This is a genomic window from Mameliella sp. CS4, from assembly GCF_019392335.1.
Classification (GTDB): domain Bacteria; phylum Pseudomonadota; class Alphaproteobacteria; order Rhodobacterales; family Rhodobacteraceae; genus Antarctobacter.
This window is the reverse complement of the sequence record NZ_JAHXRQ010000001.1, coordinates 1-55387: the sequence shown is the minus strand read 5'-3', so window position 1 is coordinate 55387 and position 55387 is coordinate 1. Positions and strand designations below refer to the sequence as shown.

53 protein-coding genes, 1 tRNA gene and 2 pseudogenes are annotated in these 55387 nt (G+C 65.8%); 26 read left to right on the top strand and 30 right to left on the bottom strand.

Annotation, left to right across the window (positions count from 1 at the left end; translation table 11 throughout):
* Positions 1-608 precede the first annotated feature (608 nt).
* Together smc and KZZ07_RS00270 are read left to right on the top strand one after the other, a co-directional pair.
* Positions 609-4064 carry a chromosome segregation protein SMC gene (gene smc / locus KZZ07_RS00275; protein WP_219509953.1) on the top strand — a complete coding sequence of 1152 codons (3456 nt, stop codon included), beginning with the start codon at positions 609-611 and terminating at the stop codon, positions 4062-4064.
* Between the two features lie 119 nt (positions 4065-4183).
* Entirely contained in the window at positions 4184-5026 is an 843-nt protein-coding gene (locus tag KZZ07_RS00270; protein ID WP_219509940.1) for a DMT family transporter, read from the top strand.
* 9 nt (positions 5027-5035) lie between these two features.
* Here the strand turns inward: KZZ07_RS00270 and KZZ07_RS00265 are convergent, their stop codons facing one another.
* Positions 5036-5476, bottom strand: coding sequence for an NUDIX domain-containing protein (locus KZZ07_RS00265; protein ID WP_219509932.1), 441 nt, complete (start codon positions 5474-5476; stop codon positions 5036-5038).
* Positions 5477-5529: 53 nt separating this feature from the next.
* On the opposite strand from KZZ07_RS00265, the gene KZZ07_RS00260 reads away from it, so the two are divergent.
* Together KZZ07_RS00260 and KZZ07_RS00255 are read left to right on the top strand one after the other, a co-directional pair.
* The gene (locus KZZ07_RS00260; protein WP_219509930.1) at positions 5530-6285 is read left to right on the top strand and encodes an alpha/beta fold hydrolase; all 756 of its coding nucleotides are present in this window, start codon (positions 5530-5532) and stop codon (positions 6283-6285) included.
* Positions 6275-7420 (top strand): alpha-D-ribose 1-methylphosphonate 5-triphosphate diphosphatase, encoded by a 1146-nt coding sequence (locus tag KZZ07_RS00255; RefSeq protein WP_219509928.1) that lies wholly within the window; start codon positions 6275-6277, stop codon positions 7418-7420. The genes KZZ07_RS00260 and KZZ07_RS00255 overlap by 11 nt, the downstream gene beginning before the upstream one ends.
* Positions 7421-7533: 113 nt before the next feature.
* On the opposite strand, the gene KZZ07_RS00250 is transcribed toward KZZ07_RS00255, so the two are convergent.
* From KZZ07_RS00250 to KZZ07_RS00240, 3 genes are all read right to left on the bottom strand, one after another.
* A complete protein-coding gene (locus KZZ07_RS00250; protein WP_219509926.1) occupies positions 7534-8607 on the bottom strand; it encodes a 5-(carboxyamino)imidazole ribonucleotide synthase in 1074 nt (357 codons plus the stop codon).
* A gap of 64 nt (positions 8608-8671) precedes the next feature.
* Entirely contained in the window at positions 8672-9160 is a 489-nt protein-coding gene (gene purE, locus KZZ07_RS00245; protein ID WP_219509924.1) for a 5-(carboxyamino)imidazole ribonucleotide mutase, read from the bottom strand.
* A gap of 65 nt (positions 9161-9225) precedes the next feature.
* A complete protein-coding gene (locus KZZ07_RS00240) occupies positions 9226-9450 on the bottom strand; it encodes a YdcH family protein (RefSeq protein ID WP_219509915.1) in 225 nt (74 codons plus the stop codon).
* 159 nt (positions 9451-9609) lie between these two features.
* On the opposite strand from KZZ07_RS00240, the gene KZZ07_RS00235 reads away from it, so the two are divergent.
* Positions 9610-10020: an Hsp20 family protein gene (locus tag KZZ07_RS00235; protein ID WP_219509913.1), complete on the top strand. Its 411-nt coding sequence runs from the start codon at positions 9610-9612 to the stop codon at positions 10018-10020.
* Between the two features lie 5 nt (positions 10021-10025).
* Positions 10026-10253 carry a DUF1150 family protein gene (locus tag KZZ07_RS00230; protein WP_043140876.1) on the top strand — a complete coding sequence of 76 codons (228 nt, stop codon included), beginning with the start codon at positions 10026-10028 and terminating at the stop codon, positions 10251-10253.
* A 97-nt stretch (positions 10254-10350) separates the two neighbouring features.
* Here KZZ07_RS00230 and KZZ07_RS00225 read toward each other — a convergent pair whose 3' ends face one another.
* Positions 10351-10965: a hypothetical protein gene (locus KZZ07_RS00225; RefSeq protein ID WP_219509904.1), complete on the bottom strand. Its 615-nt coding sequence runs from the start codon at positions 10963-10965 to the stop codon at positions 10351-10353.
* Positions 10966-11026: 61 nt separating this feature from the next.
* Complete coding sequence (locus KZZ07_RS00220) at positions 11027-12241, bottom strand: autotransporter domain-containing protein (RefSeq protein ID WP_219509889.1); 1215 nt, start codon at positions 12239-12241, stop codon at positions 11027-11029.
* Positions 12242-12472: 231 nt separating this feature from the next.
* On the opposite strand from KZZ07_RS00220, the gene KZZ07_RS00215 reads away from it, so the two are divergent.
* The 4 genes from KZZ07_RS00215 (at position 12473) to KZZ07_RS00200 (ending at position 17639) form a co-directional block, all read left to right on the top strand.
* A complete protein-coding gene (locus KZZ07_RS00215) occupies positions 12473-13693 on the top strand; it encodes a peptidoglycan-binding domain-containing protein (RefSeq protein WP_219509872.1) in 1221 nt (406 codons plus the stop codon).
* Positions 13694-13786: 93 nt separating this feature from the next.
* Positions 13787-16111, top strand: a complete 2325-nt coding sequence (locus KZZ07_RS00210; protein ID WP_370631064.1) for a peptidoglycan-binding protein — start codon at positions 13787-13789, stop codon at positions 16109-16111.
* Between the two features lie 72 nt (positions 16112-16183).
* Positions 16184-17410: a peptidoglycan-binding domain-containing protein gene (locus tag KZZ07_RS00205; RefSeq protein ID WP_219509861.1), complete on the top strand. Its 1227-nt coding sequence runs from the start codon at positions 16184-16186 to the stop codon at positions 17408-17410.
* Between the two features lie 85 nt (positions 17411-17495).
* Entirely contained in the window at positions 17496-17639 is a 144-nt protein-coding gene (locus tag KZZ07_RS00200; protein ID WP_219509859.1) for a hypothetical protein, read from the top strand.
* A 96-nt stretch (positions 17640-17735) separates the two neighbouring features.
* Here KZZ07_RS00200 and KZZ07_RS00195 read toward each other — a convergent pair whose 3' ends face one another.
* The 3 genes from KZZ07_RS00195 to trxB form a co-directional block, all read right to left on the bottom strand.
* Positions 17736-19817 (bottom strand): bifunctional sulfate adenylyltransferase/adenylylsulfate kinase, encoded by a 2082-nt coding sequence (locus tag KZZ07_RS00195; RefSeq protein WP_219509857.1) that lies wholly within the window; start codon positions 19815-19817, stop codon positions 17736-17738.
* A 188-nt stretch (positions 19818-20005) separates the two neighbouring features.
* Positions 20006-20383 (bottom strand): hypothetical protein, encoded by a 378-nt coding sequence (locus KZZ07_RS00190; RefSeq protein ID WP_219509855.1) that lies wholly within the window; start codon positions 20381-20383, stop codon positions 20006-20008.
* A gap of 69 nt (positions 20384-20452) precedes the next feature.
* Positions 20453-21442: a thioredoxin-disulfide reductase gene (gene trxB / locus KZZ07_RS00185; protein WP_219509853.1), complete on the bottom strand. Its 990-nt coding sequence runs from the start codon at positions 21440-21442 to the stop codon at positions 20453-20455.
* 180 nt (positions 21443-21622) lie between these two features.
* Here trxB and KZZ07_RS00180 point away from each other — a divergent pair, with 180 nt between their 5' ends.
* Positions 21623-22123: an Lrp/AsnC family transcriptional regulator gene (locus KZZ07_RS00180; protein ID WP_043140899.1), complete on the top strand. Its 501-nt coding sequence runs from the start codon at positions 21623-21625 to the stop codon at positions 22121-22123.
* A 63-nt stretch (positions 22124-22186) separates the two neighbouring features.
* Here the strand turns inward: KZZ07_RS00180 and KZZ07_RS00175 are convergent, their stop codons facing one another.
* The 5 genes from KZZ07_RS00175 to lgt form a co-directional block, all read right to left on the bottom strand.
* The gene (locus KZZ07_RS00175) at positions 22187-22867 is read right to left on the bottom strand and encodes a Hint domain-containing protein (RefSeq protein ID WP_219509851.1); all 681 of its coding nucleotides are present in this window, start codon (positions 22865-22867) and stop codon (positions 22187-22189) included.
* Positions 22868-23359: 492 nt separating this feature from the next.
* Positions 23360-23515: a hypothetical protein gene (locus KZZ07_RS00170; protein ID WP_219509843.1), complete on the bottom strand. Its 156-nt coding sequence runs from the start codon at positions 23513-23515 to the stop codon at positions 23360-23362.
* Between the two features lie 122 nt (positions 23516-23637).
* Positions 23638-24393, bottom strand: coding sequence for a peptidoglycan editing factor PgeF (pgeF, locus tag KZZ07_RS00165; protein WP_219509840.1), 756 nt, complete (start codon positions 24391-24393; stop codon positions 23638-23640).
* Positions 24390-25463: a class I SAM-dependent methyltransferase gene (locus tag KZZ07_RS00160; protein WP_219509824.1), complete on the bottom strand. Its 1074-nt coding sequence runs from the start codon at positions 25461-25463 to the stop codon at positions 24390-24392. The genes pgeF and KZZ07_RS00160 overlap by 4 nt, the downstream gene beginning before the upstream one ends.
* Positions 25460-26371, bottom strand: coding sequence for a prolipoprotein diacylglyceryl transferase (lgt, locus tag KZZ07_RS00155; RefSeq protein ID WP_219509812.1), 912 nt, complete (start codon positions 26369-26371; stop codon positions 25460-25462). Before lgt ends, KZZ07_RS00160 begins: the two co-directional genes overlap by 4 nt.
* 95 nt (positions 26372-26466) lie before the next feature.
* Here lgt and KZZ07_RS00150 point away from each other — a divergent pair, with 95 nt between their 5' ends.
* The 3 genes and pseudogenes from KZZ07_RS00150 to KZZ07_RS27555 form a co-directional block, all read left to right on the top strand.
* Entirely contained in the window at positions 26467-26706 is a 240-nt protein-coding gene (locus KZZ07_RS00150) for an accessory factor UbiK family protein (protein ID WP_043140914.1), read from the top strand.
* 170 nt (positions 26707-26876) lie between these two features.
* Positions 26877-28328 carry a xylulokinase gene (gene xylB, locus KZZ07_RS00145; RefSeq protein ID WP_219509797.1) on the top strand — a complete coding sequence of 484 codons (1452 nt, stop codon included), beginning with the start codon at positions 26877-26879 and terminating at the stop codon, positions 28326-28328.
* Positions 28329-28447: 119 nt separating this feature from the next.
* Positions 28448-28898: pseudogene (locus tag KZZ07_RS27555) on the top strand (xylose isomerase); the annotation flags it as partial.
* 22 nt (positions 28899-28920) lie between these two features.
* Here the strand turns inward: KZZ07_RS27555 and KZZ07_RS00135 are convergent.
* Both KZZ07_RS00135 and KZZ07_RS00130 read right to left on the bottom strand, forming a co-directional pair.
* Positions 28921-29748, bottom strand: coding sequence for a transglutaminase-like domain-containing protein (locus tag KZZ07_RS00135; RefSeq protein WP_219509793.1), 828 nt, complete (start codon positions 29746-29748; stop codon positions 28921-28923).
* Positions 29749-30531: 783 nt separating this feature from the next.
* A complete protein-coding gene (locus tag KZZ07_RS00130) occupies positions 30532-31242 on the bottom strand; it encodes a CDP-alcohol phosphatidyltransferase family protein (RefSeq protein ID WP_219509757.1) in 711 nt (236 codons plus the stop codon).
* A gap of 119 nt (positions 31243-31361) precedes the next feature.
* Between KZZ07_RS00130 and KZZ07_RS00125 the strand changes: the two genes are divergently transcribed.
* From KZZ07_RS00125 to KZZ07_RS00095, 7 genes are all read left to right on the top strand, one after another.
* Positions 31362-32735 carry a trypsin-like peptidase domain-containing protein gene (locus KZZ07_RS00125; RefSeq protein ID WP_219509740.1) on the top strand — a complete coding sequence of 458 codons (1374 nt, stop codon included), beginning with the start codon at positions 31362-31364 and terminating at the stop codon, positions 32733-32735.
* A 4-nt stretch (positions 32736-32739) separates the two neighbouring features.
* Positions 32740-34059, top strand: coding sequence for a replication-associated recombination protein A (locus KZZ07_RS00120; RefSeq protein ID WP_219509737.1), 1320 nt, complete (start codon positions 32740-32742; stop codon positions 34057-34059).
* 68 nt (positions 34060-34127) lie between these two features.
* Positions 34128-34502 carry a fluoride efflux transporter CrcB gene (gene crcB / locus KZZ07_RS00115; protein ID WP_219509734.1) on the top strand — a complete coding sequence of 125 codons (375 nt, stop codon included), beginning with the start codon at positions 34128-34130 and terminating at the stop codon, positions 34500-34502.
* Entirely contained in the window at positions 34499-35542 is a 1044-nt protein-coding gene (locus KZZ07_RS00110) for an RluA family pseudouridine synthase (RefSeq protein ID WP_219509725.1), read from the top strand. Before crcB ends, KZZ07_RS00110 begins: the two co-directional genes overlap by 4 nt.
* Positions 35539-36213: an HAD-IA family hydrolase gene (locus KZZ07_RS00105; protein ID WP_219509719.1), complete on the top strand. Its 675-nt coding sequence runs from the start codon at positions 35539-35541 to the stop codon at positions 36211-36213. The genes KZZ07_RS00110 and KZZ07_RS00105 overlap by 4 nt, the downstream gene beginning before the upstream one ends.
* Complete coding sequence (locus tag KZZ07_RS00100) at positions 36210-36920, top strand: ATP12 family chaperone protein (RefSeq protein WP_219509710.1); 711 nt, start codon at positions 36210-36212, stop codon at positions 36918-36920. The genes KZZ07_RS00105 and KZZ07_RS00100 overlap by 4 nt, the downstream gene beginning before the upstream one ends.
* 176 nt (positions 36921-37096) lie before the next feature.
* Entirely contained in the window at positions 37097-38110 is a 1014-nt protein-coding gene (locus KZZ07_RS00095; protein ID WP_219509704.1) for an amino acid ABC transporter substrate-binding protein, read from the top strand.
* A gap of 93 nt (positions 38111-38203) precedes the next feature.
* On the opposite strand, the gene KZZ07_RS00090 is transcribed toward KZZ07_RS00095, so the two are convergent.
* The 12 genes from KZZ07_RS00090 to rpmH form a co-directional block, all read right to left on the bottom strand.
* Entirely contained in the window at positions 38204-38692 is a 489-nt protein-coding gene (locus tag KZZ07_RS00090; RefSeq protein ID WP_219509694.1) for a SixA phosphatase family protein, read from the bottom strand.
* Complete coding sequence (locus KZZ07_RS00085; RefSeq protein WP_219509692.1) at positions 38689-39360, bottom strand: ferredoxin; 672 nt, start codon at positions 39358-39360, stop codon at positions 38689-38691. Before KZZ07_RS00085 ends, KZZ07_RS00090 begins: the two co-directional genes overlap by 4 nt.
* Positions 39357-40244 (bottom strand): acetylglutamate kinase, encoded by an 888-nt coding sequence (gene argB / locus KZZ07_RS00080; RefSeq protein ID WP_219509690.1) that lies wholly within the window; start codon positions 40242-40244, stop codon positions 39357-39359. The genes KZZ07_RS00085 and argB overlap by 4 nt, the downstream gene beginning before the upstream one ends.
* Positions 40245-40317: 73 nt before the next feature.
* On the bottom strand, positions 40318-40971 hold the full coding sequence (gene yihA, locus KZZ07_RS00075; RefSeq protein WP_219509679.1) for a ribosome biogenesis GTP-binding protein YihA/YsxC: 654 nt from the start codon (positions 40969-40971) through the stop codon (positions 40318-40320).
* Positions 40971-41714, bottom strand: coding sequence for an MOSC domain-containing protein (locus KZZ07_RS00070; RefSeq protein ID WP_219509675.1), 744 nt, complete (start codon positions 41712-41714; stop codon positions 40971-40973). The genes yihA and KZZ07_RS00070 overlap by 1 nt, the downstream gene beginning before the upstream one ends.
* Positions 41711-43543: a membrane protein insertase YidC gene (gene yidC, locus KZZ07_RS00065; RefSeq protein ID WP_219509674.1), complete on the bottom strand. Its 1833-nt coding sequence runs from the start codon at positions 43541-43543 to the stop codon at positions 41711-41713. The genes KZZ07_RS00070 and yidC overlap by 4 nt, the downstream gene beginning before the upstream one ends.
* A gap of 152 nt (positions 43544-43695) precedes the next feature.
* The gene (locus KZZ07_RS00060) at positions 43696-45240 is read right to left on the bottom strand and encodes a putative bifunctional diguanylate cyclase/phosphodiesterase (RefSeq protein ID WP_370631041.1); all 1545 of its coding nucleotides are present in this window, start codon (positions 45238-45240) and stop codon (positions 43696-43698) included.
* A gap of 56 nt (positions 45241-45296) precedes the next feature.
* Positions 45297-46160 carry a tRNA 2-thiocytidine(32) synthetase TtcA gene (gene ttcA / locus KZZ07_RS00055; protein ID WP_219509673.1) on the bottom strand — a complete coding sequence of 288 codons (864 nt, stop codon included), beginning with the start codon at positions 46158-46160 and terminating at the stop codon, positions 45297-45299.
* A 38-nt stretch (positions 46161-46198) separates the two neighbouring features.
* Entirely contained in the window at positions 46199-46453 is a 255-nt protein-coding gene (locus KZZ07_RS00050) for a hypothetical protein (protein ID WP_219509671.1), read from the bottom strand.
* A 347-nt stretch (positions 46454-46800) separates the two neighbouring features.
* Positions 46801-47022 carry a membrane protein insertion efficiency factor YidD gene (gene yidD, locus KZZ07_RS00045; RefSeq protein ID WP_219509670.1) on the bottom strand — a complete coding sequence of 74 codons (222 nt, stop codon included), beginning with the start codon at positions 47020-47022 and terminating at the stop codon, positions 46801-46803.
* Positions 47019-47414, bottom strand: a complete 396-nt coding sequence (gene rnpA, locus KZZ07_RS00040) for a ribonuclease P protein component (RefSeq protein WP_219509669.1) — start codon at positions 47412-47414, stop codon at positions 47019-47021. The genes yidD and rnpA overlap by 4 nt, the downstream gene beginning before the upstream one ends.
* Positions 47415-47443: 29 nt before the next feature.
* The gene (rpmH, locus tag KZZ07_RS00035; protein ID WP_012177012.1) at positions 47444-47578 is read right to left on the bottom strand and encodes a 50S ribosomal protein L34; all 135 of its coding nucleotides are present in this window, start codon (positions 47576-47578) and stop codon (positions 47444-47446) included.
* A gap of 380 nt (positions 47579-47958) precedes the next feature.
* Between rpmH and KZZ07_RS00030 the strand changes: the two genes are divergently transcribed.
* From KZZ07_RS00030 to KZZ07_RS00020, 3 genes are read left to right on the top strand one after another with little or no spacing between them, the layout of a single operon-like run.
* A complete protein-coding gene (locus KZZ07_RS00030) occupies positions 47959-48690 on the top strand; it encodes a TVP38/TMEM64 family protein (protein ID WP_219509668.1) in 732 nt (243 codons plus the stop codon).
* A 1-nt stretch (position 48691) separates the two neighbouring features.
* On the top strand, positions 48692-50110 hold the full coding sequence (locus KZZ07_RS00025; RefSeq protein ID WP_219509667.1) for a dihydrolipoyl dehydrogenase family protein: 1419 nt from the start codon (positions 48692-48694) through the stop codon (positions 50108-50110).
* 12 nt (positions 50111-50122) lie between these two features.
* Positions 50123-51505 (top strand): sensor histidine kinase, encoded by a 1383-nt coding sequence (locus KZZ07_RS00020; protein WP_219509666.1) that lies wholly within the window; start codon positions 50123-50125, stop codon positions 51503-51505.
* A 12-nt stretch (positions 51506-51517) separates the two neighbouring features.
* On the opposite strand, the gene KZZ07_RS00015 is transcribed toward KZZ07_RS00020, so the two are convergent.
* Positions 51518-51766, bottom strand: a complete 249-nt coding sequence (locus KZZ07_RS00015) for a hypothetical protein (protein ID WP_219509665.1) — start codon at positions 51764-51766, stop codon at positions 51518-51520.
* A gap of 218 nt (positions 51767-51984) precedes the next feature.
* Entirely contained in the window at positions 51985-54426 is a 2442-nt protein-coding gene (locus tag KZZ07_RS00010; RefSeq protein ID WP_305067266.1) for a calcium-binding protein, read from the bottom strand.
* 195 nt (positions 54427-54621) lie between these two features.
* On the opposite strand from KZZ07_RS00010, the gene KZZ07_RS00005 reads away from it, so the two are divergent.
* Both KZZ07_RS00005 and KZZ07_RS27545 read left to right on the top strand, forming a co-directional pair.
* Positions 54622-54698: transfer RNA gene (locus tag KZZ07_RS00005), tRNA-Arg, on the top strand.
* Between the two features lie 545 nt (positions 54699-55243).
* Positions 55244-55387, top strand: a pseudogene (locus KZZ07_RS27545) (IS110 family transposase); the annotation flags it as partial.

Below are 55387 nucleotides of genomic sequence, written 5' to 3'. Positions count from 1 at the left end.
AAAGAAAAACCTCGATGATCTGCCATGCGTGCCACACATGACAGGCTTAACCAATTCGTAACCAGATTTGGGCCAGAATTGGCCATGCGCGGTTTTCCTTGTGTTCTCCTTCTGCTCGGCCTCGTCGGATGCGCATCGGCGGGGCCGGGCTTTTATGGCGCAGAGAAACGGGTGCGCGAGGTTGAGGGATCACGTTTCACCCTTCGGTTTCGGGGCCCGCTGGTCGAGGCCACCCGCACCTCGCCTGAATGGTTGCCGCGGTTCGAAGACGTGGCGCGCAAGGCCGGTATAGCGGCGCAGATTGAAACCGGCTGTCGCGCGGAATGGGTCGAGGGCGATCCGGCCATGATGTGGATCGGCCTGTCCTGCAACGGTGACCGGGCTCCGAAAATGCCCCGTCGGCCCCGTACAATCCATTGCGCAATAGATGAGCCCGCCCCGCGCGCGGCCCGGCACGGTTTGGCCTTGGATTGCGGAGCTGGTCGGCGCTAAGCCGCAATATCTTGTGGAGAAGTGGCGCTATGCCGCCATATGGGGCGTCCTATTCTTGACTCACGGCGCCCCGAAAGCGCAGGCTGAGGGCCAATCTCGGAATCGGACCCGGCCCATTGCGCTTTTCCAGACTCAGACTCACAGGCTTCAAAAGCTTCGTCGATCCGACGGACCTGATCATCAACGACGGGCTGACCGGTGTGGTCGGGCCGAACGGATGTGGCAAGTCCAACCTGCTGGAAGCGCTGCGCTGGGTCATGGGCGAAACCCGGGCCAAGGCGATGCGTGGCGGCGGGATGGAGGATGTGATCTTTGCCGGGGCGTCTTCGCGCCCGGCCCGCAATTTCGCCGAGGTCAGCCTGCATATCGACAACGCCGACCGTCTGGCTCCGGCGGGGTTCAACGAACACGATCATCTGGAAATCGTGCGCCGCATCACCCGTGACGTCGGCAGCGCCTACAAGGTGAACTCCAAGGATACGCGGGCGCGTGACGTGCAGATGCTCTTTGCCGACGCCGCCACTGGCGCGCATTCCCCGGCACTGGTCCGGCAGGGGCAGATCAGCGAGTTGATCAATGCCAAGCCCAAGAATCGCCGCAAGGTGCTGGAGGATGCCGCCGGGATCGGCGGGTTGTACCAGCGCCGGCATGAGGCCGAGCTGAAGCTGAAGAACACCGAATCGAACCTGCTGCGCGTCGACGACGTGGTTGAACAGCTGGCGGGGCAATTGTCGGCACTGGCCAAACAGGCCCGCCAGGCGGCGCGCTATCGTGCCATCGGGACAGAGCTGCGTCAGGCCGAGGGCATGTTGCTGTATCGCCGCTGGCGCGAGGCGGACGATGCGCGCGCCACGGCAGAGGCCGCCTTGCGCGAGACCGTGACACGGGCCGCCCAGGCGGAAACCTCGGCCCGCGCCGCCGAAAAGACCCGCGCCGAGCGCGAAGAGACCCTGCCGCCCCTGCGCGAGGAAGAGGCGATTGCAGCGGCCGTCTTGCAACGGTTGATCGTCCAGCGCGATACGCTGTCCGACCAGGAAAAGCAGGCCCTGGCCCGGATCGAGACCCTGAAGAACCGGATCGCCCAGCTGGTCCGCGACATGGACCGTGAGGCGGGGCTGAATCGCGACGCCGGAGAGACCATCGAGCGGCTGGAATGGGAGGCCCGGGAGCTTGCCAAGGCCTCGGAAGGGCACGAAGAACGGCTGGCCGAGGCACATGAGGCCGCGCGCGAAGCTTCGGGCGTGTTGCAGGCCCGCGAGGCGGAGCTGGAACAGCAGACAGAGGATGTCGCCCGTCTGTCCGCGCGCCACCAATCGGCGCAGCGCTACCTTGCCGATTGCCGCAAGACGGTCGAGCGGAACGAGAGCGAGGCCGCCCGGGCGCGTGCCACGGTCGACACCGCCAAGGAGGCGCAGGCGCAGTCGCGCGAGGCCGCAGAGGCCGCGCAGGCCCGCCTTTCCGAGGCGCAGGAGGCCGCGGAACAGGCCGAGGTTACCCTGACCGAGGCAGAGGCCGCCCGCGCGGACACGCAGGCCCGAGAGGCCGAGGCGCGTGGCGAGCGGTCCGAGGCCGAGGGCCAGATGAACGCCCTGCGGGCCGAGGTGACGGCCCTGGCGCGTCTGCTGGACCGTGACACCGCCGAGGGCGGCCAGATCCTGGACCGGCTGCAGGTGGAACAGGGCTATGAAAAGGCGCTGGGTGCTGCACTGTCGGACGACCTGCGCGCGCCCGAGGTCGAGGGCGACGGGCCGACCGGCTGGGTCGTGCTGGCGGCCTATGACACCACCCAGCCCCTGCCCGAGGGGGCCTCGCCGCTGGCGGGCCATGTCTCTGTTCCCGATGTGCTGGAACGGCGCCTGAGCCAGATCGGCCTGGTGGACCCCGAGGACGGCCCGCGCCTGCAGGCCTTGCTGAAACCCGGTCAGCGACTGGTGACGCTGGAGGGCGATCTCTGGCGCTGGGACGGCTATCGCGCCTGGGCCGAGGATCAACCTTCGGCGGCGGCGCTGCGGCTGGAACAGCTGAACCGGCTGGAAGGGTTGAAACAGGAAATGGCCCGCGCTTCGGCGCAGCTCGAAGGGACGCAGGCCGCGCATGAGGCGCTGGTGGCGCAGTTGAGCGCGCTGACCGAGGCGGACAAGGCGGCGCGCGCGGCGCGGCGCGCGGCGGACCAGGCCGTGACAGAGGCCGCCCGCGCACAAAGCCGGGCCGAGGCCGAACGCGACATGGCAGAGGGCAAGGTGGAAAGCGCCGCTCTGTCGGTCAAGCGCTACGAGGACGAGGCCGGCGCGGCACGCGGCCAGCTGAAAGAGGCGGAGCGCACCCTGGAGGGGCTGGACGACCTCGAAGAGGCGCGCGCCCAGGCCGAGGACATCAAGATGACGGTCGAGGCCGCGCGGATGACCATGATGGCCCGCCGTTCTGCCCATGACGAGTTGCGCCGCGACGGCGAGGCCCGAAAGGGGCGCGCACAGCAGGTGACAAAGGACCTGTCCGGCTGGCGTCACCGTCTGGAGACAGCCGAGAAACGTGCCACCGAACTGGCCGAGCGCAAGGCAGAAAGCGAAGCCGAACTGGCGCAGGCCGAGGACGTGCCCGGCGAACTGGAGGCGCAGCGCGACGAACTGACCGGCGCGATGGAGACGGCTGAGGCCCGCAAGGCGGCGGCCAGCGATGCGCTTGCGTCTGCAGAGAGCGCCCTGCGCGAGGCGATCACCGCCGAACGCGACGCCGAACGCCAGGCTGGTGAGGCCCGCGAGGCGCGCGCCCGTGCCGAAGCCCGCGCCGAAGCCGCCCGCGAAACCGTCGAAGCCGCGGCAGAGCGGATTTCGGACGAGTTGGAGACAACCCCGGCGGCGCTGCTGGAACAGCTGGACGTGGACCCGGAGCAGATGCCTGCCTCGGACAAGATCGAGGCCGAGGTCTCGCGCCTGAAACGCCAGCGCGACGCGCTGGGCGCGGTCAACCTGCGGGCCGAGGAAGACGCCAAGGAGGTGCAGGAAGAGCATGACACCTTGGTGGCGGAGAAATCCGACCTCGAAGAGGCGGTCAAGACGCTGCGGTCCGGCATTGCCAGCCTGAACCGTGAGGGGCGTGAACGCCTGCTGACCGCCTTCGAGCAGGTGAACAGCAATTTCTCGATGCTGTTCACCCATCTCTTTGGCGGTGGTGAGGCCAGTCTGATGATGGTCGAAAGCGACGACCCGCTAGAGGCCGGTCTGGAAATCATGTGCCAGCCGCCGGGCAAAAAGCTGTCGACCCTGTCGCTGATGTCCGGGGGCGAACAGACCCTGACCTGTCTTGCGCTGATCTTTGCGGTCTTCATGGCCAACCCCTCGCCGATCTGCGTGCTGGACGAGGTGGATGCGCCGCTGGACGACGCCAACGTGACCCGGTTCTGCGACATGCTGGACGAGATGTGCCGCCGGACGGACACGCGGTTCCTGATCATCACCCACCACGCGGTGACGATGGCGCGGATGGACCGGCTGTTCGGCGTGACCATGCAGGAACAGGGGGTCAGCCAGCTTGTCTCGGTCGACCTCAAGCGCGCCGAGAGCCTGGTGGCCTGACCCCCAACAGGGTCCCGTCACGGCGCCGTCACGTTCATGTCAAAGGGTTTCCGCGCCGCGCCAATTGCGCCATGTAGGGTGGGCTGCTCTCTGGCTCCGGTCCCCAACGACGGTATCCCATGCGCCTGTTTCTTCTAATTGCCCTGACGATGGTGGCTTTTGCCGCGAATTCTGTCCTGAACCGTGCGGCCTTGGCCGGGGGCGAGATCGACGCGGTAAGCTTCGGCACCATCAGGCTTTGGTCCGGTGCGGTCACGCTGGTCCTGCTGGGGGTGTTGCTGCGCGGACGGATTGCGCTGGGGGGCGCGGGCAGGATGGCCGGGGTGCTGGGGCTGCTGCTCTATATCTACGGTTTTTCGGTGGCTTATGTGGCGCTGGACGCGGGTCTGGGGGCGCTGATCCTGTTCGGGACGGTTCAGGTAACGATGTTCGGCGGCAGCCTGATCGGCGGAGAGCGTCCCCCGGCCCTGCGATGGGCCGGGGCCGCTCTGGCCTTTGGCGGGCTGGCCTGGCTGCTCTGGCCGGGGGGCGGCGTCGCACTCAGCCTGCCACACGGCGCGGCAATGGTCCTGGCCGGGCTGGGCTGGGGGATCTATTCGCTGGCCGGACGGCGGGCCGAAGACCCTCTGCTGGCGACCGGGGCGAATTTCCTGCTGGCGGCGCCGCTTGGGTTCCTGCTGGGGTTGGCCCTGCCTGTCAGCCCCGAGGCGGTCTCACCGGAAGTGCCGGGCATCCTGTTGGCAATGGTTTCGGGCGCTGTGACCTCGGGGTTGGGCTATGCGCTGTGGTATCACGTTCTGCCGCAGATCAAGGGCAGCGTCGCGGCGGTGGCCCAGCTGAGCGTGCCGGTGATCGCGATGGCAGGCGGCATGATCTTCCTGGGAGAGGCGTTGTCGCTGGACTTCGGGATTGCGGCGGCGGTTGTGCTGGGCGGCGTGGCCCTGTCGGTCTTGAGGAAGTAACCGGGCAGGTCAGTACAGGATCGGTTCCAGCGGGTCATAGCCAAGCCCCTCACCCCAGGCGACATCGGGCAGGCTTGACGGTTTCAGGCGCAGGCTGGCCAGTTCGTCGCGCGCAAAGAAGCGCCGCATGTGCACCACACCCTCCGGGTCCTTCCAGTCGTCCGAAAGCGTGCCGGATGTGATACGGGCGCGAAAGAACACCTCGACCTGGTGAAAGCCCCGCGCGGGGTCGTCGAACTCGTTCACAAGACAGGGGGCTCCGACCTCCACGCGAAGGCCGGTTTCTTCCAGCACCTCGCGGGCGAGGTTCTCGGGCAGGCTGGAATGCGGCTCGACCCCGCCACCGGGGGCGCACCACAGGTCAGAGGTGTTGCCGGGCCAGGCGTTGACCAGCAGCAGGCGGTTGTCCTGCAGGATTACGGCGCGGCAGGCAATGCGAGGGGCGGGCATGGGCACTCCTTTCATGGCTTTTCTATGGGTTGGCGCGGCGCTATGCCAGCAGCATGAAATGGTTTCTCCTGTGTCTTGTCCTGCTTGCCCCGCTGCCTGCGCGGGCCGGGGATTGTGTCATCCTGTTGCACGGGCTGGCGCGCACCGAATATTCGATGGCGCTGTTGGGCGCCGTGCTGGAATCGCGTGGGCACCGCGTGATCATTCCGGGCTACGATTCGACCCGCTACCGGGTCGAGCACCTGGCCGAAGAGACCCTTCCAGAGGCGGTGACCCGGTGCGGACCGCAAACGGTGCATTTCGTCACCCATTCTATGGGCGGTATCCTGCTCCGGCACTGGCTGCGGGATCATCGCCCGCCCCGGCTGGGCCGCGTGGTGATGATGGGCCCGCCCAATGGCGGCAGCGAGATCGTGGACCTGGCTGGCGGCTGGGAGGTCTTCGAGTGGATGAACGGCCCGGCGGGCCAGCAACTGGGCACCGGGCCACAGGATCTGCCTGCGCGGCTGCCGCCGGTGGATTTCCCACTGGGGGTGATCGCCGGGTCGAAGACATTGAACGCCCTGACCAGCTCGGTGATCCCCGGGGTGGACGACGGCAAGGTTTCGATCGCGTCGACCCGCGTCGAAGGCATGACCGATCACATCGTTCTGCCGGTCACCCATACCTTCATGATGCAAGCGCCCGAGGTCATGGTTCAGGTGGTGCGCTTTCTGGAAGAGGGGCATTTTCAGCCGGGCGCGGATTGGCGCCTGCTGCTGGACGAGGCGGATCTGGACTGTCTGTTGGGAGACTGCAATGCCGATTGACCTGGACCTTCAGGGCGCGCGCGTGTTGCGGCCCGGGGGCTGGGATCACGGGCCTCTGTCGCTGGCCGGCGGGATGATCGTCGAGGGGCCGGTGGGGCGCGCCGTTGACTTGTCCGGCTATGACCTGCTGCCCGGCATCGTCGATGTGCATGGCGACGGGTTCGAGCGGCACATGGCGCCGCGTCGGGGGGCGCTGCGGGAACGCGATGCGGGCATGGTGGCCTGCGCTGCCGAACTGGGCGCCTGCGGGATCACCACCGCTGTCCTGGCACAGTTCTGGTCCTGGGAAGGCGGGATGCGCGGGCCGGAGTTCGCCGAGGAGGTCTTTGCCGCCGTGAGTGCCGTGGCGCCCACGGTGCCGGTGGACCTGCGGCTGCAGATGCGGCTGGAGACGCATTTCACGGAGAGTTTCGAGGCGGCCGAGGCGGCGTTGGCGCGCTGGGACATCGGGTATGTCGTCTTCAATGATCACCTGCCGCATGCGCGGTTGGCCGAGGGGCGGCGCCCGCCGCGTCTGACCGGGCAGGCGCTGAAATCGGGCCGCAACCCGGAGGCACACCTGGCATTGATGACGCGCCTGCACGAGGCTGGTGCGGAGGTCCCGGACGTGCTGGATGCGTTGTGCGCGCGGCTGGCCGCAAAGGGCGTCCGGATGGGCAGCCATGACGACCGGACGGCGGCGGGCCGGGCCCTGTGGCGCGCGCGGGGCGTCGAGGTGTCCGAGTTCCCCGAAACGCTGGAGGCCGCGCAGGCGGCGCGGGATGCGGGTGAGCCGGTGGTCCTGGGCGCGCCGAACGTGGTGCGCGGGGCGAGCCATGCGGGCAATGTCTCGGCGCTGGAGCTGATCGGGGCAGGGCATTGCGACGCTCTGGCCTCGGACTATCACTACCCGGCGCCTGCGCGGGCGGCCTGGCGCTGCGTCGAACTGGGGCTGCTGGACGAGGCGGCGGCCTGGGCACTGGTTTCGGACGGACCGGCGCGGGTGCTGGGCCTGGCGGATCGCGGGCGTCTGGAACCGGGGCTGCGCGCGGATGTAGTGGTGATGGAGCGCGAGACGCGGCGCATCGCGGCGGTCATTGCGGGCGGCGGTCTGGCCTGGATGAGCGGGCCGGTGGCGGGGCGCTTTATCGCTTAGCGGTGCACTTGCGCGCGCAGGGTGGTATGCGTTCAGGCCACGCAGGCCATGAGGAGGGTGCTGCCCTCCTCAAACTCCTCCCGGAGGTATTTTCAGCCCAAAGAAACAGCGGGTCAGTCTTTGGGGACAAGGATGTTCGCATGACCCATCTTGCGGCCCGGTTTGACCTCGGCCTTGCCGTAGAGGTGCAGGGCGCAGGCCGGGTCGGCGGCGAGGGAGGGGACGCGGTCCATGTCGTCGCCGATGAGGTTTTCCATGCGGATGTCGCTGTGGCGGCTGCCGTCGCCCAGGGGCCAGCCCGCGACCGCGCGGATGTGTTGTTCGAACTGGTCCACCATGCAGCCGTTCTGTGTCCAGTGGCCGGAGTTATGCACGCGCGGGGCGATCTCGTTCACGATGAGCCCGCCGGGGGTGACAAAGAACTCGACGCCCAGAACGCCGATATAATCGAGCGCGTTCAGGATCTTGCCCGCTGTCAGCACGGCATCGGTGAGGGTGCGGTTGGGCAGGGCGGCGGGTACGGTGGTAGTGCGCAGGATGCCGCCCTCGTGCACGTTCTGGCCGGGATCGAAAGCGGCGACGCGGCCGTCTGTGCCCCGTGCGGCGATGACCGAGATTTCGCAGGTGAAATCGACGAAGCCTTCGAGCACGGCAGGCGCCCCCTGCAGCTCTGCCAGGGCCGTGTCGGCGTCTTCGGGTTTGGTGAGCCGGGCCTGCCCTTTGCCGTCATAGCCGAAGCGGCGGGTTTTCAGGATCGACGGAGTTCCAATGGTTTCAATGGCTTGGGCGAGAGAGGCGGCGTCATCCACCGTGGCGAAGGGGGCGGTTTGCAACCCGATGTCGCGCAGGAAGGTCTTTTCGGTCAGCCGGTCCTGGCTGATGCGCAGGGCTTCGCGCCCGGGGCGGATGGGGCGGATCTGATCCAGCGCGTCGAGCGCCTCTGTCGGGATGTTCTCGAACTCATAGGTCAGGACATCGACGGAATTTCCGAAATGTTCCAATGCCTTGATGTCATCGTAGCTGGCCTGGTGGTGATAGTTGGCCACATGCGAGGCGGGGCAGTCGCCGCCCGGTTCAAAGATCGCGGTCTTGAAGCCGAGGCGGCTGGCCGCGACGGAAAGCATCCGGCCAAGCTGGCCTCCGCCGAGGATGCCGATGGTGCTGCCGGTGGGGAGAGGGGCGGTCATGAGGGTACCTGCAGTTTGTACGTTTTGTACGTTTTGTACGGCGTTTCCGACGTTTTGTACAAAGTCAGTCGCGGGACGGTTCTTCGGCGATGGAGGCGGAGAGATCGGCCCGCCACCGGTCGAGCCGGGTGGCGAGGTCGGCGTCCTGCAAGGCGAGGATTCCGGCGGCCATGAGGCCCGCGTTTTTTGCCCCTGCCGCGCCGATGGCCATCGTGGCGACCGGGAAGCCGCGCGGCATCTGCAGGATGGAATAGAGACTGTCGACGCCGTTCAGCGCCCGCGTCTGGACCGGCACGCCGATCACCGGCACCCGCGTCTTCGAGGCCATCATGCCGGGCAGGTGGGCGGCGCCGCCGGCCCCCGCGATGATGACTTGCAGGCCACGGTCGACGGCCGTCTTGCCATAGTCCCACAACCGGTCGGGCGTGCGATGCGCCGAGACGATGCGGGCCTCGTACTCTACCCCGAGCTCATCGAGAATATCCGCCGCCTCGACCATTGTGGGCCAGTCCGACTGGCTGCCCATGATGATGCCGACCCTGGGAGTATCCATGCCTGCCTCCGCGTTATGCGGGAGTCGTTATAGGCGATGGAGACAGGGGTGCAATGGGGCGGCGTTCAGGCGATGATATCGGGCAGCAGCCGGTCCTCGATCAGGGCGATCTTGTCCTTGAGGTACAGTTTTTTCTTTTTCAGGCGCTGCACTGTGAGACGGTCGGCTGTGCCGGTCTCCTGGAGCGCATGAATTGCCTCGTCGAGGTCGCGGTGTTCGCGGCGGAACACCTCCAACTCCACACGCAAAACGTCCTCGCTCTTCATGGCGATATCCGTGGGCGCGTTCATGAGCCTAATCCCTTGAGTGATACCCGGACCACAAAGATAGCGATTCTATGGCATTGCGCATAGCCCCTTGCGCGGATTAGCCCATGTGCCCATATTTCCCTTGCAACGGTTGCCTTCGGGGGCCGTGGCGTGACGGTCGCTTGTGCAAAGGACGTGTCGATGACCAAACTGACCCTGGGATCTTATCCCCATATGCTCGGGTTCGAGCAGCTGGAGCGCCTGTTGGAGCGCACAGCCAAGACATCTGAGGGCTATCCGCCCTTCAACATCGAACAGACTTCGGACCAGTCCTATCGCATCACCCTGGCGGTTGCCGGGTTCCGCGAGGATGACCTGTCGATCACCGTCGAGGACCGCCAGCTGGTCATCCGGGGCCGGCAGCGTGACGACGGGTCGGATCGCATATTCCTTCATCGTGGCATTGCCGCGCGGCAATTCCAACGCACATTTGTATTGGCGGATGGTGTCGAGGTGGGTGAGGCTGTGATCGAGAACGGGCTGTTGCACGTCGATCTGACGATGAGCCGGCCCGAGACCGTCGTGCAGACGATCAGGATCAGGAAGGGGTAAGTACCATGCATGCCAAGTACGATTTTGACAAACTGGTCGAAGGGCGGACGGTCTATGTGCGTCCGGTGAAAACCGCGGACCTGCCCGACGATGTGCGCAAGCAGGCGGCCGGTCGTGACACGCTTTATGCCGTGCACCGCGCCGATGGCGAGCGTCTGGCGCTGGTCAAGGACCGCTCGCTGGCCTTTGTGCTGGCGCGGCAGAACGACCTGGCGCCGGTGACGGTACACTGACGCAATGACGGGCGGGGGTGTCCTGCCCCTGACCCCGTATCGCAAAGCCCGGCGAAACCCGCCGGGCTTTTCGTTTCTGGACGGTTTGGGCGCGGGATCAGCCGCGCGGTGGCCAGAGGCCGAATCTTTCCCAAAGGCATTGCGCGGCGTCGGCATTGGCCCGGGCGCGGTCCGTCGTGTCCTGCAGCGGGGCGGGACGGTCCAGCGGCGTGACGTGGGCGCGGGCCCCTGGCGCAAGGCGCAGCGGAGTGCCGGTGAGCGCGCGCATGCCCGACAGCCAGATGTCATCGACCGGGCGGGCCTCTGGCGGGATGTCGAAGACGCGGGGATCGATCATGCCGGGCCGGATCAGCACGCCGGAAAAGCCCTGCGCGATGTCGCCGTGCGGTGGGGCCGCGCCTTGCCGTTTCAGCCGGTCCACGGACCAGCCGGAGGCGGCCACGGCCTCTGCGGGTCTGACGGCGGCGCAGAGCGCGTCGAGCCAGCCGGGCTGGTAGAGGCAATCGTCATCGCAATAGGCCAAGTTGTCCTGCGGAAAGGCGCGCAGCGTGGGCAGCAGCTTGGTCGCCGGGCCATAGTCCGTTTCGGACCAGAGCAGGGTGACACCCCGGGGCAGGGGCGGTGGCGTGACCGGGCCGGGAAAGCGGCTATAGCGGCGCGGCAGGCACAGGACGACCCGCGCGGCGCCCTGCGCGAGGAGGCCGTGCAGCACCTCGGCCAGGGTGGCAAAGCGCGGCGGGATCGAGGTGAGCGTGATGGTCGTGCCGCAGGGTTCAGAAATTGAGATTGTAGTTCATCCGAAGTTTCATGTCGCGTGTGTCATCCAGGATGCGCCCGCCGTCCAGGTCGAGCGTCAGCCGTCCCTTGCCCGCGTCATAGGCAAGACCGGTTCCGATACGGGGGCCGGTATGGCTGGTTTCGCTGCCCAGCCCGTCGTCGAACCGGTTGTATTCCGCGCCAAGGCTGACATAGGGCGTCAACGCCGTGCCGATGTCGAAACTGGCGCGGGTGCCCAGAGACCCGGTCAGCCCGGTCACGGTGCGGGCGGCCAGTCCACCGGCGGCGGGATGTTCCTCGGCAAAGCCGGACACGCCGATGAAGGACCGGATGTCGGCGCTGCCCCAGGTGTAATCCGCATTGGCGGTCAGCCCGGCGGCGCGGCGTTCGGCCTGGTAGGTGACGCCGCCGACGTCGTAATCGGGCCGGGCGAACAGGGCGTATCCGGTCACGTTGTAGCGGTCGCCGAGGCGGGACTTGAAATAGGGGCCGATGCTGAGCGCGTCGCTGTCGACCGGGACGCCGGAAATCTCCAGGTCGGACCGGCCCGCCGACAGGAAAAAGCCGAGGCGCGTAGAGGCGCCGACCTCGTAGTCGAGCCCGAAGGTCAGCTCGTGCGCGCTGCCGTCGATGTCGCCGTCGAAGACACGCCCCTGCAGAGCGGCCCAGCCGGTCATGCCCGTTTCGTCGCCATAGGTGGACAGGAACAGCCCGTTGCGCGTGATCGAGGCGGGGGCGCCGCCCGAGAGGGTGCTGTTGATCGCGCTGCCGACAAACCCCACCGATGTGCTTGCCGAGGCGAAGGCGCCGGTGCCCTGCGCGGCCTTGCGCCCGCCCTGGGCCGCCTTGCCGCTGCCGCCACCACCGCAGGAGAGGGTGAAGGTGTCGCCGGGCTGTGCAAAGGCCTCGACCCCGTAGTCGCCCGTGAGGGCGGCGGTGTGGCTGAACCCGTCGCAGGAGCTGCTGTTGAAGGCGGGGTTGCAGATGCTGTCATCCGTGCCGCCCTGCCCCCCGTACTCGATCGAGATGGCCAGGGTGCCCGCGTCCGGTGTCGAGATGGTCAGCGTTTCGCCCTTTTGCAGGTTCACGGTGACATAGGCGGGGGCGGTATGCACGACGCCCTGGACCGAGGAACAGTCCAGCGTGGCGGCCAGGGCAGGGCCGGATCCGATCAGGAGCGCGGCCAGTGGAATAAGGCGCAAGGGAATCATGGCATCAGTCTAGCATGGTCAATGCTTAACAGTTTATCACGGAACCCCGGGCGCTTCACTTATTGGACGTGGGACACCCCCAGGGCGCCACTTTTTTGTCACCGCCAAGAATCCCGCAGCGACAAGCGCTTGCTCCGGCAGGAGCGCCGGGGGCGGCCACCACGGCCTTGACAGCTTGCCCGCCGCCGGGCGTCACTGATCGGACGTCAGTCACGATGATCGGAGGTGCCCATGCCCGGATCGGGGGCCAGATGGAGGGTCGCAGCGCTTTTGGCGCTGGGCCTGACCCTGTTCGGGCCGCGGGCAGAGGCGGCGGGCGATGCCCATGTGACCTGCGTGCAGGGGCAGCTTTCGGCGCTGGGCTTCGATCCCGGACCGATCGACGGGCAAAGCGGTCCGCGCACGCGCGGCGCCCTGCGCGACTGGCTGGAAACGCGCGATGCCGGGGCGCGTAGGGTCTTTGAGACGCTCCCGCCCTTCGACAACCGGTCCTCGGTGGGCTGGTGCCGCGAGATCGGCCTGGCAGACCCGGAGGCGGCAAAACTCATGCCCTCGGTCAATCCGCCGAGAATCCTGATCGGTCCTGCGGTCCACCCGGACATCGCCGACCACGTCCTGACAGCCTACCAGGAAGCCGAGGAATTCCTTGAACGGCGTTACGGCGTGAAACTGGCCAGCCAGGTCAGCATCATCGTGGCGACCGAGGTCGAAGCCTGGCACCGCCTGATCGACCAGGCCGGGACGATGAAGCTGCAAAGCTGGGCGGCGGTCCGGGCGCGAGGCAAGCGGGATTGCGACACCGAGTTCGGGCTGGGGGCCAGCGCCTCACGCGACGGGCTGTCCTTTTGCGGCACCACGCTGGCCCTTAAAGAGCCGGGGCTGGCGGACCTCTACCGTATGGTCCTGTCGGTGACGATGACGCATGAGGTAGTCCACCATGCGCAGCGCGAGTTCAGCTATGACAAGGTGGCCCGATGGGTGCACAACCCGGACGCGGTGCGCCCGCGCATGGGGCCGGCCTGGATGGTCGAGGGCACCGCGCAGGTGATCGAGCAGGTCTTTATGGAGGAGACGTTTGGCCGGGTTGCGCCCGCACTGCACCAGATGCGCGCGCTGGCCGCCGGGGCAGAGCTGACCCCGCGCCAGATCCGGGTCGCGCGAGAAGTGCGCACCGCAGAGGCCTATGATGTCTCGGCCTATGCCGTGGCCATGCTGGTCGAGCGGTTCGGTGAGGAAACCCTGTTCCGCTACTGGCGCACGGTGGGGGAGACCGACAATTGGTACACGGCCTTCGAGCAGGTCTATGGCATGACGGTCGAGAGCTTTGAAACGCTGTATCCGACGCTGCGTGACGACGAGATGGCGCAGCGCGAGTTCCTCGCCGATCGGGACATGAATGGCGATCACATCCTGGCGCATCGCCCGCTGACAGAGGCGGAGCTGAGGCGGTGATTCTTGACAGCCCGGGGGGCGGGCGGTTTGATATTCTTGTCGGGTTGGGTGTGTGCAGAGGGTAGAAGTTTCTTGAAGAGATTGATTTTGTATGTGTTTTCGGGGCTGATCGCCCTGGCAAGCCCGGCCCTGGCACAGGATCCGCATATTGTCTGCGTCCAGCGGCAACTGGATGCCCTTGGGTTCGATCCGGGGCCGGCGGACGGCGCCATCGGGCCGCAGACACGCGGGGCACTGGGCAGGCTGGTTTCCGAAACGGAAGCCCGTGAGGCGCTGGAGGTGCTGCCTGGTCTTTCGGCGCGGGCGGCGCTGGGCTGGTGCCGAGAGATTGCGCGTCTCTACCCCGAGGCAAGGGGGCTGATGCCGTCGAGCGAGGGGCCGCAGATCTGGACGCCCGAGGGCTTTGACCCGATGATGCGGCTGGAGCTGCAGATCGCCTTTGACGAGGTCGCGCGGTACTTCGAAGACCGCTTTGGGGTGGCGCTGGCCAGCCGCGTGCAGCTGGTTGCGGCCAATGATCCGGAAAGCCTGGGCCGGATTCTGCGGGCGGCGGCCAGCCATCAAGAGGTGGGCGCGGCGGAGGTCCGCCGGACCGCGGAGCGAAACTGCCGCAAGAGCTCCCGGATCGGCGCCTCGATGTACCGTCACCACATGGTGTTTTGCTGGCGCGAAGAGTTCGAAGCCGGGAATGCCGCAAGGTTCGAGGATTTTCGTGTATGGCTGCGCCGGGTCATGGCGCATGAATTCACCCACCATCTTCAGCGCGAGCTGGCTTATGACAAGGTTCCGCAATGGGTCCGGCGGGGTCAGCGCGTGCGGCCCCGGATGGGGCCGGCCTGGATGGCCGAGGGCGGCGCCCAGGTGATCGAATACCGCTACATCCACGATTCTTATGACAGGTCGTTGCCGCGCACCAAATGGCTGCGGCTGGGCGCGTCGCGCTCTGGCCTGACGCTGGACGGGATCCGCCGCAAGGGAGAGGTGCGCGAGCCCAACGCCTATAGCGCGTCCTTCTACGCGGTGCACCTGCTGACAGAGCGTTTTGGCGACGAGACCCTGGTCAGCTACTGGCGGCGGCTTGGGGAAACCGACAGGTGGGAAACCGCCTTCGAGGATGTCTTTGGCATCGCGATGCAGGACTTTGAACGGGTGTATCCGACCCTGGTCTCTGATCCCGATGCCGTGCAGGAGTTTTTCGCGAACCGCGACCTCGATGGCGACGGGCTGATCGCCGGGTCCGATGCGCTGCCTGCGCCGGGCAACATGGTGGCGCTGCGCCGGGCGCAGGTGGTCTGTGTGCAGCGCCAGCTGGCGGCGCTGGGCCTGTCGCCGGGCGCGGCGGACGGGGTGCCGGGGCCACGGACCCGCGCGGCGCTGGCGGATTTCGTACAGCGGCAGGACGGCTCTGGCCGCGCGGTCTTTGACATGCTTCCGGACCTGTCGGTCGCATCGGCCACGGCGTGGTGCCGCGAGATCGGGGCGACGGCCCCGGAGGCAGCAGAGCTTTTGCCTTCGGCTGCTCCGCCAGAGGTCGTGCTGGCCGCTGAGGTGCCCGAGGCGATGGGCGACATGCTGCGCGATCTGTACGGCGAGGCACGCGACGCGGCGGCCGGCGTCTACGGTCTGCGGGCGGCGACGGCGCCGGTGGTGATCTTCGCGCAGGATGCCGACACGCTGGCCGGGATGCTGCGGCGGGACTATCCGGGCGCGCTGGGCCTGACCGAGAGCGAGGCTGGCCTTCATGCGCGGTCCCTCTGCCGGGCCGGAGCCGATATCGACAGGCTTGCCACTGACCTCTTGCCCGGGCGGATCGTGCTGTGTCTGCCGGTCCAGACGGCGGCGCGGCTGCTCAGTGGCGCGGCCTCGACGGAGGCGCTGTACCGGCGAATCGCCTACGATCATGCGCATCACCTGCTGGCCGAAATCGGCCTGCAAGATCCGTTGAAATCCGACGGGGCGGCGGGCCTTCGACCGGCGTGGATGGTGATCGGGACGGCGCGCGGGCTTGCCCGGGGCCAGCAGCCCGAAAGCGGGGCCTTGCCGCTGGTCGAGTTGCAGCGCGATGACGGGGCCATGCCCCTGGCGCAACTGCGTTCACGGATTCCGGCCCGGCTGGCTGGCGCTGCCGCGACCTCGGAACTGGCCGTTGTGCTGTTGTCGGCGCGCTATGGAGAGGCGCGATTGATGGAGTTCTGGCGCAGGACGGCGGCGCAAGGTGACTGGAAGGACGCCTTTGAAAAGGTCTACGGCCAGCCGGTCGCAGGGTTCGAGGGGGTCTTTGAAACCTTGCGCGGCGACGAGACCGCGGCCCGCGCCTATGCGGCGGGGCAGGGGGCCTATGCCTACACGCCCGAAGAGCGGGCCTTGCTGGGCCTGCCCCGGGAAGAGCACGAGGAGGCGCGGGTTGGGGGAAGGTAGGAATCCCCTGACTTGTTGACCGGCAAGACGATTTCCTAATCTGTTGCCAGACAGCATCAAGGGACCGGCATCATGACGATCAAGAAACTGATGTGCTCAATCACGCTGTGCCTTGCCGCCAGCATTGGTGCGGCAGAGGCTTCGGACCGGCATGTCAACTGCGTGCAACAGCAGTTGGCGACCCTGGGAATCGACCCGGGGGAGAATGACGGCATCAGCGGCGCCCGGACGCGGCAGGCGCTGGCGGAATTCATACGCGGGCTGGCCGGTGAGGACGTGCAGGCGATCTTCGAAGGCCTGCCGGATTTTTCGGAACGCGCCGCAGTGGGCTGGTGCCGCGAGATTGGCGGATATGCCCCGCAGGCGGCGGCGCTGATGCCCTCGTCGGAACCGCCCCTGATCCTGACCGCCCCCAATATCCCGGACGAGGTGCGGGGGTATATCCAGCGGTCCTATGATGACGCGCGCCGAATGTTCGCGCAGGAATACGGCATCACCACCGCATCCAAGCCTGTGCTGATCGTGGCCTTTGGGCGTGACGACCTGGAAAAGCTGTTGCTGGAACCGGTCGACGGCATCCCGGATCTGTCCCCCAGCGCGGCGCAAGACACCGCGGACGATCTCTGTGTCGGGGTCGAGCGCGTGATGGGCAGCGCCTATCGAAATCGGATCGCCATGTGCATGCCGCCCGAACACCTGGACAGCGTGACCAGCTACGACATCTGGCGCGGGCGCTATCAGTACGTGATGCTGCATGAATACATGCACCATGTTCAGCGCGAGATGCTGTATGACAAGGTGGCCTACGAGGAAACCGGGCGCCGCCGCATGGGACCGCTCTGGATGGTCGAGGGCAGCGCCTACCTTGCGCAGATCAAATCGCGCGGCGGCCCCACCCGCGAAGTCTCTGTGCCCATGCTGTTCTCGTTGCGAGGCAGCGACGAGGAAGAGGCCGTGCCGCTGGACTACATCCGCCAGAAGCAGTCGGTGCGCTCGGATGGCGAATATGCGGCCTCGAACCTGTCGGTGGCCGCGCTGGCCCTGCGCTATGGCGAGGACCGGATGGTGGATTTCTGGCGCGTGGCCGGTGAGCTGGACGACTGGGAGGCTGCCTTCAAGACGGTCTACGGCATGAAGATGACCGATTTCGAGAAGCTGTTCGAAGAGCTGCGCCATGATCAGTCAAAGCTGATGAAATTCGCCAGGGGGCAGGAGCCCTATGGACTGGACATGCGGTTTGGCCGGATCAAGGGCGCCGACCGTCCGGGCCACGCCGCCCGGGGGCCCGTGCGGGGGTAACGAACAGGCGGCGCGGTCCGAAGGGGGGCGCGCCGCGCCTCTTCGGCCATGATCGCGGCGCACTACATTTCCGGGAGGGCTGTTCATGTCCGACGACAAACCAGGGAAACGCCGGGATTCGGTCTCGGCCGCCGGCCCCTACAACCGCGTCCGCATTGCCGTTTTCCTGGTGGTCTTGCTGATCGCGCTTGTCGTGATCGTGGTTCGCGCCGTATCGGGCGGGATTTGAACACGCCCCGCAGCGACGGCCGCAACGTCACGGACCCTCCGGCGACGAAAAAGCCCGGCGCGAGGCGCCGGGCTTTCGTTTCGGTTCCTGGGCCGCTTACTGCGCGGCGATCAGGCCCATGCTTTCCAGCTTGAGGATCACCTGGTGGGCGCAGTTGTCGACGTCCACGTTTTCGGTCTCGACCACCAGCTCGGCATTCTCGGGGACTTCATAGGGGTCGGAGATCCCGGTGAATTCCTTGATCTTGCCTTCGCGGGCCAGCTTGTACAGGCCCTTGCGGTCACGGCGTTCGCATTCCTCCAGCGAGGTGGCGACATGGACCTCGGCAAAGGCGCCGTACTGTTCGATCATCTCGCGGACGGCGCGACGGGTCGCGGTATAGGGCGCGATGGGCGCGCAGATCGCGATGCCGCCGTTCTTGGTGATTTCCGACGCGACGTAGCCGATGCGCTTGATGTTCAGGTCGCGGTGCTCTTTCGAAAAGCCCAGTTCCGACGACAGGTGTTTGCGCACCACGTCCCCGTCCAGCAGCGTGACCGGGCGGCCGCCCATTTCCATCAGCTTGACCATCAGGGCGTTGGCGATCGTCGACTTGCCCGAGCCGCTGAGGCCGGTGAAGAAGACGGTAAAGCCCTGGTTGGACCGCGGCGGGCGGGTGCGGCGCAGCTCTTCCACCACTTCGGGGAAGGAGAACCATTCCGGGATTTCCAGGCCCTCTTGCAGACGGCGGCGCAGTTCGGTGCCCGAGATGTTCAGGATCGTGACGTTGTCCTTGTCCTCGATCTCGTCGTTGGGCTCGTACTGGGCGCGTTCCTGCACATAGACCATGTGTTTGAAGTCGACCATCTCGATGCCCATTTCCTCCTGGTGCTGGCGGAAGAGGTCCTGCGCATCGTAGGGGCCGTAGAAATCCTCACCGGCAGAGTTCTTGCCGGGGCCGGCGTGGTCACGACCGACGATCAGGTGGGTGCAGCCATAGTTCTTGCGGATCAGGCCGTGCCAGACCGCCTCGCGGGGGCCGGCCATGCGCATCGCCAGCGGCAGCAGCGACATGGTGGTTGTCGACGCCGGATACTTGTCCAGAACCGCTTCGTAGCAGCGCACGCGGGTAAAGTGATCGACGTCGCCCGGTTTGGTCATGCCGACGACCGGGTGGATCAGCAGGTTGGCCTGTGCGTCCTTGGCGGCGCGGAAGGTCAGTTCCTGGTGCGCACGGTGCAGCGGGTTGCGGGTCTGAAAGGCCACGACGCGGCGCCAGCCCAGCTTGCGGAAATAGGCGCGCAGCTCGTTCGGCGTGTCGCGGCGGGCGCGGAAGTCATAGTGCACGGGCTGCTGGATGCCGGTCACGGGACCGCCCAGGTACACCTCGCCCGCGGTGTTGTGCAGGTAGTTGACGGCAGGGTGGGCCAGATCGTCGGCGCCATAGACCTTTTCGGCCTCGTTCGACTTGTTCGGCACCCATTTGTCGGTGACGGTCATGGTGCCCAGGATCACGCCTTCCTGGTCGCGCAGCGCGATGTCCTGGCCCAGCTCGATGCTGTCGGCAAAGTCCTTTTTCACGTCCAGCGTGACGGGCATCGGCCAGAGCGCGCCATCGGCCAGCCGCATGTTTTCGACCACGCCGTTGTAGTCTTCCTCGGACAGGAACCCCTTGAGCGGGTTGAAGCCGCCGTTCATCAGCAGTTCCAGGTCGCAGATCTGGCGCGGGCTCAGATCGTGGCTGACCAGGTCGGCTGCTTCGACCTTCAGTTTCTGTGCGCTGTCGTAGGAGACGTACAGCTCGGTGATGGGGGCAAGGTTGTTTTGCATCAATTCGGTCCTGTGCTTAATGGGAACCAGGTTGCTGGAGGTGCCTGTCAGTTCGGCGTGAAGTGCGTCGTATTCGGCGAGTTTTCGGGCAAGAAAGCGGTCGGTCAGCCGGTTCTTCTCGGCTGCGCCTCGCGCGGTCAGGGCATAGGCGAACCTCTGGCGCCGGTCCGGCCCCTCGCGTTCGCTGATCGAGATGAACCCGGCCTCGGCCGATGTCCTGAGCAGCGCGTTCAACCGTCCCAGGGAGACGCCCAGAGCGGAGGCGATGGCACGCTGCGACGACACGTCCGGCGCCAGGTCGAGCTGGCGCAGGAGGCGGAAGAGCAGGCCTTCTTCATCCGATATCGGGTGTGCCTTGGCGGCGGACATGGCGGGCGACTCAAAGTGTGTTCATCGCTGAACGCATCACACAGTTTGCACCTGCAGAAAAGTCGAAAGTCGTGGGCATGGGGGATTTCCGCCGGCGTGACTCATCGGCAACGTCGGGCGCCGCCGGTCAGGGCGCGCTGTCAAAGCCTTCGGGCAGGAAGCGGACCATTGCCGCTGGCCCCTTGGGGTCAAGCTGGAAGAGATGCGGGCGCCGGGCCAGGTAGCCGCGCCAGGTTTTTTCGGGGCGCGAACTGATCTGTGCGCCGTGACGCTGGCGCATTTTCAAGCCGAGTTCCGCATGCCGCGGCCGTGGCATGCAGCCCGGGTAAACCCAAGGCAAGCCGCGCAAAAAGCGGTTGGCGCTTTGGCCTCTCCGATGACTTCGACGTGGTAGGGATGAAGGTGCCAATGCCCGAAGTCAGGGCCAGTTCCATCGCATCCATGCACAGCAGCAGATCCGCGAGGATTTCGAGGGAGGTGTCAAAAGGATCTTGCATCAGGAAGCGGGAAATCAGCTTGGGAAACGGCGGTGCCGAAAACAAAACCTCGATCCGGTCAAAGTGCAAGCGGACCCCCCGGAAACAATTCGGCCCCGGCATGATGCCGGGGCCGTCTGGGTGTCCTGGAATGTTGCCTCAGGCGCTTTCAGGTTCGTTCGCCGCTTCCGGTGCGGGCTCACCCGCGGCGTCCTGTTCGGCAAGCCAGCGCTCGGCCTCAAGCGCGGCCATGCAGCCCATGCCCGCGCTTGTCACCGCCTGGCGGTACTTGTGGTCGGTCAGGTCGCCGGCGGCAAAGACGCCGGGGATCGAGGTGGCGGTGCTGTCGGGCTTGGTCACGACATAGCCGCCCATGTGGGTTTCCAGCACGTCCTTGACCAGTTCGTTCGCGGGCGCGTGGCCGATGGCGACAAAGACCCCGGCGCAGGGGATCTCGGTGATCTCGCCGGTCTCGACGTGCTTGACCTTTACCCCGGTCACGCCCTTGGGCATGTCGTCGCCCACGACTTCCTCAAGCTGGTGGAACCAGAGCGGCTCGATCTTGGGGTTCTTCATCAGCCGGTCTTGCAGGATCTTTTCCGCGCGCAATTCGTCGCGGCGGTGGATCAGCGTCACCTTCGAGGCGAAGTTCGTCAGGAACAGCGCCTCTTCCACGGCGGTGTTGCCGCCGCCGATCACCACGATTTCCTTGCCGCGATAGAAGAAACCGTCACAGGTGGCACAAGCCGAGACACCAAAGCCCTTGAAGGCCTCTTCGGACGGCAGGCCCAGCCATTTCGCCCGCGCGCCGGTGGCGAGGATGACCGCGTCGGCGGTATAGGTCGTGCCGCTGTCGCCATGCGCCACGAAGGGGCGCTGGTCAAAGTCGATTTTCGTGATGATGTCGCCGATGATCTCGGTGCCCATCGCGCGGGCGTGGGCCTCCATCCGGACCATCAGGTCGGGGCCCTGCACCTCACTGTCGCCGGGCCAGTTCTCGACCTCGGTGGTGGTGGTCAGCTGCCCGCCGGGTTCCAGCCCCTGGACGAGGATCGGGTCCAGCATCGCCCGGCTGGCATAGACGCCCGCCGTATAGCCTGCGGGGCCGGAGCCGATGATGAGGACCTTGGTGTGGCGAGACTCGGGCATGGGAATTCTCCTTAGCGGCGCGTGCGGGGTCATATAACGACAAGGGTGGGGTGAAAAAAGAGGGGCGGCACGGTGCTTCGCGATTGTGCCATGCCGGAAAAGAATCTTGCGCCTTGTTGAAATATTATTGCGCAGGGCGGGCGGGCTGCTATAACAATCGCGAAGTACACGGGGGAGACTATGGCAGGTCACCGGCTTGATCCGATCGATCGCAAGATTCTGGCAGAACTGCAAGCGGATGGCCGAATGACGAATGTCGAACTGGCCCGCAGGGTGGGCATTTCGGCGCCGCCCTGCCTAAGACGTGTGCGCGTTCTGGAAGAACAAGGCTATATCCGCGGCTATCACGCCGAGGTCGACAGCCGCGCGCTGGGCTTCGAGGTGCAGGTCTTTGTCATGGTCGGTCTGCAAAGCCAGGCCGAGGTGGATCTCAGTGTCTTCGAGGAACGCTGCCGGGCCTGGCCGCTGGTGCGCGAGTGCCACATGCTGAACGGCGAGGTGGATTTCATCCTGAAATGCGTCGCGCCGGACTTGTCGACCTTCCAGAGCTTCCTGACCGGAGAGCTGCTGACCGCGCCGAACGTGGCCAGCGTCAAGACATCGCTGGTGATCCGCAACGCCAAGGACGATCCCGGCGTGCCTTTCGAGGTGCTGGAAGAACGGTTGAGCCGCACCGCCTGAGCGGATGCGGCCCTGTGGTTGTGTCGGGTGGTCGTGTAGGGCGGGGCTTGCCCCGCCGCCCGGTCAGACCCCCACGAGGTTTTCGACCACGTCCCGCGTCGTGCGCGTCATGCTGACCTGTCCGAAATCGTCCAGCGCCGAGATGTTGGGGAACATGGTCAGGTACAGCGCCCGCATGTTCTGGCCCAGCGACTGGCCCGCCGTGTTGCCGGGGTGATAGGTTTCCAGATCCACGCCGCCGATGCGGATGGTCGTGTGGCGTTGCACCATCAGGTGGAACAGCTGCACCGTGCCCATCGGCGTCACCTGCAGGTAACGGTCGCCATCCGCATAGTCCTTGACCGGTGCCAGCACGCTGTTCTGACCCAGCAGGTCCTCCAGCCGGGGGTGGCGCACCACCATGCGCGCGGCGGGACCCAGCAGCAGGTCCATCGGCGGATGCCCCATGCCGAAGGCATCGGTGGTGATCCGCGTCATGTGGGTAAGCGTGGTGGTCTCTTCCTCGTGGCCCGGGACGTAGGTCGTGGACCCGATCCAGGTGACCGGTTCGGATCCGCCGGCGGTCATGATGTAGTCGCCGGGCACGAGATCCTCGATGGCCACCGGGCCGCGCACCGTTTCGATCAGCGTGCCGCGCGCAAAGGCCGAGGCGCATTCCTCGAAGAACGGCGAGGCCGGGGCGACATGCTGGGTAAAGGAGACGGTGAGGTCGGGAAGCAGGGCGGCGACCTCGTATTTACGCATGAGAGAAGCTGCGCGCCGAGGTCGCCCGTCCAGAGAGAGCTCCCGTTCCGGAGAAACGGGAAGTGTGAGTGCCGGGCCAGCCGCCCGGGCAACGCCCGAAAGGCCGCGATGGAGGCGGGTCATGTGAACACCCCTTGAGGTTGGTCACATCCGTGTTGGCCCCCACCAACAACGACAGACGGAACATTTGAACAAGTAACTGACTGATGCCGTTTTGGCCGCAATCGACCGCGCCTGTCAAAATTGACGCGGGAAGGGGCCCAGCGCGGGCGACAATTGGATTTTCGGGGTGAGATTGTCGGAGCAGGCGGAACATTGGCGCCACATTCCGCCCGCTGCGTGGCGAATCGTACTGTCATCAATGTCGGGATGGGACGTGGTGTGCGCAGGACGCCTCGTGGCGGCCGGGGGCGGTCCGGCGCGGACCTGCCGCAAAGAGCCGGGGCAGGTCAAAGGGGCCTCAACCGGCCCCTTTGGTCGTTGGGGGGATGGTCAGGCGCTTTTGGCGCTGGGCTGGCGCGGGGCCTGTGCCTGGTCGCGGCGGGCGATCATGGCTACGCGCGGGGCGCCCCGTTCAAAGGGCAGGCGCGGGGCGCCTTTGCGGGCGGTGTCCGTGATCGATGCGATAAAGCGGCGCTGCGGTTTCATGACGGGTCCTCTGCTCTGCCTCTGGTCGTGCCTGGCCCTAGAATTTGCAGCGAATTGCGGCATCATTGGGACAATCGCGAGCCAATAGGCGGATTGTTTCCGGCGAACGCGGGGCGCAGCGTCTAGAGCCGGATGGCAGAGATCAACCGGCCATAGTCCGCCTCACCGGCATGGGTGGCGCGGCGGTAGGAATAGAACCGCTCGGGGTCGGAATAGGTGCAATGGCGGGTCCATTCCGCCTCGACCCCGGCCTCGCGCAGGCGGTGCAGCCCGTAGGCGGGCAGGTCGAACATCATGCGGTCGCCCGGGCCACCGGCAAAGAACCGGCTGTTGCGCCCGTCCTCGATGACGAAATCCTCGAAGAACTCGGGGCCGACCTCATAGGCGCGCTGGCTGATCGACGGGCCGATCACCGCGCGAATCCCCTCACGCGTGGCGCCCAGGGCCAGCATCGCCTCTACCGTGGCCTCCAGCACGCCGTCCCGCGCCCCGCGCCAGCCGGCGTGGGCCGCGCCGATCACCCCGGCGTCGTGGTCGGCGTAAAGCACCGGCTGGCAATCGGCGGTCAGCACTGCCAGGGCCACGCCGGGGGTGGCGGTGACAAGCGCATCGGCCTTCTTGCCGGAGGCATCCTGCGGATCGGTCACGGTGACGACATCCGGGGAATGCACCTGGTGCACGGTCAACAGGCGGTCCGGTGCGGTTTCCATCGCATTGGCCACGCGAGAGCGGTTGATCGCCACGATTTCGGCCTGGTCAGAGGACCCGGAGCCGCAGTTCAGCCCCGAGAAGATACCCGAGGAGGCGCCACCCCGGCGCGTGAAAAAACCGTGGCGCAGCGGGGAGAGGCTCAGCGAAGTGATGATCTCGAGCGTCATGGCGTGGCGCGCAGCTCCAGTCCGGGCGGGGGCGGGGAACCCTGTGGCAGCAGGGCGATGGTCTTGAACAGTGATCCCATTTCCGCCGGATGCGTCAACCGCCGATGTGCGGCTATGTGGCTGTCCAGCGCCTGACCGCTGAGTCCCTTTGCCAGCGCCTGCGCCCGCGCGGTGATGCCCAGACGTTCCAGGAAAACGCCCTGTGGCGTCAACAACGTATGGGTGGCTGGGGCGGCGGCGGATGTCAGCGCCTCGAAATCGACATGGGTGGTCAGGTCCGCCTCGCCCGGGGCGGCCAGCGGATCGGTGGCCTGATGCCCCTGCAGGGCCTGCAGCGTATCGCCAAGCGAGCGCCAGTCGCCGTAGTCGACGATAAGTGCCATCCCGCCATGTCGGGCGATTCGGGTGCCCAGCGTGGCGGCGATGGCCTGCGCCGGGGCGCAGGTCTCGACAATGTCGCCGTCCCGCGTGTCCTGCAGCCGATGGGTCAGGCCGGGTTGAGGCGCGGGCGCGGCAAGGCCGAGGGCAAGCGCGCCCTGATCGTCCAGCCCGACACCCCGTTCCCGCCAACTGTCGCCCGCGCGCTGGAACTGGCGCACCGGCAGCGCGTCGAAGAACTCGTTGGCGATCAGGAACAGCGGCCCCTCGGGCAGATCCTCGGCGCTGTCGTGCCAAGTGGCCTGCGGCAGGCGGCGGGCCTGTTCGGCGCGCAGCGTGGGAGAGGTTTCCACGAGGTGCAGGCGGGCCGCGTCGTGAAACCCCGGCACACGCGCCGTGGCGCGCAGGATATCGGCCATCAGGGTGCCGCGCCCGGGGCCAAGCTCTGCCAGCACAAAACGCGCGGGGCTCCCCTGGTCCATCCAGCTTTGCGCAAGGCAAAGGCCGATCAGCTCGCCGAACATCTGGCTGATCTCGGGCGCGGTGGTGAAATCGCCCGCGGCACCCAGCGGGTCACGCGTGCTGTAATAGCCGTGCTCCGGGTGCATCAGGCAGGCGGTCATGTAGTCGGCCAGCGTCATCGGCCCGTTGGCCATGACCTGCCGGACAAGGATATCGCGGAGCGCGGTCAAGAGGCCGCGTCAGCCTTGGCCCCGCGCGCGCGTCGTAGGGCGACCCAGATCACCAGCGCGCCGCCCAGAATCATCGGCAGGGTCAGCAGCTGCCCCATCGTCAGGCCGTAGCCGTTCACCTGCAGGGCAAGGCCCAGCGGGTTGCCCTCGGACTGGAACTGCGCGTCGGGCTGGCGAAAGAACTCGACGACAAAGCGTCCGATGCCATAGCCCATGAAAAAGGTGCCCGCGACCGCGCCGGGCCGTTTCAGCCATCCGCGAGAGACCATCAGGACCAGCACGATCAGCAGGACCAGTCCTTCGAGCGTCGCCTCGTAGAGCTGCGAGGGGTGGCGCGCGCATAGCTCGCCTAATGGCTGGCCGCAGTCCTGGGCCTGTTGGCCGGGAAAGATCACCGCCCAGGGCAGGTCGGAGGGACGGCCCCAAAGCTCGGCATTGATGAAATTCGCCAGCCGGCCCAGCAGCAGGCCCGGCGGTGTCGCAAGCGCCAGCAGGTCCGAGGCCGAGGCCAGAGGCACCTTGTTGCGGGCGCAGAAGATCCAGACCGCCAGCACTACGCCGATCAGCCCGCCGTGAAAGGCCATGCCCCCCTGCCAGATCATCAGGATTTCCGCCGGATGCGTCAGGTAATAGCCGGGCATGTAGAACAGGACGAACCCCAGCCGACCGCCCAGGATGATGCCAAGGATCACCCAGGTCAGAAGGTCTTCGATCTGGCGCGGGGTCATGGGCGGGGCGTCATTGGCCCACAGTCCGGCGCGGTTCACGGCCCAGATGGCCAGCCGCCAACCGATCAGGATGCCCGCGATATAGGCGAGCGCGTACCAGCGCAGCGCAAATTCGAGCCCGAAAAGCGCAATGGAAAAGACCTCTGACGAGAGGTCGGGAAAGGGAATGGCGGCCTGCATGCGTCCTGTTGCCTCTTGTCGCGCGGCGAAGTCAACCTTGAGGGTCCCGCCTTGTGCGACCATATAGGCAGGGAATGCAACGGCGGAGTGACCCAATGCAGACGCGAAACAAGGTTTTCGAGGATATCAGCCAGCTGATGACCAACGCCATGGGCGTGGCCCAGGGGGCGCGGGAAGAGGCGGAAACCGCCATGAAGTCGATGATCGACCGCTGGCTTGCGGATCGTGATTTCGTCACCCGCGAGGAATTCGACGCCGTCCGCGCGATGGCGCAGAAAGCGCGCGAGGAAAACGAGGCGCTCAAGGCGCGTATCGAGGCGCTGGAAAAGGGCTGAGGCCCTGGCGGTACCGGGCCTGATTGCGCGGAAATGAGATGAAACCTCTCATTTCCGTCTGGACTGTGTGCCAAACCCTCATTCCTGCAAACTTGCGCGGTTTCTGACCTTGGGGGTTTGACAGTCCGCACCTGCTTGGCTTTCGTTAGCGCCAACGTAGGAGGCGGAATATGTATCTGGGTCTGGATCTGGGAACCTCGGGGCTGCGGGCCCTTCTGGTGGATGGCGACGGCGTGCCTGTGGGCAGTGCGGTACGGGCCTATGCGCCGGTTCACCCGTATCCCGGCTGGTCAGAGCAGGATCCAGCGGACTGGGTGACTGCGGTGGATGGCGCACTGGGCGAATTGGCCGGGGCGCATCCGCAGGCCATGTCCGCGGTCCGGGGCATCGGCGTATCCGGTCACATGCATGGGGCCACGCTGCTGGATGCTCACGGCGCCGTGTTGCGCCCCTGCATCCTCTGGAACGATACCCGCAGCGCGGATGAGGCCGCCGAACTGGATTCGGCCCCGGCTGTGCGTGATCTTTCGGGCAACATCGTCTTTCCGGGCTTCACCGCGCCAAAGCTGCTCTGGGTGGCGCGCAATGAACCCGACATCTTTGCCCGGACGGCGACGGTCCTGCTGCCGGCCGCCTACATGAACTTTCACCTGACCGGCGAACGCTTTGCCGACATGTCCGACAGCGCGGGCACCGCCTGGCTGGACGTGGGCGCGCGCGACTGGTCGGCGCGCCTGCTGGAGGTGTCGGGGATGCGTCCCGACCAGATGCCGCGCCTCGTCGAGGGCTGCGAGACGGGAGGCGTCCTGCGTCCCGACCAGGCCGATCGCTGGGGCATGTCGCGCGATGTGATCGTGGTTGGCGGGGCAGGCGACAATGCCGCCTCTGCCTGTGGCGTGGGCGCGATGCGCGAGGGGACGGGGTTCGTCTCGCTGGGGACCTCTGGCGTGGTGCTGACCGGGCGCGATGGCTATGCGCCGCTGCCGGAAAGTGCGGTACATACCTTTTGCCATGCGGTGCCTGGGCAATGGTACCAGATGGGGGTGATCCTGGCGGCGACAGACAGCCTGAACTGGCTGAGCCGGGTGACGGGGGCCTCACCGGCGGACCTGTCGGTCGAGTTGGGCGATACCCTCGACGGGCCGGGCGCTCTGCGCTTCATGCCTTACCTGTCCGGTGAGAGAACACCGCACAATGACAGCCGGATCCGGGGCGGGTTCTTGAACATCGACGTGGGCACGTCGCGGCGCGACATGACGCGTGCGGTGATGGAGGGTGTGGCCTTTGCGCTGTGCGACTGTGCCGAGGCGCTGAAGGCCTCGGGCGCACGGCTGGACAGCCTGCTGGCCATCGGCGGCGGGGCGCAGTCGCGCTACTGGGTCGAGCTGATCGCGACGGTTTTGAACGTGCCGCTCGCCTTGCCCGACAAGGGCGATTTCGGCGCGGCGCTGGGCGCGGCGCGGCTGGCGATGGTTGGGGCAGGCGCGGGCGGCGTCGACGAGATCATGACGCCGCCGCCCTTGCGCGAAACCATCGCGCCCAACGCGGCGCTGACGGGTGCTTACCAGGACGCCTACGCCGCATGGCGCGAGATTTATCCGGCAGTGAGCGGGCTGACCTGAACACGGGGGTCTTCGACGGGGCGGCGCCATCCGCTTCGAAGGGCCGGAAAGCACCATCAAACGGGCCTATCGCCCCTGGGGGCCCGACGAGGTGGCCACGGGCGAGCGGATGGAAGACCACCTGCGTCGGGTTCCTGCGCAAATTCGGACTTCAGGACGAGATCAAGCTGTACATCGAACAGGAACACGCGATCCTGACCGGGCATTCCTTTGAACATGAGCTGGCGCTGGCCTACCACCAAGTGCTTAGGATGGGCGTGTTCCCCACCAGCGGCACCAGTTTCGACGCCAAGCTGCGACAGTCGCTGGACCCGGTGGGGCTGATCGCCGCCCATCTGGGCGGCATGCATATCAACGCACAAGGCCCGAAGGCGGCCGCGACGATGCTGGAGGACGGCTGACCGGAACAGGCGCTGGCCGAGCGTTACGCGGGTCGGGAGCCGCCCGGTGCGCAGGCCATGCTGCAAAGCGACCTGGGGTCGATCCAGGGGCGGGGCTGGAAGAGGGATCAATCCCGAGCCGCGCTCTGGTCGGCAAGAGCGGCTGGAGAACTGGGTAAACCGCTTCGTTCGAACAGCATGGCAGGGTGGGGTCAGAAATTCGGCCCTGCGCCCTCGTCGGCCTGCCCAATCCAGACCTCGAACCCGGTCAGCTCGTGGCGTCCGAAGCTGTGGATCAGCGGCACGTCCGCGGCGTCGCGCCCGCGCGCGATCAGCACGCGGCCAAAGCGAGTGTCGTTGTTGCGCGGGTCAAAGACCCACCACTGGCCGCCCAGGTAGACTTCCATCCAGGCGGCGAAATCCATTGGACGGATCGGCGCGGACTGGCCGATGTCGCTGACATAGCCGGTGCAATAGCGCGTGGGGATGTTCAGCGCCCGGCAGAGCGCCACCGCGAGATGGGTGAAATCGCGGCAGACGCCCACGCCTTCGTTCAAGGCCTCGGCGGCGGTGCGCGTTGGGCGCGAATGCTCATAGCCAAAGCGGATGTGGTGATGGACGAAATCGCAGACCGCCTGCACACGGGGCCAGCCAAGGGGGGTGTCACCGAACCGGTCCCAGGCGAAATCCGACAGCACGTCACTTTCGCAGTAGCGGCTGGGCAGCAGGAACCCCAGCGCCTCGACCGGCAGCTGTTCGACCGGGTACTGCAAGGCATCATGGCCCACGGGATCGGAAAGCCCGGCATCGAACATCGTGCCGTCAGTGCTCAGGGTCATCCGGCCTTCGGGCGCCACCAGCCGGTTGCACCAGTTGCCGAACCCGTCGCGGTACGCCTCGACCGGGACGCCGGGATCGGTCATCAGCAGGTCGGGCCGCTCAAGATCGCTGGCGCGGGAATAATGCACGTTCAGCAGGCAGATCATTGGCGTGGGCGCGGCCAGATCGACGGAAATTCGGCATCCCAGGTTGATACGCATGGTCCCTCGTCCGGTTGCGGCCCGGGCACTTGGCGCCCCGCCAGTCCCCCTCACCCAAGCATCAATGGCCGCCGGGCGAAAGCCATAGCATCTTGCAGGGGTGCTCAAATAACGGGCGGTGCCGAAAAATGCGACATCGGGGGCGGTCACTTCGCGGCGTGGTGTTCTGCATTCCGGCCAGGAAACAGGCGGTGCCGAGCGTGTTGGAGCTAACGGGGAACTGGCGGCGAAATCGCCGTTTGTGTCAACGCGGCTGTTGCCCTCAGTTCCGCGATCCAGCGGTGACTGTAGCCTGACTCCAAGGAAAAATTGGGCCCGTTTTTGCAGCCGAAATGGTCGAACAGACTTACTCCGGGGGAGAAGCGCACAATATTCTTGGCCGAGATTGTAGGCCGGCGACAGGCCGGGAAACAAGCCACTGGGCGTCGCGTTCAGGCCGGGGATCCTGCTGTGCCCGACAATATAGAAACCGCCCGGTGACATGGTTCCGCCGCTCCGCAAGAAGCCCCGGCCGCTCGAATTATTGACGACGGTCACGTTCCAGCCGGTGAGATCGACCGCAGTGGCCCCAGTGTTGCGCAATTCTACCGCGACCTTGCCTGCGGCGGTGATCGCGACTTGGCCGATGATGAGGGCCATGTGCCCCTCGTTACGTCAGCAATGGCTGCAAACCGCTGCGGATACCGTGCCCGCATGGCGCCGGATTTTCGTGGAAGAACCTTGGCACGGTTGTGCGTGCAAAGCACAACCAGTTTTCAGGCAGAGACGCGACGGAGCCTGTCGTCAGCGGGCGTTCTGCGCCGGGATGACCTGTTGCGCGATGCCCGCGAACAGCAGGTAGACAGAGGTCACGACCAACCCCCAATGCGCCCAGCTTTGCGGGTGGAAATCCACCCAGGCGGCCCAGCCCGCAAAGACCGTCCAGGCCAGTGCGACGGGCAGCGACAGCATCCGCCAGCGCGCGGTGCGCACCGGGTGGATGAATTTCAGCGGCAGGAACATGGCCAGCGCCAGCGCGGCGACAAGCGCCAGGATCACCCAGAAATCCGGCTTGATGGCAAAGAGGACCAGCACCAGCATGTTCCAGCAGCCGGGAAAGCCCTGAAAGGAATTATCCTCTGTCTTCATCCGGTTGTCGGCGAAATACATGGCGCTGGAAAAGGTGATCAGGATGATCGCCACCCAGCCCGTCCAGCCCGGCAGCAGCCCCGACTGGAACAAGGCGAAGGCCGGGATAAAGACGTAAGTCAGGTAGTCGATGATCAGGTCAAGCAGCACGCCATCGAACCGGGGGGCAAAGGTCTTGACGTCGTATTTCCGCGCCAACGGCCCGTCGACGCCGTCCACGGCAAAGGCCACCACCAGCCAGAGAAACATCAGCGACCAGTTTTCCTGCACCGCCGCCAGCATTGCCAGCATCGCAAAGACCGCCCCGGTTGCGGTCAAAAGATGCACGCAAAGTGCACTGGTCTCGGGCTTCAATCGCGACGTCATGAAACCGTCATGGAGCAAATGCGCGCGGGTTGCAATTGCCCACGCACAGATGCGCGCGCTTGCATCGGGGCGGGGTGGGGGACATATGCTAGGGGTCCGAGACAGCCGGAGGATTTTTCATGCTCAGAGCTTTTGTTTGCCTTATTATGCTGGCGGTTCCGGCGGCGGCGCAAGATGTGCGCGTGCCGCAGAGCCCGGGCGAGATCAGCCTCAGTTTCGCGCCACTGGTGAAAGAGGCGGCCCCGGCGGTGGTCAACATTTATGCCCGCCGCGTCGTCGAACAGCGCAGCCCCTTTGCCGACGACCCGGTCTTTGGTGATTTCTTTCGCCAGTTCGAACAGCGGCCCAGGGTGCAGAATTCGCTGGGGTCCGGTGTGATCCTGTCCGCCGATGGGATTGCGGTGACGAATTACCATGTCGTCGGACAGGCAACCGACATCCGCGTGGTTCTGAACGACCGGCGCGAATACGACGCCGAGATCCTGCTGGCGGATGAGGAATCCGACCTGGCCATCATGCGTCTGGCCGGGGCCGAGGACATGCCGCACCTCGATCTGCGCGACAGCGACACGGTCGAGGTGGGGGAACTGGTGCTGGCCATCGGCAACCCCTTCGGGATCGGGCAGACGGTGTCTTCGGGGATCGTCTCGGGGTTGGCGCGGTCGGGCACGGCGACGGGCAATGCGCGCGGCTATTTCATCCAGACCGATGCGCCGATCAATCCCGGCAACTCTGGCGGGGCGCTGATCGACGTGAGCGGTGAGCTGATTGGCGTGAACACCTCGATCCTGACGCGCTCGGGCGGGTCGAACGGCATCGGCTTTGCCATCCCCTCTGGTCTGGTGGCGCAATTCGTGAAGCAGGCACAGGAAGGCCATCGCCGGTTCCAGCGGCCCTGGGCCGGCATGGTCGGTCAGCCGGTCACGGCGGAACTGTCGGAGAGCCTGGGACTGGACCTGCCCGGGGGCGTGGTGATCGCCGAAATGCACGAGGACAGCCCCTTTGCCGCCGCGGGCCTGCAAGTGGGGGACGTGGTGTCCGAGGTCGACCGCGCGCCGGTGAACACCCCGGCCGAAATGCTGTTCCGCATGTCGATGCGCGGAATTGGCCGGGCGGCCGAGGTCATCTATGTCCGCCGGGGTGAGGAAAAGATCGCCACGGTGCCGATGATCGCCCCGCCGGACAGCCCGCCGCGCAACACGGTCGACCTGGGCGAACTCAGCGTCCTGCCGGGACTGCGCGTGGCGCGGGCCAACCCGGCGGTGGTCTCGGAGCTGGGCTTGCCCGTGGACTCGGAAGGGATCGTCGTGCTGGACCCGGGGCCGTTTGGCGCCCAGGTCGGCCTGCAGACCGGGGACCGGTTGCTGGGTGTGAACGGTCGCCGGATCGAAGCGCCGCGCGACGTGGACCGCCTGCTGCGCCGTCCCGGCCCACTGGTCCAGATCGAGGTGCTGCGCGGCAACCGTCGCCTCCTTCTGCGCTTCCGGGCCTGACCGGATGGCCGATCTCTTCGATACCGGCGCGGCAGAGTCCGCCGTCGCCGACAGTGCGCCGCGTCCCTTGGCCGACCGGCTGCGGCCCCGGCGTCTGGACGAGGTGATTGGCCAGCGCCAGGTTCTGGGCCCGGATGCGCCGCTGGGCGTGATGCTGGAGGCGGGCACGCTGGGCTCGATCGTCTTCTGGGGGCCGCCGGGGGTGGGCAAGACCACGATCGCCCGGCTGCTGGCGGATGCGACCGACCTGCATTTCGTCCAGATCAGCGCGATCTTTTCCGGCGTGCCGGAGCTGCGCAAGGTCTTTGAAGCGGCGAAACAGCGCCGCCGCACCGGGCAGGGCACGCTGCTTTTCGTCGACGAGATCCACCGTTTCAACAAGGCGCAACAGGACAGTTTCCTGCCCCACATGGAGGACGGAACGATCCTGTTGGTGGGGGCGACCACCGAAAACCCCTCGTTCGAGCTGAACGCCGCTCTGCTCAGCCGGGCGCAGGTGCTGGTGCTGGAGCGGCTGGGCGAGGAAGACCTGGAGGCCCTGGTAAAACGGGCCGAGGGCGAACTGGGCCGAGACCTGCCGCTGGATACATCGGCCCGCGCCGCGCTGCTGGACATGGCCGATGGCGATGGGCGCGCGCTGTTGAACCTGGTTGAACAGGTGACCTCCTGGCGGCTGGCCAAACCGCTGGACACCGATGGGCTGAAGACGCGGCTGATGAAGCGCGCCGCCGTCTACGACAAGTCCGGCGATGGCCACTACAACCTGATCTCTGCCCTGCACAAATCCGTGCGGGGGTCCGACCCCGACGCCGCCCTCTACTGGTACGCGCGGATGCTGGAGGCGGGGGAGGACCCACGCTACCTGGCCCGCCGCATCACCCGTATGGCGGTCGAGGACATCGGTCTTGCCGACCCGCAGGCGCAGGCGGTTTGCCTGCAAAGCTGGGAAACCTACGAACGGCTTGGCAGCCCCGAGGGTGAACTGGCCATCGCGCAGGCGCTGGTCTACCTGGCGCTGGCACCGAAATCGAACGCCGCCTATGTCGCCTACAAGGCCGCGCGGGCATCGGCCAAGAAGACCGGCAGCCTGATGCCGCCCAAACATATCCTCAACGCGCCCACCGGGTTGATGAAGGACCAGGGGTATGGCGCGGGCTATGCCTATGATCACGACGCCGAGGACGGGTTTTCCGGGCAGGACTACTTTCCCGACAAGATGGACCGGGCCGCTTTCTACGAGCCTGTGGAACGCGGCTTTGAACGCGATCTGCGCAAGCGGGTGGATTATTTCGCGCGGCTTAGGGCGCAGCGCCGGGACAAGTGACGCCCCTCCCCGACCACCCGCCTTGGCCGTGCTTGACATCCGCGCCCCCCGCCGCCATGTCCGCGCGCATGACACCCCTTCTGCAAGTTGCGCTGGGCGGCGCCCTTGGCGCGTCGGCCCGCTATATGACAGGCATCGCCACGGCGCGCCTGTTGGGCAAGGGATTCCCCTGGGGCACGCTGACCGTGAACATCGTCGGATCCTTCCTGATGGGTGTCCTCGTCGTGGCCCTGCTGCACCTCAGCGCGAACCGCTACGCGCCCTTGCTGATGACCGGGGTGCTGGGCGGGTTCACCACCTTCTCGGCCTTTTCGCTGGATGCGATTACCCTGTATGAACGTGGGCAGGGCGCATTGGCGGCGGCCTATGTCGCGGGGTCGGTGATCCTGTCGCTGGCGGCGCTCTTCGCCGGTCTCACCCTTGCACGGAGTGCTGTTTCATGAGCCGAGTTCAAACCGTGACCGTGGGGCCGGGAGATGGCGACCAGCGGCTTGACCGCTGGCTGAAGCGGCATTTCCCGCAGCTGGCACAAGGCCGTATCGAAAAGCTGTGCCGCAAGGGAGAACTGCGCGTGGATGGCGGGCGGGTCAAGGCCTCGACCCGGCTGGAAGTGGGGCAGCAGGTCCGCATTCCGCCCTTGCCCGAACCCGGACAGGTGGAAAGCGCGCCGAAATCCGCTGTTTCGGACCAGGACGCGAAGATGATCCGCGATTGCGTGATCTACAAGGACGACCACCTGATCGCGATCAACAAGCCCCCCGGGCTGGCCACGCAGGGCGGCAGCAAGCAGACCCGCCATGTGGACGGGTTGGCCGAGGCGCTGACCTTTGGCTACGACGAGAAACCCCGCCTGGTGCACCGGCTGGACAAGGACACCTCGGGCGTCCTGGTGCTGGCCCGCACGCGCGAGGCGGCCAAGGCGCTGACCGCCGCGATCCGTCACAAGCTGACGCGCAAGATCTACTGGGCGCTGGTCGCCGGCGTGCCCACACCCTATCTGGGCGAGATCCGCTATGGCCTGGTCAAGGCGCCGGGACACGGGCACCACGGCGAGGGCGAAAAGATGCTCTGCGTCCACCCGCGCGACATGGCGCATACAGAGGGTGCAAAACGTGCACACACTTTGTATGCAACGCTCTACCGTGTTGCAGGGCGCGCCTCCTGGGTGGCGCTGGAGCCGATCACCGGGCGCACACACCAGCTGCGGGCGCATATGGCCGAGATCGGACATCCGATCATCGGGGATGGCAAGTACGGCGGCTCGGGGCAGGAAAACCTGGGCGACGGCTGGGGCGCGCAACTGGGCGGCGACATTTCGCGCAAGCTGCACCTGCACGCGCGCAGGATGAGCTTTGAACATCCGTTCACCGGCAAGCCCCTGACCCTGACGGCCCCTCTGCCGTCGCATATGGCGCAAAGCTGGGACACGCTGGGCTGGACCGAGGACATTGCCGCCGACGATCCTTTCGAGGAGCTGCAATGAGCCTGAGCCTCGTGATTTTCGACGTCGACGGCACGCTGGTCGACAGCCAGGGCGATATCCTGGGCGCCATGAGCATGGCCTTTGCCAGTGAGGCGTTGGAGCGCCCCACGCGCGAGGCGATCCTGGCGATTGTCGGCCTGTCGCTGCCGCAGGCCTTTTCGCATCTCGCGCCAGAGCTTGGCCCGGTGCAGCGCACGCGGTTGGTGGAGGCCTACAAGGAAGCCTATGCCGGGTTGCGGATGAAAGGCGGGCCGGAGGCCTCGCCGCTTTATCCCGGGATCCCCGCGCTGCTGGAGCGGTTGTCGGCGCGCGATGACGTGTTGCTGGGCATCGCCACGGGCAAGTCGCGGCGCGGGCTGACGGCGCTTTTGGAAAGCCACGGGCTGACGCAACGCTTTGTCACCCGGCAATGCGCCGACGATAACCCGTCCAAACCGCATCCCGCGATGCTGTTCAACGCCATGGACGAAGCGGGGGTAGAGGCCGAGCGGGCGATGATGATCGGCGACACGAGCTATGACATGGACATGGCGCAGGCCGCAGGCATTCCGCGCATCGGCGTGACATGGGGCTATCACCCGCGCGAGGCGCTGGCCGTGGCGGAACATGTCGTGGATGACGCCGCCGGGCTGGAACGCGCCATAGACACCGTCCTGGAGGGTATGACATGAGCGAATGGGCGCTCAAACGTTTCTGGAAGACCGCCGAAGTGACCCCGGCCGAGGGCGGCTTTGCCGTCACGCTGGACGGGCGCGGGGTCAAAACGCCGGCCAAGACCTCGCTGGTGGTGCCGACAGAGGCGCTGGCGCGCGAGATCGCCGGGGAATGGGCCGCGCAAGAGGAAAAGGTGGATCCGACCGCCATGCCCTTTACCCGCATGGCCAATTCCGCGCTGGACAAGGTGACGCCGCAGCATGCCGCCGTGGCCGAGATGCTGGCCGCCTATGGCGACAGCGACCTGTTGTGCTACCGTGCCGATGACCCCGAGGGGCTGGCAGAGCGTCAGCGGCAGGGCTGGGACCCCTTACTGGACTGGGCCGGGGAGACTTTTGGCGCAAGGCTGGTCCCGGTGGCCGGGGTCATCCACCAGCCGCAGGATCCGCAGGCGCTGGACCGGCTGAGCGCAGAGGTGCATGCACAATCGCCATTTCACCTGGCGGCCTTTCATGACCTCGTGTCCATGTCCGGTTCGCTGGTGCTGGCGCTGGCGGTGATCCGTGGTGCATGTGCCCCCGATGAGGCCTGGGCGCTGTCGCGGATCGACGAGACCTGGCAGGAAGAGCAATGGGGCGTCGATGAAGAAGCCGCCGAAATTGCCCAAAGAAAACGCGGCGAGTTCCTGCATGCGAGTGTTTTCCATTCGCTCGCAGATGGTTAGACAGCGACGAGACGGGCGGAACCTTGCCTTTCCGATTGGCATCCTTGCTTGACCTTTGGGCGGGAATCCGCCCAAATTGGCCCAGCGTCGAGGGGGGATCGGATCAAGGACCCCTCCGTTTTTTTGTCCGGCGGGAGCCGGTCTTCGAGAAGCGAGATCCGGGGTTAGAGAACGGCATGCTGAGGTTACTTCTATGCGCGACGGCCTTTCTGGCCTGTGCCGTCGGCGGCGCCTCGGCTGGTACGCTGAAGGACGTCAAGGACAGGGAAGTCCTGAATTGCGGGGTCAACTCCGGCCTGATCGGCTTTGCCTCGCGGGATTCGCGCGACGAATGGGCCGGTTTTGACGTCGACCTGTGCCGCGCCATCGCGGCGGCTGTGCTGGGCGATCCCTCGGCCGTGGAATTCGTCGAAACGACGAACCGCACGCGCTTTACCCTGCTGCTTGCCGGGGATCTCGACGTCCTGGCCCGCAACACGACCTGGAGCTTTGCCACAGACGTCGGCGTGAAGGTCGATTTCGCCGGGATCAACTATTACGACGGGCAGCGGTTCATGGTGCCCAAGTCGCTTGGTGTCTCCTCTCCGACGGAGCTGAACGGCAAGCGTGTCTGCGTGCAGCCGGACACCAAGACGGCGATGAACCTGGACGAGTATTTCGCCCGAAACAACATCACCTATGACCCGGTCGCGGTCGAAAGCACGGCGCAGGCGCAAACCTTTTACCTGGAAGGCGAATGCGAGGTCTTTACCGGCGATGCCTCTGAACTGGCCGCGATCCGCGCCGCCTTCAAGGCGCCGGGAGATCACCTGCTGCTGGACGACGTGATCTCCAAGGAGCCGCTGGGCCCGGTGGTGCGCCACGGGGACGACGAATGGGCGGACGTGGTGCGCTGGGTCCTGAACGCGCTGATCTCGGCAGAGGAACTGGGCGTGACCTCGGTCAACATCGACGAGATGCGCGAAAGCACGGACAACCCGGAAATCGCGCGCCTGCTGGGCACCGACGGGCTGATGGGCGAGATGCTGGGCCTGGATGCGGAATGGGCCGTGCGGGCGATCAAGGCCGGCGGAAACTACGGCGAGATATTTGCCCGCAACATCGGTGAGACGACGCCCATCGGCCTGTCGCGCGGGCTGAACCTGCAGTGGACCGATGGCGGGTTGCTGTATAGCCCGCCGTTCCGCTGAGTGTTGAACGGGGGAGGGGGCGCCATGCCCCCGTCTCCCTGCGGTCGTCTCCCCCGGAGATACCTGCAGCCCAAAGAAGCCCTGGAAACCGCGTCAGCCGGTCAGATCGCGCGGGACGATAAAGGCCTGGGCGGTGCCGCTGTGTGGCTGCAGCCTGCTCCAATCGTCGATGCTGAACCGGGCCACAAGCGTGGCGCAGGTCGGGTAGGCGGCAAAGCGCGGGTGGTCGGGCGGTGCCTGCAGCATCTCCTCGGCAAATTCGGCGATGCCGGGATTGTGCCCCAGCATCATCACGCTGTCGCCCTGCGCGGATTTCAGGATCTCCAGCATGGTTTCGGGGGCGGCGTGGTACAAAGCCCGCTCGAACCGGGTGGGCACGGTGACGTCGATCAGCTCCAGCGTTTCGCGCGTGCGGGCCGCGGTCGAGCAGAGGACCTCGTCCGGAAGATATCCATTCTTGCGCAGCCAGGCGCCAATGGCAGGCGCGGCATCGCGGCCCCTCGGGTTCAATGGCCGATGGTGATCCGGCAAATCCTGATTCCAGTCGGATTTTGCGTGACGCACCAGGATGAGCTGTTTCATGGCGCCTCCGACCCCAGGAAGGCCCTCATGTGAAACGCGGATTGCGCCGTGCGGCGCGAGAACCCCTCCGATACCGGGCAGGCGCGGCGGACAAGGCAGCCCTCTGTCCGGCAGGTTGCGCCCTCGGGCGTCAGCATATGGGCCTTGCAGCGGGCCACGTCATAGGTTTGACCGGGGCCAAGCGCCCCCACGGGGCAGGCGGTTTCGCAGGGGCGCGGACAGGTGCCGCAGGGTTGTGTGCCGGTCTGCGACAGGGGCAGGCGCACGGGCAGGGCCACGGCGCCCCGGTAGCTGATGAAAAGCCCGGCGGCATCATGCACCAGCATCCCGACCGGAGAGGACCACGCGCGGCCCGTTCCCAGCGCCCAGGACAGGAACGGCGCGTAGGGTGGCCCGTCCGACGGAAAGATCGCCGTTCCCCCCCAATCCTCGGCCACGGCTGACAGCACGCGTTTCGACCAGCGGTCGAGCGGGTCGGGTGCGCCGTCGAGGTATTCCGGGGAGGCGGTGAAGAGCGGCCAGAAATGCGGCTCGTCCGGGCCGAGCAGCAACAGGGTGCCAGTGCCGTCAGGCGCGCCGTCGTCCCTGTCCGGGTGCAGCGCGCCGCGCAGCCGAAGCCCGGCACGGGCGGCGGCCAAGTCGGCGTCCTGCAGGTCCTTGGGGATCATTTCGGCAGAGGCGGCCGGGTATCCGAGCGGATCATCGAACCGGAGCCATGTTCGGTGAACAGTTCCAACAGGCAGGCATTGGACACCCGACCGTCGATGATGACCACCGCGCGCACGCCCTCTTCGATGGCCTTGAGCGCGGTTTCGGTCTTGGGAATCATTCCGCCCGCGATCACGCCCTCGGAGGTCATCTTGCGGACGTCGTCCGGCGTCAGTTCCGTGACCACCTCGCCGTCTGGTCCCTTGACGCCCTGCACGTCGGTGAGCAGCAGCAGGCGGTCGGCCTTGAGCGCGCCGGCGATGGCACCGGCGGCGGTGTCGCCGTTGACGTTGTAGGTTTCGGTGGCCTGGGTGCCGGTGGCGACCGGGGCCACGACGGGGATGATCCCGGCGGCAAAGAGATCGCGCAGGACCTGCACGTTCATCTCGATCGGGCGACCGACGAATCCCAGTTCCGGATCGTCGGGTTCGCAGACCATCAGGTCGTCATCCTTGCCGGACAGGCCGACGGCGCGGCCGCCTTCGTCCATGATGGCCTGCACGATGCGCTTGTTGACGAGGCCGGTCAGAACCATCTCGACCACCTCGACGGTGGCCTGGTCTGTGACGCGCTTGCCGCGGACAAAGGTGCTTTCGATGTTCAGACGCTTGAGCATTTCGTTGATCATCGGGCCGCCGCCATGCACCACGACAGGGTTCACGCCGACCTGGCGCATCAGCACGATGTCGCGGGCGAAGGCGGCCATTTCCGCGTCGTCGCCCATCGCGTTGCCGCCGAATTTCACCACGACGATGGCGCCGGTGTAGCGCTGCATGTAGGGCAGGGCCTCGGAAAGGGTCCGGGCGGTGGCGATCCAGTCTCTGTTCATGTTCTGTCGTCTCATCTCGGGTCTTCCAGGCGGGCGCTTGGCGCAGAATGCCCCGCGCGGGGCGGAAATTCCAGTGCCGGCGCCGCGATCAGCCGAGGCCGGCGATGATGGCGCGCAGGGAGGCGATACCATCGCCCTTTTCGCTGCTGGTCACCACGATCTCGGGGTAGGCGGCGGGATGCTTGGACAGGCGTTCGCGGACCTGGGCAAGGATCTGTTCCTGATCCTTGGCCTTGACCTTGTCGGCCTTGGTCAGGACCGCCTGAAAGGTCACGGCGGAGCGGTCCAGCAGGGTCATGATCTCGTCATCCACGGCTTTGATTCCGTGGCGGAAGTCGATCAGGACGAAGGCGCGGCGCAGGCTGGCACGGCCCGAAAGGTAGGATTTCAGCAGGGCCTGCCAGCGCGCGACCACGTCCACCGGCGCATTGGCAAAACCATAGCCGGGCAGGTCGACCAGGTAGTGATCGGCGCCCAGCGTGAAATAGTTGATTTCCTGCGTGCGCCCGGGCGTGTTCGACGCCCGCGCCAGCCCCTTGCGACCGGTCAGCGCGTTGATCAGGCTGGATTTGCCGACGTTGGACCGTCCGGCAAAACAGACCTCTGCCCGGTCATCGGGTGGCAGCCCGTCCATGCCAACAACGCCTTTCAGGAAATCCACCTCGTGGCCTACGAAAAGCTTGCGGGCCGCCTCGCGGGCGGCGTCATCGGGTTCTTCCGCGATCGGAAAGGCAAGTTGCATCACAGAACCTCCACGCGATCGCCAAGCGCGATCCGTCCGCTGCGCACGACCTCGGCCCGGACCGAGAAATCGCGATGATCCCAGTGATCCAGCGTGCCTAGCACGTCATGATCACGCCGTCCGGTGTCGGGATTGTTATGGGTGGCAAGGCAGCGGTCGGTGCGTTCCCGCGGGATCAGGACCGCCTCGCCGATCTGCACCTCTCGGTCGATCCAGTCGAATTCCTCCCAGGGGGCGCCGCCGTCGAACCAGAGGTTGCCGCGCCATCGGTGGATCGACAGGGCATGGCCCAGCCGTTGTTCCACGGCGCGGTGCGAGGACAAGTTGCACAGTGTGACCGAGGGAAAATCGCTGTCAGTAAAGCCGCGCTTCGCCCCACACACCACCCGGACGGATTGCGCCCGAGTCTCCGGGATGAAGCCGCCCGCCCAGTCGATCAGCGTGTCGCCTTCCTCGTCGGGGCGCAGCGTCAGGTCTTCCCGCTCGGGGTGCGAGAGGGTGACGGTGGCCGTCGCCTCGTCCAGCCGGGCAGAGATCGCCCCAAGCGCGGGGGCCTTGCTGCCGATCGAGAAGTTGCGGCAGGACACCCATTCCGATCCATCGGCGCTGGACTGGTCGTGCGCGACCGCCCAGTGCCGGTCCCAGGGCAGGGTCTGACCGGCGCTCAGCGTGACCGCGTCCAGCTCTTCCCGGCCGTGGCTCTTGATCGGAAAGCGCCAGATCGCGGTCAGGGAACGGGTCATTTGCTGTCCTGCTCCTTGTCCTTCTTCTTTTTCACGCTGGACTTGATGTTGCCCAGGATGTCGGGCGTGTACCCGTGGCTGCGCATGATCAGGTACTGTTGGCAGAAGGTGATCACGTTGTTGGTGATCCAGTAGACCACCAGGCCGCTGGCGAAACCGCCCAGCATGAACATGAAGACCCAGGGCATCCAGGCAAAGATCATCTGCTGCGTCGGATCGGCGGGCGCCGGGTTCAGCTTTTGCTGCAACCACATCGAGATACCCAGCAGCAGGGGCAGGATGCCGATGAAGACCAGTGCCAGGATCGACTGCGGATCGGGCGTGCCCCAGGGCAGCAGGCCGAAGAGGTTGTAGATCGAGGTCGGGTCAGGTGCCGAGAGGTCGTTGAAGGGACCAAAGAAATTGGCGTGCCGCAGCTCCAGCGTGACGAAGATCACCTTGTAGAGCGAGAAGAAGATCGGGATCTGCAGAAGGATCGGGAGACAGCCCGCGGCCGGGTTGACCTTTTCCTTCTTGTAGAGCGCCATCATTTCCTTCTGGAGCTTCTCGCGGTCGTCGCCCGCGCGCTCCTTGAGCTTTTCCATCTCCGGCTGGAGTTCCTTCATCTTGGCCATCGAGGCGTAGGATTTGTACGCCAGCGGGAAGAGCACGGCCTTGAGCAGCACGGTCAGCGCGATGATCGCCAAGCCCATGTTGCCGATATGCAGGTTCAGCCAGTGCAGGACGGCAAAGATCGGCTTGGTCAGGAAGAAGAACCAGCCCCAGTCGATCGAGTCGAGGAAACGGTCGATGCCGGCCTTCTGGTATTCGCGGATGGTTTCCCATTCCTTGGCGCCGGCGAACAGCTTGCTGCTGACCTCTTGGCTGGTGCCGGGCGCCAGTTCGATGGTCGGCAGCACCGCTTCTGTCTGATAGATGTCGCGGCGGGCATCGTATTTTACCACCGACTTGAACGGCGTGCCTGCGTCCGGGATCAGCGTCGCCATCCAGTAGTGATCGGTAAAACCAACCCAGCCGGTTTCCTGCACGCGCTCGACCGTGGCCTGCGTGCCCTCGGCGGGCAGCATGTCGAGGTCGGGCATGTTCTTGTACTTGGTCTGCTCCAGGATGCCGTCGGACATCTGCAGCGCGCCTTCGAACAGCACGAAGAAATTTTTCAGGTCGTCCGGTTCGCCGTGGCGCGCCAGCACACCGTAGGGCGCAAGTGAAACCGCCTGGTCGCCGGTGTTTTCGACCGCCTGGGTGACGGAGAACATGAAATCCTCGTCGACCGAGATCGTCCGACGAAAGATCAGCCCGGCCGGGCTTTCCCAGCGCAACGTTACCGGGGTTTCGGGGGTCAGGGTTTCGCCGCTTTCGAGCGTCCACGAGGTATTGGCTCCCGGCACATCCGTCAGCGCCAGGCCCTTGCCCGGGGCCCAACCGTAAAGCGCGTAATAGGGATTGCTGCTGCCGACCGGGTCCAGCATCTGGACGATGGGCGACTCGTCGGACAGTTCAACATGGTAGTCCTTGAGCCGCAGGTCGTCGATGCGACCGCCGGTGAGCGAGATCGACCCTTCCAGCCGGGCGCTGTCCAGCGGCAGGCGCGGGGCCTCTGTCGTGTCGGCATTTGCCGCGGGGGCCTCTGCCGGTGTGCCGCCGCCAAGCGGGTCTGCCGCACGCGGCGCGGTCGCAACACCGTCGGGCGCCGGGCTGTCGGTTTCGGTGGCCACGGGCGCATTCGGATCCTCTGTCGGCTCCGGAGGGGGAAACAGCAGGAACCATACAAGGATCACGACCATGCTGAGCGCAGTCGCGAGAAGCAGGTTCTTGTTCTGATCGTCCATGAGGCCGGCCACCTATCCGTTGAAAGTCATCGCTGGGTTCAAACGTCCCGCAGTGCAAAGGTCAAGCGGAATCCAGCCGGACGGGGCGGTGTGGCACATGGGTGCCGACACCCCGCAAGGGGGTGGCGCATGTTCGGAAAGGGCTTTCCCGGTCAGCCGGTGGTGCCGCCCAGTTTCCTGGCATCGGCGATCCGGGCGGTGTGTTCATGTGCCCAGTCGATCAGCTTGTCGACGGGCATCGGGCGGGCGATGCCGAAGCCCTGGACGTGATCACAGCCCAGCTGGGCCAGCAGCGCGTGTTCGCCCACGCTTTCGACACCCTCGGCAAGGGTTTCCAGGCCCAGCCGGTCCGCCAGGCCCAGGACGGCAGCCAGCATCCGGTGCTGTTCCTCGTCCCGGTCGACGCGGGTGACAAAGCTGCGGTCGATCTTGAGCCGGTGCACGCGGAAGCGGCGCAGCGAGGTGATCGAAGCATGGCCCGTGCCGAAATCGTCTAGGTCGATATGACAGCCGATCTTGCCCAGCTCGACGATGTTGCGGGCCACGATCCCTTCGGGCGCCCCTGCGATCACGGTTTCCAGCACCTCGATCCCCAGCCGTTCCGCCGTCAGGCCGAAGCGGTCCAGCTCCCACTGGATGCGGTCCACAAGGCGGGGATCGCGCAGCTCGGGGTCGGAGAAATTCACGCTGACACGCGGAATGTCGAGGCCGGCCTGGTCCCAGCTGCGCAGGGCGGTCAGCGAATGCTGCAGGATGACCTCTGACAGCTGTTCCATGCGCCCGGCGTCTTCCAGCACGCGCAGGAACTGTGCGGGCGGGACGATTCCGCGTTCCGGGTGGATCCAGCGGGCCAGCGCCTCGACCCCGCTGATGGCCCCGGTCGAAGTGCAGATCTGGGGTTGGAACCAGGGCTGGATCTGGCCGTTCGACAGGGCACGGTCCACCTCGTTGCGCAGCGAGCGCTGCTCCATGTGGGCCTGGCGCATGTTTTCCGACCAGGCGCGAATGGCCGAGGGGGCATTGGCCGTGGCCTCTTCAAGTGCGACCTGCGCGGCTTCCATGAATTGCTTGCCGGTGGCGTCATTGCTCAGCCGCAGGCTGCCGCAGAATCCGATGCAGCCCGAGAGATAGCGCATGGCATCGCCAACGGATGCCGGTTCCTCGACCGCGTTCTGCAGGCGGCCAGCCAGTTGCAACAGCGCCTCCAGGTCCAGCCGCAGCGAGGGGCCGAGGAAGATCACGAAACGGGTTTCGCCCAGGCGCAGGGCCTCGTCATCGCGGCGCAGGGTCTTGCGCAGGCGGCCCAGGGTCAGGTCGCGCAGGGCGTCGACCGTCGCCTCGTCGGCCTGCTGGGCAACCTCGGTGAGGCCATCGACCTCGATCAACAGGCAGGCCGTGGCCAGATTGGCCGCGCGCGCGGTGTCCAGCGCCTGTTGCGCCAGCTGCGTGGCCGCGATGCTGTCGACGATATCGGCCTGATCACTTCCCGACCGCCCATTGCCCCGGTCTGCGGGGACGCCGACCAGCAAATAGAGCCCCGGCGTGCCCAGGGCGACCACCAGCAAGAGCGCCTCACCGCCCAGCCAGAAGGCGGCAAGCGCCGCCGCGGGCAGGAATGCCAATGCCTGTGGTCCCTGCAGACCCCGCCGCATTCCTGTGCGCAACGTTGTCGGAAGCGCGCGAAGTGACGCCAACATGCCCGTGTCCTTGTACCTCATAAGGGTGAGACTAGGCGACGCTGGTAACTCGGTTCTTAACGCGGCTCGGGGTTTTTCAAGGAATTGGGCGATTCCATGTCGCGCATGAGGCCGGCAAAGTCGAACAGCCCGGGATCCAGCATGTGCGACGGGCGGATGTTCATCAGCGCCCGGAACATGACCTGACGCCGCCCGGGTGCGTTTTTCTCCCATCCATCAAGGATTTGCTTGACCTGCTGGCGTTGCAGGCCGTCCTGGCTGCCGCACAGGTCGCAGGGAATGATCGGGTAATTCATCGCCCGCGCGAATCGGTCGCAGTCCGCCTCTGCCACATGTGCCAACGGACGGTAAACGAACAGGTCGCCCTCTTCGTTGACAAGTTTCGGCGGCATGGTCGCCAGTCGCCCGCCGTGGAACAGGTTCATGAAGAAGGTTTCCAGGATGTCATCCCGGTGATGGCCCAGCACCACGGCCGAACAGCCCTCTTCGCGCGCGATCCGGTAGAGATTGCCCCGCCGCAGGCGCGAGCAGAGCGCGCAATAGGTCCGGCCCTGGGGCACCTTGTCGACCACGATGGAATAGGTGTCCTGGTATTCGATCCGGTGGGGCACCTGCATTTTCTCGAGGAATTCCGGAAGGACCGTCGCCGGAAAGCCGGGCTGTCCCTGGTCGAGGTTGCAGGCCAGTATTTCGACCGGCAGCAACCCGCGCCACTTCAGCTCGTGCAGGACCGCAAGCAGCGTGTAACTGTCCTTGCCGCCGGACAGGCAGACAAGCCATTTCGCGCCTTCCTCGACCATGCCGTATTGTTCTACGGCCTCGCGCACGTTCTGCACGATCCGCTTGCGGAGCTTCTTGAACTCCGTGGTCTTGGGCGCCCCGTGGAACAGGGGGTGAATGTCGTCGGCATGATCCAGCATGTGGCGGGGATACGTCCCCGCCACAAATTGGGCAAGCCTTATCGCGGGCCAAGGCCGGTGCCCGGAACGAAGGGCTGGACCGCGAGGCGCCTGTCCACCTGGGTCCTCGGCGGCAGGCCGACGTCCCGCCTGAGGTGATTGGTCAGATCCTCTGCAAGCGGTGGCGGAGGCCGCATTCTCGGGGCCCGGAACAGGGCGGCCAGCGCGGCGGCCAACACCCTGGGCGCGCCGTGTTGCGCGATGGTGGAGGTGATGTCGGTGCTCGGATGCGGAGCGACTGGATGATTGATCATATGTGATTCCCGGCACGAAAACGGCCGGACTCCTGGTCTGGTTTGAAATGGACCGACAGCGCACGGGGGATTCCGGGCGTGGATGTCAGCGATGGCTGGTTGGAAAATGGCCCGCGTCAGGCGGGGGCCGAAAGTGAAGCGGTTTTAGCCCTGGGCCGATCGGCGAAAGCCGTTGCCCCAGGTCGCTTCAAGCGAGGTCGCGCAGCGCGAGAAAGTCAGATCGTTCATGTCGGACCTCCTCTGGTTGGTGCGTGGTCTCTGCGGGGTCGTTAGCCGAGCCCGGTCGAAAAAGAAATGTGTTTCTTGGAAAATCCCGGTGCCCGGAGGAAAGCCGCCCGGGGCTGTGGTCAATCGGGCACGTTGTCGATGCCGGACCCGCCCCAGGGATGACAGCGGGCAATGCGCCGCGCGGCCAGCCAGCTGCCTTTGAGCGCGCCGTGCTTTTCCAGCGCTTCAAGCGCGTAGACCGAACAGGTGGGGTGAAAGCGGCAGCCATGCCCGACCCAGGGGCTGAGGATCAGCCGATAGGCACGCACGGGCAGGGCGACGATATGGGCGAGGGGGCTCATCTGTCGCCCCCGTGTACCTTGCGCAGGGCGTGGCGCAGGTCTGCCTGCAGGGCGGCAAAGTCGCGCCAGGCGGTCTTTTCCGCGCGGCCGATCAGGACATAGTCCCAGCCATCCCGGCCCTGCTGAGGCAGAATCAGGCGCGCGATCTCGCGCAGACGGCGCTTGGCGCGGTTGCGGGCCACGGCATTGCCAACCTTCTTGGAACAGGTGAACCCGACGCGGATACCATCCGCCTCGCCGTCCTGGCGCTGGCGGGCCTGCAGCAGGAACCCTTCGGTCGGGGCGCGGCGGGCACGGGCGGCGCGCAGGAAATCGGCGCGCTTGGCCAGAACCGACAACGGCAAAAAGGCCGCCTCGGAGCGATCCGCGGCGGCTTTTTCGTCGGCGTTCATCTCCCGCTCCGCTGTGGGCGGCGTGGGGATCAGGCGCTCAGGCTCTTGCGGCCGCGGGCGCGGCGCGCGTTCAGGATCTTGCGACCTGCCTTGGTGGCCATGCGGGCGCGGAACCCGTGGCGACGCTTGCGGACGAGGTTCGACGGCTGGAAGGTGCGTTTCATCGCGGCTACTCCGGTTCAATGCTCCCGAGTCGACTCGGGCGCAGGAAATTCGAAGCCCTGCCTATAGGGGGGCGGGCGTCCCCTGTCAAATGGGTGTCATGGTTTTTTTGCCTCCGAGGCGGGCACCTGCCAAAAAGACAGCGGCGCGCACTGGGACACGAAGACACAAGGGCGCGCGCCCTGCATCTTTGTGGCCTTCCTGTTCCCGCTGCAACACTTGCATGCCGCCTGACCGGTGAAATGTTTCACTCTGGCCTTTCGGGCGTGAATTTCTCACGCTGGGGTACAAGCCGGATCAAGCGGGCGTGAGACGGCTGTTTTCCCGGAGGCGGCGGGGGCATGTATTCGGTGCCCCTGACGCAACCCAAAGGCCCAGAACGATGAGCGACATGACCGATACGCCCCAACCCGGCCTCAGACGCCACCTGCCCCTGCTGGCCATCCTCGTGGTGGCGGTTATCGGGTTTTTCACGCTGGGCGACCTGCTGAGCTTTCAGACACTGGCCGACAACCGTGAAGCGCTGTTGGCGTTCCGCGACGCGCATTACGTTCTGACGCTGGGCGTGTTCATGGCGGTCTATGTGGCCATCGTCGGGTTTTCCCTGCCGGGGGCCACCATTGCCACGCTGACCGGCGGGTTTCTCTTCGCGACCTTTCCTGGCGCGCTCTACAACGTGACCGCCGCCACGCTGGGCGCCACCGGGATCTTCCTGGCCGCCCGCTGGGGGCTGGGCGCGCGCCTGGGGGACAAGCTGGAGCAGTCGAAGGGCATGGTGAAAAAGATCAAGGACGGGATCGACGAGAACCAGTGGTCGATGCTTTTCCTGATCCGGCTGGTCCCGGCGGTGCCCTTCTTCATTGCGAACCTCGTGCCTGCCTTTCTCGAGGTTCCGGTGCACCGCTATGTCATCTCGACCTTTCTGGGCATCATCCCGGGCGCGGTGGTCTATACCTCTGTCGGCGCGGGCCTGGGGGAGGTCTTTGAGCGCGGCGAGACGCCGGACTTGGGTATCATCTTTGCCCCGCATGTCATCCTGCCGATCCTCGGCCTGGCGGCGCTGTCGGCCCTGCCGATCGTGCTCAAGGCCCTGCGTGGCCGGAAGGGGATCTGAGATGGAAAAGCTGACATGTGACCTGCTGATCCTCGGCGCCGGTTCCGGCGGTCTGTCGGTGGCCGCAGGGGCCAGCCAGATGGGCGCCGATGTGATCCTGCTGGAAGGGCACAAGATGGGCGGCGACTGCCTGAACTACGGCTGCGTACCCTCCAAGGCGCTGATCGCCAGTGCCAAGGTCGCACAGGGGATGGCGCATGCCGCCGCCTATGGGGTGGCCGATGCCGTGCCGCAGGTCGATTATGCCGCCGCCAAGGACCACGTCGCCGAGGTGATTGCCCAGATCGAACCGGTGGACAGCCAGGAACGGTTCGAGGGTTTCGGCGTGCGGGTGATCCGTGAATACGGGCGTTTCCTGTCCGACCGTGAGGTGGAGGCGGGGGGCTATCGGATCACGGCGCGGCGAATCGTGGTCGCCACGGGGTCTTCGCCGCTTGTTCCGCCGATCCCGGGATTGGATGGTGTGCCCTACCTGACCAATGAAACGCTGTGGGAGCTGCGTGAGCGCCCCGAGCATCTGCTGATCATCGGCGGCGGTCCCATCGGGATGGAAATGGCGCAGGCGCACCGTCGGCTGGGCAGTTCCGTGACGGTGATCGAGGGCGCCAGGGCGTTGGGCAAGGACGACCCCGAACTGGCCGGTATCGTGCTGGAGTCCCTGCGGGGCGAGGGTATCGAGATCGCCGAAGAGGCCCTTGCACAAGAGGTTCGGGGCACGGCGGGCGCCATCGAGGTGGAAGTCAAGGACGGGCGCGTGTTTCGCGGTTCTCACCTGCTGGTGGCGGTGGGGCGCAAACCCAATATCGACAGGCTGAACCTTGAGGCCGCCGGGATCGAGACCACCAAGGCAGGTATCAAGGTGGACGCCAGCCTGAAGAGCACAAATTCCCGCGTTTACGCCATTGGCGACGTGGCCGGAGGGATGCAGTTCACGCATGTGGCGGGCTATCATGCCGGGATCGTCATCCGCTCTGCCGTGCTGGGGTTGCCCGCGAAAGCCAGGACCGATCATATCCCCTGGGCCACCTACACCCAGCCAGAACTGGCGCAGGTGGGCCTGACAGAGGACGCGGCGCGGAAGGCGCATGGCGACCGGATGGAGGTCGCGCGGTTTGACTACCATCACAACGACCGGGCCATCGCTGAACGCAAGACCCGCGGTGTCATCAAGGTCATGGTGGTCAAAGGGCGGCCTGTGGGCGTGTCGATCGTGGGCCATCAGGCCGGCGAATTGATCAACCTCTGGTCTCTGGTGATCGCCAACCGGCTCAAGATGAGCGCGGTTTCGAACATGGTTTCTCCCTATCCGACCATCGGGGAGATTAACAAACGGGCCGCGGGGGCCTATTTCTCCCCCAGACTGTTCGAGAACGAGACGGTCAAGAAGGTGGTGCGGCTGGTCCAGCGCTGGCTGCCCTGAGTACGGTAGGACATGGTCAACTCGCTTTCCGGACGTTTCCTGATCCTGACCATCATCTTCGTGATGGTGGCAGAGGTGCTGATCTTTGTTCCCTCGGTGGCACGCTTCCGCGAGGACTACCTGCTGGCCCGGCTTGAACGGGCGCAGATCGCCTCGCTGGCCTTGCTGGCCGACGACATGATCGAGCCGGAGCTGGAGAAGGAGCTGCTGGACAACGCCGGCGTCTTCAACGTGGTGCTGCGGCGGGACGAGATCCGGCAGCTGATGCTGTCCTCGCCGATCCCGGGCGAGGTGGCGCAGACCTTCGACCTGCGTGATGCGACGGCCTGGGTGCTGATGAGGGACGCGATCCTCTGCCTTGTCGACAGCGACTGGACGGTGATCCGGGTGATCGGCGATCCCTTCCGGGATGGCGGAGAGCTGATCGAAGTCACGATGGACGGCGGGCCGCTGCGGGCGGCGATGATTGACTATGGTCTGCGCATTCTTCTGCTGTCCGCGGCGATCTCGATCATCACGGCGGGACTTTTGTTCCTGGCGGTGCGGTCCTTGCTGGTCAAGCCGATCAAGGGTGTGGTCGGCCATATCCAAACCTATGCCCAGGCGCCCGAAGATGCGCGGCGGATCATCAAGCCGTCAGCCAGCGTGCGCGAACTGCGCGAGGCCGAGGAATCGCTGCAATCCCTGCAGACGCAGCTGACGCAGGCCTTGCGCCAGAAGGACCGGCTGGCGCAGCTGGGCGGGGCGGTGGCGCGGGTCAGCCACGATCTGCGCAATATCCTGACCTCGGCGCAGCTCTTTACCGACCGGATCGAGATGTCCGAAGACCCGGTGGTGCAACGCATGGCGCCCAAGCTGGTCAATTCGATCACGCGGGCCGTCTCGCTGTGCGAAAGCACGCTGGCCTTTGGCCGCGCCGAGGAACCCGCGCCGGTCATGACGCTTTTCAACCTCGCCGAACTGACCAACGAGGTGCTGGAGGCCGAAAGGCTGGCCATCGGCGAGGCGGATGTTTCGCTGAGCGAGGACATCCCGGCAGGATTGATGGTGCGCGGCGATCCGGAACAGATCTACCGCGCCCTGTCCAACATGGTCCGCAACGCGCGACAGGCCATCGTGGCGACGACCCAGCCGGGAGAGATCAACATCGCTGCCCGGATCGAAGAAACGGACTGGGTCATCACCGTGACCGACACCGGCCCGGGCCTGCCGCCAAAGGCGCGCGACCACCTGTTCCAGCCTTTCCAGGGGGGCGTGCGCAAGGGCGGCTCTGGCCTTGGGCTGGCCATCGTGGCGGAACTGGCACGCGGACACGGGGGCAGCCTGAAGCTGGCCCGGACCGATGACACCGGCACCTGCTTCGAGATCCGCCTGCCGATGGGCGACGTCGGCTGAGGCCGCGCGGTTTCAGACGAACAGCAGGGTATCGGCGTCCAGTGTGAAGCTGCCGTGGAACGTGACCGTGTGCGCCCCAGCAGCATCGAACCGCAGGATGAGGCCGGTTGCGTCCAGGGCGGCCGCGTCGGTCGGTGTCGCGTCGGCGGCGTCGATCACGCCGTCCGTGTTCATGTCGAAATCGGCAATCGTGTCGTAACCTGGCCCGGTGTCGAGGATCCGCGCCACATCCGCGCCGTCGACGCCGAAATCATAGATCACGTCCTGGCCGAAATTGCCCTGGAAAACGAAAGTATCGGCCCCGGTGCCGCCGATCAGGCTGTCATCCCGGCAAATCCCGTAATCGTGTCGTCCCCTCCAAGCCCGTCGATGGTGTCGGCCACCGGGGTGCTGTCAATCGAATCGTCGCCTTCGGTCAGACCGGTCGGGCCTGGGATCCATCGTTCTTTGGCGCGGCAGGCTGGCGGGACCCCGTTTGGTCATGAAAACAGCAGGTCGGCGGCGGCCAGGGACGCAGTTTCATAGAACATTATTGAAAGTGTTCCCGCGGCATCGAAGGCAAGCGTCAGCGAGGTGCCGTCAAAGGCCACCTTGTCGGTCAACGCCGCGTCGGCGGCGTCGATCACACCGTCAGTGTTCACGTCGAAGTCGGAAAAGGCGTTGAACCCGGCGGCGGTGCCGAGCACGCGGGCGATATCCTCGCCGGGGGTGAAGTCAAAGACAACGTCCTGTTCAAAGCCGCCAGTGAACTGGAACTCGTCCGCGCCCGTGCCGCCGCTGATCTGGTCGTTGCCGCCACCGCCGATCAGCGTGTCGTTTCCGGCCTGTCCGGTCAGCCTGTCGTTGTCCAGCCCGCCAAAGAGGCGATCGTGTCCGTCGCCGCCCTGCAACAGGTCCTTGCCCTCCAGCCCGTACAGAAGGTCATTCCCGGCGAGACCCCGAAGCGTCTCTTCGCCTGATGTGCCCGTCAGCGTGTCACCGGCGCTGCCGCCGATCAGCACCTCGAACCCGGCGATGCTGTCGCCCGTGGCGGCCCCGCCCGTCGTCTGCGCGCCAAGGTTCACGGTCACTGCAAGCGTGAAGGCCGCATAGCTGAGCGTGTCCGTGCCGTCGCCGCCATCGAGGCTGTCGCTGCCGGGGCCGGCGTAGACAACGTCATCGCCGATCCCGCCGAGGATTGTGTCGTTGTCCGCGCCGCCGGAAAGCGTGTCGTTGCCCTGATCCCCCTGAACGAGGTCCTGCCCGTCCTGGCCCGCGACAATGTCGTCTCCGTACATGCCGTAGAGGCTGTCATTGCCGTCGTTGCCAAAAAGTGTGTCCTGCCCGATGTGCAACGCCCATTGCTGAGAGCCGCGCAGGATGTCGTCGCCCGCGCCACCGTAGAGCAGATCGTCCTGCCGCCCGCCCTGCAGGGTATCGTTCCCGTCGTTGCCGTAGAGCGTGTCATTGTCGTCCGAGCCGAAGATGTCATCGGCAGAGGCATGGCCGAAAATGAGGTCATTGCCGGTGCCGCCGTTGATGACATCCAGTCCGGAGCCACCCGAGAGCGTGTCGTTCCCCCCCAATCCCGACATCCTGTTTCCGGTCGACGAACCGATCAGGGAATCGTCCCCCGTGTCTGAGCCGATGATTGCCTCGAAGGAACTGATGGTGTCGCCCTGCGCGTCGCCGCCCGCGGCGGTGTCCAAATGGAGGTTCACGGTGACGCCTGTCAGGCTGGTGGAATAGTTCAGCGTGTCGACGCCAACGGTGCCCATCAGGGAATCGGCGCCGGGGCCGCCGGTGACCGTATCGTCACCCGCGCCAGCGTTGATGGTGTCATCCCCCGGCCCGCCAGAGAGGACGTCATTGCCCGAAGCGCCGATCAGGCTGTCGTGGCCGTTGCCGCCATCCAGCGAATCGTTCAACAGGCCGCCGTCCAGCACGTCGGCACCGTCGCCGCCGAGCAGCGTGTCTTGGCCGCCGTAACCGAGCAGGGTGTCATTTCCTGCGTTCCCTTCCAGCCGGTTTTCGAGGTAGTTGCCCTCCAGCAGGTCGCCGCCCGCGCCGCCAAGGACATATTCCAATGACTCTATGACATCACCCGTTGTCAGCGGATCGCCAGACACCGTGTTGTTCCACAGGCGTACCGTGACAGCCGAAAGCGCAGCGGAATAGTCAAGCGTGTCGCGCCAAAAGCTCCCAATCAGGTGATCTGCTCCCGGTCCGCCGTCGAGCGTGTCATTCCCCACGCCGCCAAAGAGCGTATCGTCGCCTTCGCCGCCCAGCAGAGAGTCGTCACCGAGGCCGCCATGGAGGCTGTCGTTGCCCGGGCCGCCGTCAAGAAAGTCGTTCCCGAAGAACACGTTGCTGCCATCAAGCGTATCGTTGCCCGCGCCGCCGATCAGCGTATCCGACCCGGCGCGACCATCCAGAAAGTCGTCGCCGTCATTGCCGATCAGCAGGTCATTTCCGCCGCGGCCCAAGAGGGAGTCGTTGCCCGCGCCGCCATCGATGGTGTTTGCGCCATCAGTGCCTTTCACCGTGTCATCGCCTGTGCCGAGTTCGACGGAGGAGATGGCTCGCAGGGTGTCGCCGTCCACCAGCGGGTCGCCATGCGGCAGATCGGCGGGGTTGTATGGCCAGTAGAGGGTCAGCCAGACATCGCCGGCCGTCGCCGAGTAATCGGCATGGTTGTCCCCCGTTGTCCCGTCGATGGAGTCCGCGCCCAGGCTGGCGATGAAAGTGTCATTCCCGATACCGCCATACAGGGTGTCTTCGCCGTCGCCCCCGTCGAGCACGTCATTGCCGGCATTGCCTTCAAGCCGGTCATTGCCGCCCAGGCCGCGCAGCGTATCATCGCCTTCCAGGCCGAAGATCGTGTCGGCCAGCGCGGTTCCGTCAAGGATGTCGTCGCCGGTTCCGCCTGTGAACAGTCCCATAACAGTGCTCCTTTGAATTCCAAATCCGCCAGGGCAGTTTATATCGCGCAGGTTGAATGCGATACACTGCATCGCGACGCGGACATTGATCTGTGCCAATCTGCGCGCAGGGATTTCGGGCCGGGCGCTGAGTGATGAAAAACCTTGGATTGCCTCTTGCAAAGCCCGGAAGTGGCAGGTAAATGCAGCCCTCACGGACCGATAGCTCAGCTGGATAGAGTACTTGACTACGAATCAAGGGGTCGGGGGTTCGAATCCTCCTCGGTCCGCCACTTCCCCCCCCCCTGATAACATTGGGGAAAGTGGCGTAATGGCGATCATACCCGCCAAAACATCCATCATCGTATTTGCGCTTGGAACCGACGCGGTGCGACATTCTCCCTGCCGGACGTAGAGCCCGCAAAGGCCGCGGATCAAGCTCGGGAGCCGCTTTCTCACACCTACTGAGGCAGCTGCGCGAGATCGGCGCATAAATTGCGGCCAGATTCGCCCTGCACTTCGACAGTCGTATGCAGCCCCGCAGTACACCTTTCTCGCAATTGCATTGCCTGTCGTCGGAATCTTGGCGCTCAACGGGGCGTTAACCGGAGAAGCTGCGCCCTTGATCGCCGGGGCCATGGGATACGCCTTTGGGAGGACACCTTCGAAAGACTCAGGCTAAGTCTTGATCTACCGACAGCGCGTCCGGATGTGGAGGTATGATCCCATATGCCAGTCACGACCGGCCCAGAGCGGATGAGGTGGGTGGCTCCTGCTCCACCGGCATCGAATGTGCCAAAGTGCAGTTGTCAACGACTGCAAGGAAAGGAGCCACCCAATGACAGTAAAGACAGTCGGCCTCGATCTGGCCAAGGACGTTTTTCAGGTGCACGGCATTTCGGAGAACGGCCGCGTGATCTTCAATAAGGCCATCAAACGCGCAAAGATGCTCGCATTCTTTGAGACGCTGCCACCTTGCACG

Coding starts and splice junctions, on each gene's coding strand:
- KZZ07_RS00270 (WP_219509940.1), top strand. CDS start 4,184: ATGCGCCTGTTTCTTCTAATTGCCCTGACGATGGTGGCTTTTGCCGCG.
- KZZ07_RS00265 (WP_219509932.1), bottom strand. CDS start 5,476: ATGCCCGCCCCTCGCATTGCCTGCCGCGCCGTAATCCTGCAGGACAAC.
- KZZ07_RS00260 (WP_219509930.1), top strand. CDS start 5,530: ATGAAATGGTTTCTCCTGTGTCTTGTCCTGCTTGCCCCGCTGCCTGCG.
- KZZ07_RS00255 (WP_219509928.1), top strand. CDS start 6,275: ATGCCGATTGACCTGGACCTTCAGGGCGCGCGCGTGTTGCGGCCCGGG.
- KZZ07_RS00250 (WP_219509926.1), bottom strand. CDS start 8,607: ATGACCGCCCCTCTCCCCACCGGCAGCACCATCGGCATCCTCGGCGGA.
- purE (WP_219509924.1), bottom strand. CDS start 9,160: ATGGATACTCCCAGGGTCGGCATCATCATGGGCAGCCAGTCGGACTGG.
- KZZ07_RS00240 (WP_219509915.1), bottom strand. CDS start 9,450: ATGAACGCGCCCACGGATATCGCCATGAAGAGCGAGGACGTTTTGCGT.
- KZZ07_RS00235 (WP_219509913.1), top strand. CDS start 9,610: ATGACCAAACTGACCCTGGGATCTTATCCCCATATGCTCGGGTTCGAG.
- KZZ07_RS00230 (WP_043140876.1), top strand. CDS start 10,026: ATGCATGCCAAGTACGATTTTGACAAACTGGTCGAAGGGCGGACGGTC.
- KZZ07_RS00220 (WP_219509889.1), bottom strand. CDS start 12,241: ATGATTCCCTTGCGCCTTATTCCACTGGCCGCGCTCCTGATCGGATCC.
- KZZ07_RS00215 (WP_219509872.1), top strand. CDS start 12,473: ATGCCCGGATCGGGGGCCAGATGGAGGGTCGCAGCGCTTTTGGCGCTG.
- KZZ07_RS00205 (WP_219509861.1), top strand. CDS start 16,184: ATGACGATCAAGAAACTGATGTGCTCAATCACGCTGTGCCTTGCCGCC.
- KZZ07_RS00200 (WP_219509859.1), top strand. CDS start 17,496: ATGTCCGACGACAAACCAGGGAAACGCCGGGATTCGGTCTCGGCCGCC.
- KZZ07_RS00195 (WP_219509857.1), bottom strand. CDS start 19,817: ATGTCCGCCGCCAAGGCACACCCGATATCGGATGAAGAAGGCCTGCTC.
- trxB (WP_219509853.1), bottom strand. CDS start 21,442: ATGCCCGAGTCTCGCCACACCAAGGTCCTCATCATCGGCTCCGGCCCC.
- KZZ07_RS00180 (WP_043140899.1), top strand. CDS start 21,623: ATGGCAGGTCACCGGCTTGATCCGATCGATCGCAAGATTCTGGCAGAA.
- KZZ07_RS00175 (WP_219509851.1), bottom strand. CDS start 22,867: ATGCGTAAATACGAGGTCGCCGCCCTGCTTCCCGACCTCACCGTCTCC.
- KZZ07_RS00170 (WP_219509843.1), bottom strand. CDS start 23,515: ATGAAACCGCAGCGCCGCTTTATCGCATCGATCACGGACACCGCCCGC.
- pgeF (WP_219509840.1), bottom strand. CDS start 24,393: ATGACGCTCGAGATCATCACTTCGCTGAGCCTCTCCCCGCTGCGCCAC.
- lgt (WP_219509812.1), bottom strand. CDS start 26,371: ATGCAGGCCGCCATTCCCTTTCCCGACCTCTCGTCAGAGGTCTTTTCC.
- KZZ07_RS00150 (WP_043140914.1), top strand. CDS start 26,467: ATGCAGACGCGAAACAAGGTTTTCGAGGATATCAGCCAGCTGATGACC.
- xylB (WP_219509797.1), top strand. CDS start 26,877: ATGTATCTGGGTCTGGATCTGGGAACCTCGGGGCTGCGGGCCCTTCTG.
- KZZ07_RS00135 (WP_219509793.1), bottom strand. CDS start 29,748: ATGCGTATCAACCTGGGATGCCGAATTTCCGTCGATCTGGCCGCGCCC.
- KZZ07_RS00130 (WP_219509757.1), bottom strand. CDS start 31,242: ATGACGTCGCGATTGAAGCCCGAGACCAGTGCACTTTGCGTGCATCTT.
- KZZ07_RS00125 (WP_219509740.1), top strand. CDS start 31,362: ATGCTCAGAGCTTTTGTTTGCCTTATTATGCTGGCGGTTCCGGCGGCG.
- KZZ07_RS00120 (WP_219509737.1), top strand. CDS start 32,740: ATGGCCGATCTCTTCGATACCGGCGCGGCAGAGTCCGCCGTCGCCGAC.
- crcB (WP_219509734.1), top strand. CDS start 34,128: ATGACACCCCTTCTGCAAGTTGCGCTGGGCGGCGCCCTTGGCGCGTCG.
- KZZ07_RS00110 (WP_219509725.1), top strand. CDS start 34,499: ATGAGCCGAGTTCAAACCGTGACCGTGGGGCCGGGAGATGGCGACCAG.
- KZZ07_RS00105 (WP_219509719.1), top strand. CDS start 35,539: ATGAGCCTGAGCCTCGTGATTTTCGACGTCGACGGCACGCTGGTCGAC.
- KZZ07_RS00100 (WP_219509710.1), top strand. CDS start 36,210: ATGAGCGAATGGGCGCTCAAACGTTTCTGGAAGACCGCCGAAGTGACC.
- KZZ07_RS00095 (WP_219509704.1), top strand. CDS start 37,097: ATGCTGAGGTTACTTCTATGCGCGACGGCCTTTCTGGCCTGTGCCGTC.
- KZZ07_RS00090 (WP_219509694.1), bottom strand. CDS start 38,692: ATGAAACAGCTCATCCTGGTGCGTCACGCAAAATCCGACTGGAATCAG.
- KZZ07_RS00085 (WP_219509692.1), bottom strand. CDS start 39,360: ATGATCCCCAAGGACCTGCAGGACGCCGACTTGGCCGCCGCCCGTGCC.
- argB (WP_219509690.1), bottom strand. CDS start 40,244: ATGAGACGACAGAACATGAACAGAGACTGGATCGCCACCGCCCGGACC.
- yihA (WP_219509679.1), bottom strand. CDS start 40,971: ATGCAACTTGCCTTTCCGATCGCGGAAGAACCCGATGACGCCGCCCGC.
- KZZ07_RS00070 (WP_219509675.1), bottom strand. CDS start 41,714: ATGACCCGTTCCCTGACCGCGATCTGGCGCTTTCCGATCAAGAGCCAC.
- yidC (WP_219509674.1), bottom strand. CDS start 43,543: ATGGACGATCAGAACAAGAACCTGCTTCTCGCGACTGCGCTCAGCATG.
- KZZ07_RS00060 (WP_370631041.1), bottom strand. CDS start 45,240: ATGTTGGCGTCACTTCGCGCGCTTCCGACAACGTTGCGCACAGGAATG.
- ttcA (WP_219509673.1), bottom strand. CDS start 46,160: ATGCTGGATCATGCCGACGACATTCACCCCCTGTTCCACGGGGCGCCC.
- KZZ07_RS00050 (WP_219509671.1), bottom strand. CDS start 46,453: ATGATCAATCATCCAGTCGCTCCGCATCCGAGCACCGACATCACCTCC.
- yidD (WP_219509670.1), bottom strand. CDS start 47,022: ATGAGCCCCCTCGCCCATATCGTCGCCCTGCCCGTGCGTGCCTATCGG.
- rnpA (WP_219509669.1), bottom strand. CDS start 47,414: ATGAACGCCGACGAAAAAGCCGCCGCGGATCGCTCCGAGGCGGCCTTT.
- rpmH (WP_012177012.1), bottom strand. CDS start 47,578: ATGAAACGCACCTTCCAGCCGTCGAACCTCGTCCGCAAGCGTCGCCAC.
- KZZ07_RS00030 (WP_219509668.1), top strand. CDS start 47,959: ATGAGCGACATGACCGATACGCCCCAACCCGGCCTCAGACGCCACCTG.
- KZZ07_RS00025 (WP_219509667.1), top strand. CDS start 48,692: ATGGAAAAGCTGACATGTGACCTGCTGATCCTCGGCGCCGGTTCCGGC.
- KZZ07_RS00020 (WP_219509666.1), top strand. CDS start 50,123: ATGGTCAACTCGCTTTCCGGACGTTTCCTGATCCTGACCATCATCTTC.
- KZZ07_RS00010 (WP_305067266.1), bottom strand. CDS start 54,426: ATGGGACTGTTCACAGGCGGAACCGGCGACGACATCCTTGACGGAACC.